The organism is Pantoea agglomerans NBRC 102470 (assembly GCF_001598475.1).
Taxonomy (GTDB): Bacteria; Pseudomonadota; Gammaproteobacteria; order Enterobacterales; family Enterobacteriaceae; genus Pantoea; species Pantoea agglomerans.
The window spans coordinates 1-57671 of the sequence record NZ_BCZA01000008.1 but is presented as its reverse complement, the minus strand read 5'-3'; the positions used below and the strand labels follow the sequence as shown (position 1 = coordinate 57671).

At 56.1% G+C, this 57671-nt stretch carries 53 protein-coding genes (1 of these 53 running past the window's edge); 15 read left to right on the top strand and 38 right to left on the bottom strand.

Going from position 1 to position 57671, the window contains the following annotated elements; genetic code table 11:
* From PAG01S_RS16650 to PAG01S_RS16620, 7 genes are all read right to left on the bottom strand, one after another.
* Nucleotides 1-515: the 5' portion of an MFS transporter gene (locus PAG01S_RS16650; RefSeq protein WP_022624800.1), read on the bottom strand. It extends 766 nt beyond the left edge of the window; only the first 515 of its 1281 coding nucleotides appear in the window; it begins with the start codon at nt 513-515; its stop codon lies beyond the left edge, outside the window.
* 32 nt (nt 516-547) lie between these two features.
* Nucleotides 548-1513, bottom strand: a complete 966-nt coding sequence (locus tag PAG01S_RS16645) for a sugar kinase (protein WP_010671602.1) — start codon at nt 1511-1513, stop codon at nt 548-550.
* Between the two features lie 9 nt (nt 1514-1522).
* On the bottom strand, nt 1523-2272 hold the full coding sequence (locus PAG01S_RS16640; protein WP_033773196.1) for a hypothetical protein: 750 nt from the start codon (nt 2270-2272) through the stop codon (nt 1523-1525).
* Between the two features lie 139 nt (nt 2273-2411).
* On the bottom strand, nt 2412-3437 hold the full coding sequence (locus PAG01S_RS16635; protein WP_010258906.1) for a LacI family DNA-binding transcriptional regulator: 1026 nt from the start codon (nt 3435-3437) through the stop codon (nt 2412-2414).
* 65 nt (nt 3438-3502) lie between these two features.
* On the bottom strand, nt 3503-4483 hold the full coding sequence (locus tag PAG01S_RS16630) for a LacI family DNA-binding transcriptional regulator (protein WP_062759431.1): 981 nt from the start codon (nt 4481-4483) through the stop codon (nt 3503-3505).
* Nucleotides 4484-4618: 135 nt separating this feature from the next.
* A complete protein-coding gene (locus PAG01S_RS16625) occupies nt 4619-5281 on the bottom strand; it encodes an OmpA family lipoprotein (RefSeq protein ID WP_033768418.1) in 663 nt (220 codons plus the stop codon).
* A gap of 110 nt (nt 5282-5391) precedes the next feature.
* The gene (locus PAG01S_RS16620) at nt 5392-5958 is read right to left on the bottom strand and encodes a DNA-3-methyladenine glycosylase I (RefSeq protein ID WP_045139480.1); all 567 of its coding nucleotides are present in this window, start codon (nt 5956-5958) and stop codon (nt 5392-5394) included.
* Nucleotides 5959-6111: 153 nt separating this feature from the next.
* On the opposite strand from PAG01S_RS16620, the gene PAG01S_RS16615 reads away from it, so the two are divergent.
* From PAG01S_RS16615 to PAG01S_RS16595, 5 genes are all read left to right on the top strand, one after another.
* A complete protein-coding gene (locus PAG01S_RS16615; protein WP_010258902.1) occupies nt 6112-6798 on the top strand; it encodes an autotransporter in 687 nt (228 codons plus the stop codon).
* Nucleotides 6799-6873: 75 nt separating this feature from the next.
* The gene (locus PAG01S_RS16610) at nt 6874-7554 is read left to right on the top strand and encodes a hypothetical protein (RefSeq protein WP_010671597.1); all 681 of its coding nucleotides are present in this window, start codon (nt 6874-6876) and stop codon (nt 7552-7554) included.
* Nucleotides 7555-7665: 111 nt separating this feature from the next.
* Nucleotides 7666-8202 carry a primosomal protein DnaT gene (gene dnaT / locus PAG01S_RS16605; RefSeq protein ID WP_033780812.1) on the top strand — a complete coding sequence of 179 codons (537 nt, stop codon included), beginning with the start codon at nt 7666-7668 and terminating at the stop codon, nt 8200-8202.
* Nucleotides 8202-8942: a replicative helicase loader DnaC gene (gene dnaC, locus PAG01S_RS16600; protein WP_010258898.1), complete on the top strand. Its 741-nt coding sequence runs from the start codon at nt 8202-8204 to the stop codon at nt 8940-8942. Before dnaT ends, dnaC begins: the two co-directional genes overlap by 1 nt.
* A 210-nt stretch (nt 8943-9152) precedes the next feature.
* On the top strand, nt 9153-10286 hold the full coding sequence (locus tag PAG01S_RS16595) for an ROK family transcriptional regulator (protein WP_022624794.1): 1134 nt from the start codon (nt 9153-9155) through the stop codon (nt 10284-10286).
* Nucleotides 10287-10344: 58 nt separating this feature from the next.
* Here the strand turns inward: PAG01S_RS16595 and xylR are convergent, their stop codons facing one another.
* The 4 genes from xylR to xylF form a co-directional block, all read right to left on the bottom strand.
* Complete coding sequence (gene xylR, locus PAG01S_RS16590) at nt 10345-11523, bottom strand: D-xylose utilization transcriptional activator XylR (RefSeq protein WP_010672192.1); 1179 nt, start codon at nt 11521-11523, stop codon at nt 10345-10347.
* Between the two features lie 93 nt (nt 11524-11616).
* Entirely contained in the window at nt 11617-12801 is a 1185-nt protein-coding gene (gene xylH / locus PAG01S_RS16585) for a xylose ABC transporter permease XylH (RefSeq protein ID WP_062759430.1), read from the bottom strand.
* The gene (locus PAG01S_RS16580; RefSeq protein WP_062759429.1) at nt 12794-14314 is read right to left on the bottom strand and encodes a xylose ABC transporter ATP-binding protein; all 1521 of its coding nucleotides are present in this window, start codon (nt 14312-14314) and stop codon (nt 12794-12796) included. The genes xylH and PAG01S_RS16580 overlap by 8 nt, the downstream gene beginning before the upstream one ends.
* Nucleotides 14315-14342: 28 nt before the next feature.
* Nucleotides 14343-15335, bottom strand: coding sequence for a D-xylose ABC transporter substrate-binding protein (gene xylF / locus PAG01S_RS16575; protein WP_010258888.1), 993 nt, complete (start codon nt 15333-15335; stop codon nt 14343-14345).
* Between the two features lie 344 nt (nt 15336-15679).
* Between xylF and xylA the strand changes: the two genes are divergently transcribed.
* A complete protein-coding gene (gene xylA, locus PAG01S_RS16565; RefSeq protein WP_010258886.1) occupies nt 15680-17002 on the top strand; it encodes a xylose isomerase in 1323 nt (440 codons plus the stop codon).
* 17 nt (nt 17003-17019) lie between these two features.
* Entirely contained in the window at nt 17020-18462 is a 1443-nt protein-coding gene (gene xylB / locus PAG01S_RS16560; RefSeq protein WP_062759427.1) for a xylulokinase, read from the top strand.
* A 166-nt stretch (nt 18463-18628) separates the two neighbouring features.
* Here xylB and PAG01S_RS16555 read toward each other — a convergent pair whose 3' ends face one another.
* The 24 genes from PAG01S_RS16555 to ravA all read right to left on the bottom strand — a co-directional run bounded on the left by PAG01S_RS16555 (nt 18629) and on the right by ravA (nt 45257).
* The gene (locus PAG01S_RS16555) at nt 18629-19867 is read right to left on the bottom strand and encodes an MFS transporter (RefSeq protein ID WP_010258883.1); all 1239 of its coding nucleotides are present in this window, start codon (nt 19865-19867) and stop codon (nt 18629-18631) included.
* A 107-nt stretch (nt 19868-19974) separates the two neighbouring features.
* Nucleotides 19975-20709 (bottom strand): phosphate signaling complex protein PhoU, encoded by a 735-nt coding sequence (gene phoU / locus PAG01S_RS16550; RefSeq protein ID WP_010258881.1) that lies wholly within the window; start codon nt 20707-20709, stop codon nt 19975-19977.
* Nucleotides 20710-20726: 17 nt separating this feature from the next.
* Nucleotides 20727-21500, bottom strand: coding sequence for a phosphate ABC transporter ATP-binding protein PstB (gene pstB, locus PAG01S_RS16545; protein WP_010672189.1), 774 nt, complete (start codon nt 21498-21500; stop codon nt 20727-20729).
* Nucleotides 21501-21544: 44 nt separating this feature from the next.
* Nucleotides 21545-22435 carry a phosphate ABC transporter permease PstA gene (pstA, locus tag PAG01S_RS16540; RefSeq protein WP_033785872.1) on the bottom strand — a complete coding sequence of 297 codons (891 nt, stop codon included), beginning with the start codon at nt 22433-22435 and terminating at the stop codon, nt 21545-21547.
* Nucleotides 22432-23394 (bottom strand): phosphate ABC transporter permease PstC, encoded by a 963-nt coding sequence (gene pstC, locus PAG01S_RS16535; RefSeq protein WP_010258877.1) that lies wholly within the window; start codon nt 23392-23394, stop codon nt 22432-22434. Before pstC ends, pstA begins: the two co-directional genes overlap by 4 nt.
* 87 nt (nt 23395-23481) lie before the next feature.
* The gene (gene pstS, locus PAG01S_RS16530) at nt 23482-24525 is read right to left on the bottom strand and encodes a phosphate ABC transporter substrate-binding protein PstS (RefSeq protein WP_010258875.1); all 1044 of its coding nucleotides are present in this window, start codon (nt 24523-24525) and stop codon (nt 23482-23484) included.
* A 165-nt stretch (nt 24526-24690) separates the two neighbouring features.
* Entirely contained in the window at nt 24691-26520 is a 1830-nt protein-coding gene (gene glmS, locus PAG01S_RS16525) for a glutamine--fructose-6-phosphate transaminase (isomerizing) (protein ID WP_010258873.1), read from the bottom strand.
* Nucleotides 26521-26678: 158 nt separating this feature from the next.
* A complete protein-coding gene (glmU, locus tag PAG01S_RS16520; protein ID WP_010258872.1) occupies nt 26679-28049 on the bottom strand; it encodes a bifunctional UDP-N-acetylglucosamine diphosphorylase/glucosamine-1-phosphate N-acetyltransferase GlmU in 1371 nt (456 codons plus the stop codon).
* A 160-nt stretch (nt 28050-28209) separates the two neighbouring features.
* Complete coding sequence (locus tag PAG01S_RS16515) at nt 28210-28629, bottom strand: F0F1 ATP synthase subunit epsilon (RefSeq protein WP_010258871.1); 420 nt, start codon at nt 28627-28629, stop codon at nt 28210-28212.
* Nucleotides 28630-28653: 24 nt separating this feature from the next.
* Nucleotides 28654-30051: a F0F1 ATP synthase subunit beta gene (atpD, locus tag PAG01S_RS16510; protein WP_010258870.1), complete on the bottom strand. Its 1398-nt coding sequence runs from the start codon at nt 30049-30051 to the stop codon at nt 28654-28656.
* A 30-nt stretch (nt 30052-30081) separates the two neighbouring features.
* Nucleotides 30082-30948, bottom strand: a complete 867-nt coding sequence (atpG, locus tag PAG01S_RS16505) for a F0F1 ATP synthase subunit gamma (protein ID WP_010258869.1) — start codon at nt 30946-30948, stop codon at nt 30082-30084.
* Nucleotides 30949-31000: 52 nt separating this feature from the next.
* Nucleotides 31001-32542: a F0F1 ATP synthase subunit alpha gene (gene atpA / locus PAG01S_RS16500; RefSeq protein WP_010258868.1), complete on the bottom strand. Its 1542-nt coding sequence runs from the start codon at nt 32540-32542 to the stop codon at nt 31001-31003.
* 14 nt (nt 32543-32556) lie between these two features.
* The gene (gene atpH / locus PAG01S_RS16495; RefSeq protein WP_003849530.1) at nt 32557-33090 is read right to left on the bottom strand and encodes a F0F1 ATP synthase subunit delta; all 534 of its coding nucleotides are present in this window, start codon (nt 33088-33090) and stop codon (nt 32557-32559) included.
* A 14-nt stretch (nt 33091-33104) separates the two neighbouring features.
* Complete coding sequence (atpF, locus tag PAG01S_RS16490; RefSeq protein ID WP_003849528.1) at nt 33105-33575, bottom strand: F0F1 ATP synthase subunit B; 471 nt, start codon at nt 33573-33575, stop codon at nt 33105-33107.
* 105 nt (nt 33576-33680) lie between these two features.
* Nucleotides 33681-33920, bottom strand: coding sequence for a F0F1 ATP synthase subunit C (atpE, locus tag PAG01S_RS16485; RefSeq protein WP_003849523.1), 240 nt, complete (start codon nt 33918-33920; stop codon nt 33681-33683).
* Nucleotides 33921-34025: 105 nt separating this feature from the next.
* Complete coding sequence (gene atpB / locus PAG01S_RS16480; RefSeq protein WP_010258863.1) at nt 34026-34844, bottom strand: F0F1 ATP synthase subunit A; 819 nt, start codon at nt 34842-34844, stop codon at nt 34026-34028.
* A gap of 8 nt (nt 34845-34852) precedes the next feature.
* Complete coding sequence (gene atpI, locus PAG01S_RS16475; RefSeq protein WP_010258861.1) at nt 34853-35233, bottom strand: F0F1 ATP synthase subunit I; 381 nt, start codon at nt 35231-35233, stop codon at nt 34853-34855.
* 711 nt (nt 35234-35944) lie between these two features.
* Nucleotides 35945-36562 carry a 16S rRNA (guanine(527)-N(7))-methyltransferase RsmG gene (gene rsmG / locus PAG01S_RS16470; RefSeq protein ID WP_010258859.1) on the bottom strand — a complete coding sequence of 206 codons (618 nt, stop codon included), beginning with the start codon at nt 36560-36562 and terminating at the stop codon, nt 35945-35947.
* A gap of 48 nt (nt 36563-36610) precedes the next feature.
* On the bottom strand, nt 36611-38500 hold the full coding sequence (mnmG, locus tag PAG01S_RS16465; protein ID WP_010258857.1) for a tRNA uridine-5-carboxymethylaminomethyl(34) synthesis enzyme MnmG: 1890 nt from the start codon (nt 38498-38500) through the stop codon (nt 36611-36613).
* A 432-nt stretch (nt 38501-38932) separates the two neighbouring features.
* Entirely contained in the window at nt 38933-39373 is a 441-nt protein-coding gene (gene mioC / locus PAG01S_RS16460) for an FMN-binding protein MioC (RefSeq protein ID WP_010258855.1), read from the bottom strand.
* Between the two features lie 155 nt (nt 39374-39528).
* Entirely contained in the window at nt 39529-39990 is a 462-nt protein-coding gene (gene asnC / locus PAG01S_RS16455) for a transcriptional regulator AsnC (RefSeq protein WP_003849496.1), read from the bottom strand.
* Nucleotides 39991-40093: 103 nt separating this feature from the next.
* A complete protein-coding gene (ovoA, locus tag PAG01S_RS16450) occupies nt 40094-42232 on the bottom strand; it encodes a 5-histidylcysteine sulfoxide synthase (RefSeq protein WP_062759426.1) in 2139 nt (712 codons plus the stop codon).
* 71 nt (nt 42233-42303) lie between these two features.
* Nucleotides 42304-43764, bottom strand: coding sequence for an ATPase RavA stimulator ViaA (gene viaA, locus PAG01S_RS16445; protein WP_033759308.1), 1461 nt, complete (start codon nt 43762-43764; stop codon nt 42304-42306).
* Nucleotides 43761-45257, bottom strand: coding sequence for an ATPase RavA (gene ravA, locus PAG01S_RS16440; RefSeq protein WP_010258850.1), 1497 nt, complete (start codon nt 45255-45257; stop codon nt 43761-43763). Before ravA ends, viaA begins: the two co-directional genes overlap by 4 nt.
* Before the next feature lie 291 nt (nt 45258-45548).
* On the opposite strand from ravA, the gene kup reads away from it, so the two are divergent.
* Complete coding sequence (gene kup, locus PAG01S_RS16435; protein WP_010258849.1) at nt 45549-47417, top strand: low affinity potassium transporter Kup; 1869 nt, start codon at nt 45549-45551, stop codon at nt 47415-47417.
* A 15-nt stretch (nt 47418-47432) separates the two neighbouring features.
* Here the strand turns inward: kup and qseC are convergent, their stop codons facing one another.
* Complete coding sequence (gene qseC / locus PAG01S_RS16430) at nt 47433-48788, bottom strand: quorum sensing histidine kinase QseC (RefSeq protein WP_081114160.1); 1356 nt, start codon at nt 48786-48788, stop codon at nt 47433-47435.
* Nucleotides 48776-49447, bottom strand: a complete 672-nt coding sequence (gene qseB, locus PAG01S_RS16425) for a quorum sensing response regulator transcription factor QseB (protein ID WP_062759425.1) — start codon at nt 49445-49447, stop codon at nt 48776-48778. Before qseB ends, qseC begins: the two co-directional genes overlap by 13 nt.
* Nucleotides 49448-49609: 162 nt before the next feature.
* On the opposite strand from qseB, the gene PAG01S_RS16420 reads away from it, so the two are divergent.
* The 7 genes from PAG01S_RS16420 (at nt 49610) to rbsR (ending at nt 55993) form a co-directional block, all read left to right on the top strand.
* Nucleotides 49610-50017, top strand: coding sequence for a YgiW/YdeI family stress tolerance OB fold protein (locus tag PAG01S_RS16420; protein WP_010258845.1), 408 nt, complete (start codon nt 49610-49612; stop codon nt 50015-50017).
* A 182-nt stretch (nt 50018-50199) separates the two neighbouring features.
* Nucleotides 50200-50619: a D-ribose pyranase gene (gene rbsD, locus PAG01S_RS16415; protein ID WP_003849483.1), complete on the top strand. Its 420-nt coding sequence runs from the start codon at nt 50200-50202 to the stop codon at nt 50617-50619.
* A gap of 7 nt (nt 50620-50626) precedes the next feature.
* On the top strand, nt 50627-52135 hold the full coding sequence (gene rbsA, locus PAG01S_RS16410) for a ribose ABC transporter ATP-binding protein RbsA (protein WP_062759424.1): 1509 nt from the start codon (nt 50627-50629) through the stop codon (nt 52133-52135).
* Nucleotides 52132-53103, top strand: a complete 972-nt coding sequence (gene rbsC / locus PAG01S_RS16405; protein ID WP_010258841.1) for a ribose ABC transporter permease — start codon at nt 52132-52134, stop codon at nt 53101-53103. The genes rbsA and rbsC overlap by 4 nt, the downstream gene beginning before the upstream one ends.
* Before the next feature lie 25 nt (nt 53104-53128).
* Nucleotides 53129-54004, top strand: coding sequence for a ribose ABC transporter substrate-binding protein RbsB (gene rbsB / locus PAG01S_RS16400; protein ID WP_031590976.1), 876 nt, complete (start codon nt 53129-53131; stop codon nt 54002-54004).
* A 62-nt stretch (nt 54005-54066) separates the two neighbouring features.
* Entirely contained in the window at nt 54067-54996 is a 930-nt protein-coding gene (rbsK, locus tag PAG01S_RS16395; RefSeq protein WP_062759423.1) for a ribokinase, read from the top strand.
* A gap of 4 nt (nt 54997-55000) precedes the next feature.
* A complete protein-coding gene (rbsR, locus tag PAG01S_RS16390; protein ID WP_369690930.1) occupies nt 55001-55993 on the top strand; it encodes a ribose operon transcriptional repressor RbsR in 993 nt (330 codons plus the stop codon).
* Here the strand turns inward: rbsR and mdtD are convergent.
* A complete protein-coding gene (mdtD, locus tag PAG01S_RS16385) occupies nt 55990-57390 on the bottom strand; it encodes a multidrug transporter subunit MdtD (protein ID WP_062759421.1) in 1401 nt (466 codons plus the stop codon). The two genes, rbsR and mdtD, sit on opposite strands and share 4 nt — an antisense overlap.
* Nucleotides 57391-57671: the final 281 nt, after the last annotated feature.

Genomic DNA, 57671 nt, shown 5'->3' with positions numbered 1-57671 from the left:
ATAAACATCTCACGCCAGCCAAACGATTCGATCAGATAGCCTGACACGACCGACATCCACAACACCGTGACCGGATTACCCAGGATCAGGAAGGTGTTGGCGCGTGAACGTTCCGACCTGGTAAACCAGTTGCTGATGTAGATCAGCATCGCGGGCATCACCGCGGCTTCCACCACGCCCAGAATAAAGCGAATGGCCGCCAGCATCGGAATGTTGCTCACCACGCCGGTCAGTGAGGCACAGCCGCCCCACAGGATCAGGCACCAGAAGATCAGTTTCTTGACGCTGCGGCGTTCGGCGTAAATTGCACCCGGGATCTGGAAAAAGAAGTAACCCAGGAAGAACAGCGCACCCAGCAGCGAGGACATGCCTTTGGTGATGCCGAGATCGTCATTAATCCCGGCAGCAGAAGCGAAGCTAAAATTTGCACGATCGAGATACGCCAGGCTGTAGGTGATAAACACGATGGGCATGATGAACCACCAGCGTTTTGGCGCGATTGTCTGCTTTTTCATCGGGAACTCCTGTGACTGTAGAGGGGCGCGAACTACACGTCGCCCAGTTGCTGACGCGTCGGCAGACCTTCGCTGTCACCAATGACCTGAATCGCCATCGAACCAATTTTGTTGCCGCGACGAATCGCCTGCGGCAGCGACTGACCTTCCAGCAGGGCGCTGATGACGCCAACGGCAAAGCCGTCTCCGGCGCCTACGGTATCCACCACGTTGTCGACTTTTATCGCCTCAACCTGGCCCTGCTCGCCCTGCGCCGTTTTATACCAGGCACCGTCACAACCGGTTTTAATCACGACCGCTTTCACGCCCTTATCGAGATAGAAATCCGCGATCGCTTCTGGCTGACGATAGCCGGTCAGAATCAGCCCCTCTTTTTCGCCCGGCAGTACCCAGTCGGCATACTCCGCCAGCAGATTGAGCTGCTTACGCATCTCCTCTTCGCTGCGCCACAGCACCGGCCGCAGGTTAGGATCAAACGAGATAGTTTTACCGCGCGCACGCATCTCTTTGGCGGTGTGCTTCAGCAGCTCCAGCGAACTCTCTGACAGCGCCGCCGCCACACCGCTCAGGTGCAGATGTCGCGCCGAACCAAAATAGTCCGCGTCAAAATCGTCGACCGACAGATGGCTGGCCGCCGAGCCTTTACGAAAATATTCCACCAGTGGATCAGAGCCGTCATCGACTTTGGACTTGAGCTGAAAACCGGTGGGATAGCGCTTATCGACCGTCACCCGGGCGTGGTCGATACCCTCTTTTTCCAGCTGCTGGCAGATAAAACGGCCAAAAGCGTCATCGCCAATACGACTGACCCAGCCCACTTTCAGGCCAAGACGAGCCAGGCCGGTCGCCACATTGAGTTCAGCGCCCGCCGCGCGTTTAACAAAGGTCTCTGCTGCGGCCAGGTCGCCGGTTTCACGGGCGATGAACATCGCCATCGCTTCACCGATAGTGACAACATCAAGCGGACCGTTGTGATGCATAGTGTGATGCGTGGTCATCTTCACTCCTTACACGTTACGCAGCAGCGACACGTAGTGGCGTGTCACCGCAGTCAGATCGTCGCCTTCCAGCGGAAATTCAATACCGCGCGCTGCCTGTGCGGGCAACTGTTGCAGCAGTGTGCGCCAGTGGTCATCAGCCTCATCCAGCGCAATCGCACGGTAGCTATCCTGGTGCGCCACGGCGGCTTTGACATGCACATAGCCCACCTGCGCAGCCAGCTGTTGCGCCGCCTGATCGGCATCCTCACCGGTCCAGCACCAGTTACCCATATCAAAGGTCATGCTGATCGGCAGATCCGCTTCCCTGACCGCCGTGAAAAAGGCGACTGACGGAGCCAGTCGGCCATGCTCAGTCTGGTCGTTTTCTACCGTCAGCTGAAATGGCAGATCCGCCAGCAGCGCCTGCAACGCTTCGCGAGGCAGCGCACCGGTGAACTCTCCCAGCGCCACTTTCAGCCGCTGAGCGTTTAACTGGCGTGCTTCTTCAACGTAGTGGGTTATACGGGGATTGATTTCGCCGCCGTCACAAAACAGCGTATCGGGCACCGAATAGCTGCTGTGCAGCTGATGCTGCGCCACCGCCCGGGCCAGTGCCGGCAGATCGGCCAGTGCCGCGTCATCAAGCAGTTCGCGGCGGATTTCGACCCCGTCTGCGCCCGCCTGCTGGATAATCGGCAGCAGCGCACGCTGACCGCCGAGAGCGGCGATCTGTGCGTGGCCATATGCGGCGGTCACCACGATGATGTCAGGTTTCATGTTCTACTCCATGGCAGGGTTCTGCCCATAACGAATACAAAAACCCTAAATGGAACCGGTTCCAAAGCAAAGCAGCAAACTGTGAAATTATGATCGTGCTCACGAAGCGAGCACGTAAACGGAAGGTTAAATCTGAAATTCAGTTAAGAGGCTGGCTGGAGCCGCGAACGATAAGTTCGCCAGAGAAGACCTGCTCGGCAACCGGCAATCCGCTGCCTTCGATGCGCGTAATCAGTCGTTCCAGCGCACTGTAGCCAATCTGCCAGGTGGGCTGTTTCAGCGTGGTGATACCGACACCGGCCAGCGCCGCCCACTCCAGTTCGTCAAAACCGAGCAGGCCGATATCGCGGCCCCAGTGCAGATTGAGTCTTTGTAGCGATCGCGCTACCTGCAGGGTCAGCGCCCCGTTGGCGACCATCACTGCGCAACGTTTGCCGGTGTGACGCTGATGAAAGGCCAGCAGCGCCTGATCCAGCGCGGCGGGCTGATGCAGCGCCACTTCCGTATTCTCATGCTCAACCTGCGGATGCTCTGCCAATAGCTGGCGGAAGGCCTGCAGGCGCTCACGGCGCGTGTTGACGCTGCCCAGCGGCTCGCTAAGAAACAGCAGCGCATCATAGCCATTGTCGACCAGATGCCGCGTTGCCGTTTCAGCTGCCTCGGCGTTATTCAGGCCCACCACATCGCAGGGAAAATCGGGGATTTTACGGTCAATCAGCACCATCGGCAGCAGGGATTGTTGCAGATGGTTCAGCACCTCTTCGCGCATCCCGACTGCGTTTACCACAATGCCCTCAACCTGATAGCTGCTCAGCAATTGCAGATAGTGCTGCTCCAGATCCACTTCGTTATTGGTGTTACACATCAGCAGCGTGAAGCCCTGCTCGCGGCAGGCAGCTTCAATACCGCTCATGACATCAACAGAATAGGGATTGGTGATATCGGCGATAATCAGCCCGATCAGGCGGGTACGTCCGCGCTTCAGGCCGCGCGCCATCTGACTCGGGCGATAGCTGAGATCAGCAATAGCCTGTTCGATCCGCGCTTTCAGACCGGCAGAGAGCAGATGCAGTTCACCATTGAGATAGCGTGAAACGCTGGTTTTACCGGTTCGTGCCGCGTGAGCAACATCGCTGATGGTGGCGCGAGGCGGCCTGATTTTCATGAGATATCCTGCGTAATAAGAAACCCGGCAGAGACTAGCACAAGCAAAGCCCGGCGCAAAAAGCGCTACGCCGGTAATTGCAGCCAGGGTTGCCACAGGGTCTGTAACGTTTCCGGCGGTGCGCCATCAATCAGCCGGATGACCATTTCAGCCACCTGTTCACCGGCCTGATGCGGCGTCGCCTGGCGAATGGCGACAATGGGATGATCGAGAATCGCATCTCGCGGCAATCCTTCCCAGCCCGCCAGCAGAATGGCACCCTCGCCCGCTGCACGCCCCGCCAGTTGCAGCGCCAGAGCCGCGCCTTCAGCCAGCGCAGCGCAGTCGGTGATGATCACTTCCGGTACTGGCCCCTCTGCCAGCCACTCCCGGGTTTGCTGATAGCCGGCGCGACGCGACGGTGCCACCGCCGCCATCGCGTAAGGCGTAACTTCCCCCAGCGCCGTCAGATAACCCTGACGCCGGTCACGCACCCGCGTACTGTTTTCATTGCTGCCAAGCCAGGCTATCCGCTGCCGTCCCTGCGCCAGCGACCAGCCCACCGCCAGCTGTGAACCGGCAAGGTGATCAACATCAAACCACGCATAGGTCGATGGCAGATCGCTGCGGCCCAGCGCCAGAAAACGAAAATTGGTCTGGAGCAGAGCATGAAGCCGACTGTCTTCTGGCGTGGTGTGGCCGACGATCAGGGCATCAACGGCGCCACTGCGCAGCAGGCGTGTCAGCGTCGCCTGACTCTGCTGCTTATCCGCCAGCAACAGCAGGTTAATGTCATAACGGGCAAGGTAATGCTCCAGCGCCAGCAGCATGTCGCTGAAGTCGCTGCCATTCAGGGGAGAGGCGCCGATCGGGTAGACGAACCCCACCGCGTTAGCACGGCCGGTTTTCAGACGCCGGGCCGCCGCATTAGGCCGATAACCACGCCGCTGCGCTTCCTCTTCGATGCGTTTACGCGTCTCCTGAGCGACATCCTGATAACCATTGAGGGCGCGGCTGACGGTCGTTACGGAAAGACCTAAAACCGTAGCGATGGCTTTAAGAGACATGGGAAGGCGTCCATTGATCAATTTTTGATCAGACTACCATAAAGCCTCTGCTGGCTCTATTCGCAGAAACATTACTGATACTTTTAACGCGATGCTTTACAGAAAAAAGGCGCCCCCGGGCGGGGGCGACCGCGTTTATCCCAGCGGGCTGAGCGTGATCTCAACACGACGATTTTGCGCTTTGCCTGCTTCGGTGCTGTTGCTGGCAACCGGGTTATCCGGGCCTGCGCCCTGCGTGCGCAGGCGGTCGCTGGCAACACCCTGCACGATCAACGCGCTGGCGACGCTTTCAGCACGCTGCTGTGACAGACGCGTGTTCAGCGCGCGGGTGCCGGTGCTGTCGGTATAACCCACTACGTTTACCGCGGTTTTCGGATACTCTTTCAGCACCATTGAAACACCTGTCAGTGTGTTCGCGCCGGCAGGTTTCAGATTGCTGCTGCTGGAGTCGAAGGTGACATTGTTTGGCATATTCAGGACGATGTTATCGCCATTACGGGTCACGCTGACGCCCGTACCGCGCATCTTGTCGCGCAGTTTCGCTTCCTGCACATCCATGTAGTAGCCCACGCCACCGCCCAGTGCGGCTCCGCCTGCAGCACCAATCAGCGCACCTTTACGGCGATCTTTCTTCGACGAGGAGAGTACGCCGACACCGGCACCCACTAACGCACCCAGGCCTGCGCCCACACCTGACTTACCCGCCTGAGATTCGCCGGTGTAAGGATTGGTGGTACAACCTGGCAGGGCCAGACTGCCGCTTAATAACAAGGTGATGGCGATTAATTTCTTCTGCATTTTTGTTCCCTTACATTCGACACACAGGGGAAAACCTTTCCCATAAGTGGCACGATTATGCCGCCTGGTGGCCGGGAATGTAGTGAGGAAAAATCCTGATTTAGCGGGAATTACGCCTTTTGGTTGTCAGGATGGCAAAAACAGTTGCTCTGATGATCGTTTATCAGCCCGCAGGCCTGCATAAAGGAGTAGCAGATTGTGGGGCCGATGAATTTGAAACCACGCTGCTTTAGCGCCTTCGAGAGCGCAATGGCCTGCTCTGACGTGGTGGGAGCCTGGCTATAGTCAGGATAATGGTGAACGATTTGCACGTTATCGACAAATTGCCAGACGAAGTGGCTGAAATCCTCCCCTTTTGCTTCCATCTGGAGATAAGCACGGGCGTTGGCGATAATCGCCGCGATTTTTCCGGCGTGGCGGATAATGCCGCTGTTGAGCATCAGCGTGTCGATCTCTGCCGCATCCATCAACGCTATGGCCTGCGGATCAAACTGGTGAAACGCCGCCCGATAGTTTTCCCGCTTTTTCAGCACGGTAATCCAGGATAACCCCGCCTGCTGTCCTTCCAGACAGAGCATCTCAAACAGCGCACGCTTGTCTCTCTGTGCCACACCCCACTCCCTGTCGTGATAAGCCAGATAGAGGGGATCCTGCGTTACCCAACCACATCGTTGCATCGCTTTGTTCCTTTATAACGAGAATATTTTAGCGGTCCGCTTGATCTTAGAATTAATCGGTTGATAGTTAAACGATCACCGGTTAAATAACAGAGACGGGCCGAAATTTAATTTAAACGCCGGATAATAACTTCAGCCTTGCCTGGAGAAGCGATGTTGCCGAGAAGCGGTTGGAAAGGTCTGCGGATCTGCTGTGCTGTATGGCTGTTAATCTTAACGCAACCGACTTTTGCGCGCGGCGGCATCTCTGCGCCTCAACATCCCGACTTTCTGCCCGACTACGATACGATTCTGGCGGAGAAGATCGCCCTGACGCCACTCGCCTTCAGCGATGAGAGCCGCGCCCTGTTTGAAGCCGCCATCAACTCTCCCACCGCGTCACCCATCGCCGTCCACAGTGAAACCGGCAGCGTAGGCACCACCCCGCTGGGAAAACGCTATCGGGCTGGGGTTGACCTGCCCATTGCCCCGTCATTTACCACCGGGCCGGTGGCGCAGTATGCCGTTGATCCGCAGCAGATGAACTGTCTGCAATGTGACTACAGCGATCAGCAGAGTCGTGAGCAGAGCGCCAGCGTCGGCTGGCGCATCGATTCACAGCAGGGATGGATATCGCCCTGGGCGCAGCTGAGTTATCACTATCTGCTGGCAGACACGCCGCAGAATCCCCGGCGTGAGGCGACGAACGGCACCGATCAGTCCGAAGGCATCGATCTGAGCATCGGTGCACAAGTGCCTCTGAACGATAATCTGGCGGCTTTCGCCGCGTTTTCACAAAGCGAAGCGCTGAATAACCAGGAGCAGCAACTTTATACCTTTGGCTTCAGCGCCAGCTTCTGACCGGGGCATGAAAAGAGAAAGGGAATCGGGCGTTTAAAATATAATGAGTCCGCTAATCATTATACTGGTAACACTATGCGCAACGATTTGACAATTATTGGCCGTGAAATGACGGTCTTCATACTGGCAGCACTCTTTCTCGCTCTGATGATATTGCCCATCTATATTGATGTGGCCTGGATGAATGATGCGCTGCACGAAACTTCTTTTACTGAAACCACCCAGGAAATCATGCTGGCGGTGATTGCCGCCCTGTTCTTTATTGCGGCCCAGCGCCGTCCGGCTCAGCGCGGCGCGCTGACCTTAGTGGCGGGCTTCTATAGCTGTATGCTGATCCGTGAGCTCGACTTTGTGTTTGATGCTATCCAGCATGGCAGCTGGATCTGGTTCGCCCTGGCGGTGACGGCCGGTTGTCTGGCCGTCGCGCTGCGAACGCCGAAAAAAACCCTGCATGCGCTGGCCAGGCTGCTGCAGCACCGCAGCTGGCCGGTGATGGCCTCCGGCTTTTTAGTGGTGCTGGTCTTCTCACGACTGTTTGGTATTCATGCGTTGTGGCAGCACCTGATGCTGGGAGATTACAACCGCGTGGTGAAAAACATGGCCGAAGAGGGCACCGAACTGCTGGGTTACGGCCTGTGCTGGCTGGCCTCGGTTCGCTATCTATGGCAGACCCGTCCGGCCGCCGCGGCCGTCAGCGTGCACGCCACCGAATCTGCACCGGCCCGTCACGCCACTTCTCCGGTCACCTCGCACTGATCCGCACTCTTGCTTTTTAAGCGATCCGCATCATTAAAAAAGGTACAATAAACACTTCTGCGTCGGCGACGGGTTCCCGGCGCAAGGTGTTCGTTAACCTCAGGTCTTTTCATGTCAGCTAAAATCTTAACTTCAACGCTCATTGGCCTGGATGCCTTCCGACAGGATCCGCTGACTGCCCTGCAGCAGGCGGAAAAGGGCACGCTGGCGGTGTTAGATAATTATGCGCCGGTGATGTACGCCATCACACCTAAGCGTCTGGCTGAGCTGCTGGCGCTGGAAGCCGCCGCCCGGCAGCCGAATGATGTGGCGCTGGATGACAGCCTGTATGACGATTCCCCCGCCGCGATCCACACGCCGGCTGGTAAGTTCGCCATGTATCAGGGCTGGCAGCCGGATGCCGACTTTACGCGCCAGGCCGCGATCTGGGGTGTGGCGCTGGGTGAACCGGTGACCCCCAGCGAGCTGGCGGCCTTTGTGGCTTACTGGCAGGCGGAAGGCCGGATGTTCCATCATGTACAGTGGCAACAGAAACTGGCACGCAGCATTCAGATGAACCGTGCCGCAAACGGCGGGCAACCGAAGCGTGATATCACGCAGTTGCCCGATCCTGACCGTACCATTCCCGATGGTTTCCGAGGTGAATGATGAAAACGCCAAACGATCTCTTTAACCGTCTGAAAAAAATGATGCCCGCAGGCACACGTCCTAAATTTGCCAATGGCGAAGAGCTACTGGCGTGGAATCAGGAGCAGGGTCGCCTGCGATCAGAGGCGATTGTGCGTGAGAATCGCGCAATGAAAATGCAGCGCGTAATGGGCCGTTCCGGCATTCGCGAGCTGCATATGAACTGCTCATTTGATAATTACCGGGTAGAGAATGAGGGACAGCGCAAGGCGCTGGAACTGGCGCGTCAGTATGCCGCTGAATTTGATGGCAGCATCGCCAGTTTTGTCTTTTCAGGCCGTCCCGGCACCGGTAAAAACCATCTGGCCGCCGCGATTGGCAACGACCTGATCCTGCGCGGTAAAAGCGTGCTGATCGTGACGGTTGCTGATTTGATGTCGAGCATGAAGGGCACCTTCAGCGGCAGCAGCGGCATTACCGAAGAGCGGCTGATTCAGGATCTCAGCAGTGTTGATTTGCTGGTGATTGATGAGATCGGTATGCAGAGTGAATCGCGCTACGAAAAAGTGATTATTAACCAGATTGTCGATCGCCGATCCTCCTCGAAACGCCCGACCGGCATGTTATCCAACCTCGACCATGCGGGCATGAATACGCTGCTGGGCGAACGTGTCATGGACCGTATGCGCCTTGGCAACAGCCTGTGGGTGCGCTTCGACTGGGAAAGCTATCGCAGTCGGGTACGCGGCGACGAATATTAAACAGTGACCCGGCAGCGCTGAGTCAGGATCATTCCGACGTTCGGCCGTTGGTGCAGCAGAAAAACCCGGCGTTAATCCCACGATCTGATCGCGGTCACGATCTTAGCCACAGGCGATCGGGTTGTGTGAAACCGCCCGCAAAAGTGTGGGATGTGGAATACGTATGGGCTGATACACTCAATTCTTACTCCTCTGTTGAGTGAACCCGTAATGAAAACGAACGGCAAAGGCCCTGCACTACTGCGACTGAATAACCAGAAACGGGTGATGACTCAGCTGCGTAAGCTGCGCGTGACGTCGCGTCAGGATCTGGCGGAGGCGCTGACACTCAGCAAAAATACCGTCTCCTTAATCATTGATGACCTGCTGGAGCAGGGTCTGATAGAGGAGCTGGGGCCGGTCAGCGTCGCGTCCGCCGGACGGCCTAAAATCGGGATTACCCTGCGACCGGAAAAGCTCAAGAGCGCAGGCATCATGGTGGAACGCAACGTTATCCACTGGCGGGTCTGCGACTATTTTTCACAGGTGCTGGCTGAAAAGACGCTGCGCACCGATACCAGTAACCCGACCCGACTGCTGGCTGAGCTGGCGATGCTGTGCCGGGAACTGATGAAAAGCTATCCTGATTTGCTCGGCATTGGCCTGGGTTTTCCCGGTATCGTCGATCCCCGGCGCGGCTGGATGCATATTTCATTGCCCCTCGAATGGCAGGATGTTGACCTGCTGGGCGCGCTGAGTAAGCACGTCAGTCTCCCCATCCGCATTATGAATAATGTCAAAGCCGCTGCGCTGCTGGCGGTACAGCTACGTGGATTATCTGTGGAGAGCGGTCACTTTTATCTGCGTATTTCCGAGGGAATTGGCGGCGCACTGGTACAGCATGGCGAAGTATTTACCGGGCACAGCTGGACGGCGGGCGAGGCGGGACATCTGGTTGTCCAGCCCGACGGCCCGCGTTGCAGCTGTGGCCGCCGCGGTTGCCTGGAAGCGCTGGTCAGCCAGCCTGCGGTTAAACAGCAGCTGGCGCAGCGTCAGCCTGGCCTGAGCTGGCAGAACCGCGACAGCGCGCCACGGGTGGTGGATGAGGTGATGGCGCAGGCGGGTGGCTATCTGGGTGCGGCGCTGAGTCAGATTATGCTGCTGCTCAATCCCGCCACCATCATCATTGATTGTCCGTGGAACGCCAGTGAAGTCTTCTGCAAGGCGGTGCGCACTACCGCACACGGCAACGCGCTGGCCTTTACCGCCGCACATACCCTGCTGCACTTTCCTGAGCAGCGGATCGATCCGGCCAACGGGCTGGCGCTGGCGGTGCTGGAGCAGAGTGAGCAGCGGATGATCTAGTGGCTCAAGCCGCCCTGATTCATCCGGTATCCATCCACCTCAGACTGAACGCTTCCTGCTACAACACATTCTCCCCAAAATGCTGGCGATACTCTTTTGGCGTGGTGTCGTAGCTTTTGCGGAAGACCGAATAGAAGTATTGCAGCGAAGGATAGCCGCACATCTGCGATATCTCGTTGATGTTGAGCGATGAAGAGGCCAGCAGTTCGCGCGCTTTTTCCAGTTTTTCACGGTGGATCATCGCATGGAGGGTGTCGCCGGTCTCATCCCGAAAGCGTTTTTCCAGATTAGAGCGCGACAGCCCGACTGCATCCAGCACCTGCTCCACTTTAATCCCCTTACAGGCGTTGAAGCGGATGTAGTGCATCGCCTGAATCACCGCCGGATCGCGCAGCGAGCGGAAGTCGGTAGAGCGCCGGGCGATGACTTTCACCGGCGGTACCAGAATGCGCTGAAGCGGTAAGGGCTGCTTATCCAGCAGCCGATGCAGCAGTTTGGCCGCCTGATAGCCCATCTGTCGCGAGCCCTGCGCCACGGACGAGAGCGCCACGCGTGACAGATAGCGGGTCAGCTCCTCATTATCAATCCCGATCACCGTAAGCTTCTCCGGCACCGGTATTTTCAGGTGTTCGCACGCCTGCAGCAGGTGTCGCGCCCGTGAATCCGTGACGGCGATAATGCCGGTTTGCGGCGGCAGTGTCTGCAGCCAGTCGGCGAGACGGTTCTGGGCGTGCTGCCAGTTTTCCGGCGCGGTTTCCATGCCCTGATAGACCACGCCCTGATAGCGCTCACGTCCCACCAGCTGGCGAAACGCCTGTTCACGCTCCTGTGCCCAGCGCTTGCCGCTGGAGACCGGTAAACCATAAAAGGCGAAGCGGTTAATGCCCTTCTCTTTCAGATGCAGAAAGGCTTTCTCCACCAGCGCGGCGTTGTCAGTGGCAATGTAGTGCACCGGCGGATAATCCTCCTGCCGGTGGTAAGAGCCGCCAACGCCGACAATCGGCACGGAGACATTCGACAGCAGGGTTTCGATAGAGCGATCGTCGTAATCGGCGATCACCCCATCGCCCAGCCACTCCCGGATGTTGTCGATGCGGCAGCGGAAATCTTCTTCGATGAAGATATCCCAGTCAGTCTGCGAAGCCTGCAGATACTCACCGACGCCCTCCACAACCTGACGGTCATACACTTTGTTGGCGTTAAACAGCAGGGTAATGCGATAGCGTTTCTCATGCATGATGGCGCGTTCCCTTAAATCCTCAGCGCATTGCATAACACGGCTGAAAGGGGCAAAAAAATTGTTTGCGCCACAATGTGATCGCCCGCGCGATTACACCCGACGCCGCGTTGCCGTATCCATCCACACCGCCAGCAGCAGAATCGCGCCTTTGACGATGTACTGCCAGAAAGTCGGCACATCCATCATGCTCATGCCGTTATCCAGCGAGGCCATAATAAACGCCCCCATGACTGCGCCCGCAACCGAACCTACGCCACCCGCCAGGCTGGTGCCGCCGATGACACAGGCGGCGATAGCGTCGAGTTCCGCAATGTTACCCGCCGACGGCGAGCCTGCGCCCAGTCGTGAACTGAGGATCAGCCCGGCAATCGCCACCATCACACCGTTGATGGCAAACACCGCCAGCTTGGTGCGCGCCACGTTAATGCCAGACAGGCGCGCAGCATCAATGTTGCCGCCGATGGCGTAGATACGACGGCCAAAAGCAGTGCGGGTTGCCATAAACATGCCCGCCAGCAACAGCACGGCCAGCAGTAACACTGGCGTTGGCACGCCGCGATAGTCGTTGAGCAACCAGATGGCACCCAGCACTAAGATGGCGGTGATCGCCTGACGCCCGACGGTGCCGCTGGCTGCGCCCTGCGCCAGTCCGAGCTGCTGACGACGCAGCCGCAGCCGCCACTGCCACAACATAAACAACGCCAGACCGGCAAAGCCAAAGCCGAAACCGACGCCGCCCGGCAGATAACTCTGACCAATCTGCGACATGCCTGGCGTGATCGGCGCAACCGTAGTGCCATCGGTAATTCCGACCAGAATACCGCGGAAAGCCAGCATTCCCGCCAGCGTCACGATAAACGAAGGCACTTTACGGTAGGCCACCCACCAGCCATTCCACGTGCCAAGCAGTAATCCCATCACCAGCGTCACCACGATGGTCAGCGGCAGCGGCCAGCCGAGCCAGACGTCGAATATCGCCGCCGCGCCACCCAGCAGGCCCATCATGGAACCTACTGACAGGTCGATCTCCGCCGAGATAATCACGAACACCATACCCACGGCCAGAATGCCGGTGATGGCGGTCTGACGCAGCAGGTTGGAGACGTTACGCGCACTGAGCCACGAGCCGTCTGTGGTCCAGGTAAAGAACAGGGCAATCAGCACAATTGCGCCCAGCATCACCAGAACCTGCAGATTAGGCAGTGTGAACCTGCCCGGTGACGGTTTGCCCGGCGTGCCGGAGAGGCGGCTTTGGGTACTTTCACTTTTAAGCATAATGTTCACTCCGCAGGGCAGCTTCCATCACCTGCTCCTGAGTCAGGTTATCGTTAATCAAATCGGCTTTGATCTGCCCTTCATGCATCACCAGCACCCGATCGCTCAGGCCCAGCACTTCCGGAAGCTCAGAGGAAATCACAATCACCGCGATACCCTGCTGAACCAGCGCATTGATCAGCAGGTAGATCTCCTGACGTGCGCCCACATCAATGCCGCGCGTCGGTTCATCGAGGATCAGGATTTTTGGATTGAGCAGCAGACATTTCGCCAGAATCGCTTTCTGCTGGTTGCCGCCGCTTAAACGGCCAATCGGCAGTTCTGATGAGGAGGTTTTCACCCGCAGCCGACCGATCGCGTCATTGATCGCCTGCTGCTCCTGCGCTTCATCCAGCGTTGAGAGTCGGTGGCTGAACTGGTCCAGCGCCGCCAGGGTAATATTTTTGCCCACCGCCATCAGCGGCACGATGCCATCTTTTTTACGATCTTCCGGCACCATCGCGATGCCGTGCGCAATGGCGGCGCGGCAATCGGTGATGTTGACCTGTTTGCCATTGATCCAGATATCGCCCTGCCAGCGCCCCGGCCAGACGCCAAACAGACATTGGACTGTCTCAGTCCTGCCCGCGCCCACCAGCCCGGCGATGCCGAGGATTTCACCGCGTCTGAGCGAGAACGAGACATTGTTAACGCGGCGGATGTGGCGGTTAACCGGATGCCAGGCGGTGAGGTTTTCAACTTTCAGTATCACGTCGCCAATCTGATGCGGCGCGTGGGGATAGAGCGCGGTCAGCTCGCGTCCCACCATCATGGTGATGATGTCATCTTCGCTCAGGCCCGCTGCCGGACGGGTAGCAATATGCTGGCCGTCACGAATCACGCAGATGGTATCGGAGATCGCCTTAACCTCATTCAGCTTGTGCGAGATGTAGATGCAGGCAATGCCGTGTTCACGCAGATTGCGGATGATGCCGAGCAGCACGTCCGTTTCCTGCTCCGTCAGGGAAGAGGTCGGCTCATCCAGAATCAGCAGCCGGACCTGTTTGTTAAGGGCGCGGGCAATCTCCACCAGTTGCTGCTGCCCAAGGCCTAACTCACCGACCCGGGTGGCGGGAGAAACGTTCAGCCCGACCCGCGCCAGCAGTTGCTGGCAGCGCAGGGTCATGGTTTCATCATCCACCATGCCGAAACGTCTCAGTTCGGCACCGAGGAAAATGTTCTCCATCACCGTCAGTTGCCGCACCAGCGCCAGCTCCTGATGAATAATCACAATGCCTTTACGCTCGGTATCGCGAATGGTCTGCGCCTGAATGTCGTCGCCAGAGAAGTGAATCTGCCCTTCAAAATCGCCGTGCGGATAGAGTCCGCACAGGATTTTCATCAGCGTCGATTTGCCTGATCCATTCTCACCACACAGCGACATCACTTCGCCCGCCTCAAGTTGCAGGCTGACATCATTCAGCGCCTTCACGGCACCGAAACGCTTGGTGATATTTTTCATTTCCAGCAGCATCGACTGTTCTCCCTCACGCTATGCGCAGTCAGAGTTCGCTCTGTTTGTGGAAACCGTCTTTCACCACGGTGCTTTCAATATTGTCTTTGTTGACCGGAATCGGCTTCAGCAGCCGTGACGGAACCTCTTTCAGACCATTGTTAAGCGTGCTGTTGCTGGCAGGTGTTTTGCCCTCGCCCAGTTCGACGGCAATTTTCGCCGCTTCGGTGGCGAGCTCAGTGATCGGTTTGTAAACCGTCATGGTCTGGGTGCCCGCTTTGATACGCTTAATGGCTGCCAGATCGGCATCCTGACCGGAGATCGCCACTTTTCCTGCAAGCCCCTGCGCGCTCAGCGCCTGAATCGCGCCGCCTGCGGTGGCATCGTTAGAGGCCACCACCGCATCGATATGGTTGCCGTTGGCGGTCAGGGCATTTTCCATAATTTTCAGGGCATTTTCCGGCAGCCAGGCATCGACCCACTGGTCGCCAACAATTTTAATGCTGCCGTTATCAATATAGGGTTTTAACACCTTCATCTGTCCGGCACGGAACAGGCGTGCGTTATTATCCACAGGCGATCCGCCCATTAAAAAATAGTTGCCCTTAGGCACCTGTTTCACAATGCTCTCGGCCTGAAGCTCGCCCACTTTTTCATTATCGAAAGAGATATAAAAGTCGATATCGGCATTATTTATCATTCGGTCATACGCCAGCACTTTAATGCCTTCCCGTTTCGCTTCAGCGACAACATTACTCAATACCTGACCGTTGTAAGGAATAATCACCAGCACATCGACACCGCGATTGATCATATTTTCAATCTGCGACATCTGTGTCTCTTCGTTGCCGTTGGCTGACTGAACAAACACCTTCGCGCCCAGCGTCTCAGCCTGTTTTACGAAAATGTCGCGGTCTTTCTGCCAGCGTTCGAGTCGCAAATCGTCAATCGCCATGCCGATCTTCACTTCTTTTGCCACGCTGGTCTGGCTGAACAGCGCCAGCGCCGCACAGGCGGCGAGCAGTGCATGTTTCATCTTCATTGTGATCATCCTGTAGGTTGAGGCTATTGTCGTTTCAGGCCTATAAACCAGGCGGATGAATTGTTGCCCTTATTTTCCTGTTACAGCAATTACTGATTTTTATCCGGCTATTACGTTTTTTGGTTTATTTCATTTTTTATGAGCGCGATCGAGGTTTCATCTTTTTCGGACAAGAGAGCGATAATGATAAACCACCCCGTAAAGAACATTATTTTGCGAGCCAGCGCACAAATAATAATTATCTGACACCCGTAGTGAAATATCGTAATTGAGCTGAGGCAGCAGCCAATATCAAATATTGCTTCAACGCAGGCCATTCGGGTACTGATGCTAAGGAGCAAACCATGCACGCTTATTTCGATCAGATCGATCGGGTTCGTTATGAAGGCACCCAGTCGACTCATCCTCTCGCTTTCCGCCACTACAATCCCGATGAGGTGATCCTCGGCAAGACCATGGCGGAGCATCTGCGCTTTGCCGCCTGTTACTGGCACACCTTCTGCTGGAATGGCGCGGATATGTTTGGTGTCGGCGCTTTTGATCGTCCGTGGCAGAAAAGCGGAGATGCGCTGCAGCTGGCAAAACTGAAAGCGGATGTGGCCTTTGAGTTTTTCCACAAGCTGAATGTGCCGTGGTACTGCTTCCATGACGTTGATGTCTCACCAGAAGGCGATTCGCTGCACAGCTACAAAGAGAATTTTGCCGCCATGACCGATAAACTGCTGGAGAAACAGCAGGAGACCGGCGTGAAACTGCTGTGGGGCACAGCCAACTGCTTTACCCATCCACGCTACGGAGCCGGGGCTGCCACCAATCCCGATCCTGAAGTTTTTGCCTGGGCAGCGACGCAGGTCTGCAGCGCCATGCAGGCGACCAAAACCCTGGGCGGCGAAAACTATGTGTTGTGGGGCGGACGCGAAGGGTACGAAACTCTGCTGAATACCGATCTGCGCCAGGAGCGCGAGCAGATTGGCCGCTTTATGCAGATGGTGGTCGAGCACAAACACAAAATTGGCTTTCAGGGAACGCTGCTAATTGAACCGAAACCGCAGGAGCCGACCAAACATCAGTATGACTATGATGTCGCGACGGTTTATGGCTTCCTGAAACAGTTCGGACTGGAGAAAGAGATCAAGGTTAACGTTGAGGCGAACCACGCCACGCTGGCGGGTCACTCTTTCCATCATGAAATTGCGACGGCCATTGCGCTGGGCATTTTTGGTTCAGTGGATGCCAACCGCGGCGATCCGCAGTGCGGCTGGGATACCGATCAGTTCCCGGTCAGCGTGGAAGAGAATGCGCTGGTGATGTACGAAATCCTCAAGGCGGGCGGCTTTACCACTGGCGGCTTAAACTTTGATGCCAAAGTGCGTCGTCAGAGCACTGATAAATATGATCTCTTTTACGGTCATATTGGCGCGATGGATACCATGGCGCTGGCGCTGAAAGTCGCCGCTCGCATGATCAGCGACGGTGAACTCGATAAGCGTGTGGCACAGCGCTACAGCGGCTGGAATGGTGAGTTCGGCCAGCAAATTTTGAAAGGCGAGTTTTCACTGGAGGCGCTGGCGGCGCATGCTCAGCAGCAGCAGCTCAATCCGCAGCATCAGAGCGGACGTCAGGAGCAGCTGGAAAATCTGGTAAATCACTACCTGTTTGATTTCTAACCCCTCAGGAGCAGAGCATGTTTATCGGGATCGATTTAGGCACCTCTGGCGTCAAAGTGGTGCTGATGGATGCACAAGGCAACGTGGTGGCGACGGAAACAGCGCCGCTGCAGGTTTCGCGTCCGCAGCCATTGTGGAGCGAACAGGATCCCGAAAGCTGGTGGCAGGCGCTGGATTTGGCCATGCAGGCGCTGAGCGCGCAGCAGGATCTGCGCGCGGTGCAGGCCATCGGGCTGAGCGGACAGATGCATGGTGCAACGCTGCTCAACAGTGCAAACCAGGTATTACGAACGGCCATGCTCTGGAATGATGGGCGCAGCGAGGCGCAGTGCCGTGAGCTGGAACAGAAGGTGCCGGATTCGCGGGCGATCACCGGCAACCTGATGATGCCCGGCTTCACGGCTCCCAAGCTGCTGTGGGTTCAGCAATATGAACCGGCAATATTCAGTCAGATCGCTCACGTGCTGTTGCCCAAAGATTACCTGCGCTGGCGATTGAGTGGCGACTTCGCCACCGATATGTCAGATGCAGCAGGCACGATGTGGCTGGATGTGGCGCGGCGTGACTGGAGCGATGCGATGCTGCGCGCCTGCGACCTCAGCCGCGATCAGATGCCGCAACTCTATGAGGGCAATGCCCTGACCGGCACCTTACATGCCGAACTGGCCACACGCTGGAAGATGAACGCCGTGCCGCTGGCGGCGGGCGGTGGCGACAATGCTGCGGGTGCGATTGGTGTCGGCATGACCGAACCGGGCCAGGGCATGCTGTCGCTGGGTACGTCGGGCGTCTACTTCGTGGTGAGCGACGGCTATCTCAGCAATCCGCAGCGCGCGGTACACAGCTTCTGTCATGCGTTACCCCAGCGCTGGCATCTGATGTCGGTGATGCTCAGCGCAGCCTCCTGTCTGGACTGGGCAGCGACGCTGACCGGTTGCAGAGATGTTCCTGAGCTGCTGGCTGAAGCTGAACGCGCACGCGATGACCTGCCCGGGCTGTGGTTTCTGCCCTATCTTTCCGGTGAGCGCACGCCGCACAATAACCCGAATGCCCGGGGTGCTTTCTTTGGCTTTACCCACCAGCATGGCCGTCCCGAGCTGGCGAGATCGGTGCTGGAAGGCGTAGGGTTTGCGCTGGCGGAGGGCATGGACGCGCTGCACGACTGTGGCGTTCAGCCAAAGAGCATTATGTTGATCGGCGGCGGCGCACGCAGTGCACTGTGGCGTCAGATGCTGGCAGACATCAGCGGCCAGACGCTGGATTACTGCCATGGCGGGGAGGTTGGCCCGGCGCTGGGGGCCGCCAGGCTGGCACAGCAGGCGCTGGATGCAGAGGTCACCGTGCCGACGCCGGTTCTGGTGCAGCGACACCAGCCGGATCCGGCCCGGGTAGCGCACTACCAGCCACGTCGTGAGACCTTTGCGACGCTGTATCAACAGCTCCTGCCGCTGATGAAGTAAACCTGTGAGAACGCTCCGCCTGTTATGGATTTAAATCGCCTGTTAACGGATCCCCCTGCCATGTAATGCCAGGGGGGTAATGAAGGCAGAACAGGTGATCGTGAGCCATATTACTGACCCGGAATGGCCGGGATGACACTTACCCAGCCATACCATCACGGCAGCATCAGCCAATCGCGCCCAGCGTATCTTCCTGACCCTGTTTCTTCGGCAGCAGGAACAGCGTCGCCGCAATATCCAGCAGATAAATCAGCGCCAGCAGGGTAATCGCCGCCGTAAACGAGAACTGGCTCGCCAGCAGACCAATCACCACCGGGCCGAAGCCGCCCACACCGCGGCCAAGGTTGAACAGGACGTTTTGCGCGGTGGCACGCACCTGCGGCGGAAAAGTATCGGAAATCAGCGCGCCATAACCGCCAATCATGCCGTTAACAAACATCCCCATGATCGCGCCAGTAAATAACATGATGTTCGGGTCGCGCAGCTGAGCATACACCACCACCATCACTACTGCGCCAAACTGATAGAGCAGGAAGATTTTCCAGCGTGCGAAGCGGTCGGCCAGTACGCCAAACAGCCAGATGCCAAAGGTCATCCCGACCACGGTCACCGCGGTCCAGAGGCCCGACTTCGTCAGGCTGAAGCCAAAGCTGGAGGAGAGGTAACTCGGCATCCAGATCATCAGCCCGTAGTAACCAAAGTTCTGTACTGAACAGAGGATAAAAATGCCCAGGCTGGCTTTGGCGGTGGCGCGATCGCGCACCAGCAGTTTCAGGCGCGCCGGAAAAGAGAGTGACGGCACATGTTTAACCTGCCGTTGATACGCCTCCGGTTCACCCATGCCGCGACGAATGGCAAACGAGACCAGCGCAGGCAACAAGCCGACCAGAAACATGCCGCGCCAGCCGATGATAGTCAGCAGCGGCGGTGTGATAAAGGCCGCCATCAGCACCCCGAGTTGCCAGCCGATGCCAACCCACGCTGATGCGCGATTACGCTTCTCCGCCGGCCAGGCTTCGGCAATCAGCGCCATGCCGATACCAAATTCGCCACCCAGACCGACACCCGCCAGCGTTCGCCAGGCGAGCAGATCCCAGTAGCCCTGCGCCACCGCGCACAGGCCGGTAAAGACCGAGAAGACCAGAATCGTGACGGTGAGCATGCGGATGCGGCCATAGCGGTCGCTGAGATGACCAAATACGATGCCACCGATAACCGCGCCAATCAGCGTCCAGGTCACCAGCGATCCCGCCTGTGATGGGTTGAGCGCCAGCGAAACACTGATAGCCGGCAGCATAAAGCCGAGTATCAGCAGGTCAAATCCATCCATGGCATAACCGCTGACCGCAGCCAGCATCGCTTTGCCTGGCGTTACGCCGGGCTTAGATTGGGGAGAAGGGGACATCGTTGCGCACCTCATAAAGAAAAGTGCCGCAATTATAGAGAGAGTTCAGGATGTGACCAATTGAAAAGGCTTATCCCTGCGCCGATCAGGCGCAGGAAGAAGATTTATCAGGAAGGTCTGTTGCTGCCGTCATCGCCCGACAGTAATTCATCGAGCCGGTCACCGCCAACGTGACGGAAATCCTGACCTTTGACGAAATAGAAGATGATTTCGCAGATATTCTGGCAACGATCGCCGATACGCTCAATGGCGCGGGCACAGAACAGCGCCGTCAGCACGCTGGGAATGGTGCGCGGATCTTCCATCATGTAGGTCATCAGCTGGCGCACAATGCCTTCGTACTCTTTATCCACCTTTTTATCTTCACGGTAGATAGTGATCGCTTCGTTGAGATCCATGCGTGCAAAAGCGTCCAGCACATCATGCAGCATCTGTACGGTGTGACGACCCAGCGACTCAAGGCTGACCAGCAGCGGCAAATGCTGCTGACCAAACTTCTCCAGCGCCGTGCGGCTGATCTTCTCCGCCACGTCGCCAATCCGTTCCAGCTCAGAAATGGCTTTGATGATCGCCATCACCAGTCGCAAATCGATCGCGGTTGGCTGACGTTTGGCGATGATGCGCACGCAGGCTTCATCAATCTCCACTTCCATCATATTGACCTTCTGGTCACCGTCGATCACCCGCTGCGCCAGTTCGCCATCCAGATTATGCATGGCGGTAATCGCATCGGTCAGTTGCTGCTCGACCATACCGCCCATGATCATCACCTGGGTACGGATATGCTCCAGCTCGGCATTGAACTGACCGGAGATGTGCTTATTCAGATTAAGATTATCCATGTCGATCTCCTGTCAGATCAGCCGTAGCGGCCAGTTATATAATCTTCGGTTTGCTTCTGGGCGGGTTTAGTGAACAGCGTGTCGGTATCGCTGAACTCAATCAGTTCGCCCAGATACATGAAAGCCGTATGGTCAGAGCAGCGTGCAGCCTGTTGCATGTTGTGCGTCACGATCACCACGGTGTAATCCTGTTTCAGCTCGGTGATCAGCTCCTCAATACGGCCAGTAGAGATAGGATCAAGCGCAGAGCAGGGCTCATCCAGCAGTAAGACTTCCGGGCGAATCGCGATACCGCGGGCAATGCACAGACGCTGCTGCTGGCCGCCGGAGAGACTGTAACCGCTCTGATGCAGCTTGTCTTTGGTTTCATTCCACAGCGCGGCTTTGGTCAGCGCCCACTGTACGCGCGCATCCATATCTGCACGCGACAGCTTTTCAAACAGGCGAACACCAAAGGCGATGTTGTCATAGATCGACATCGGGAACGGCGTAGGCTTCTGAAACACCATGCCGACCCGGGCGCGCAGCAGCGAAATATCCTGCTGAGTCGCCAGAATGTTTTCGCCATCCAGCAGAATGTCCCCTTCAGCCCGCTGATCCGGATAGAGCGAGTACATTTTGTTGAAGGTCCGCAGCAGGGTCGACTTACCACAGCCCGATGGCCCGATAAACGCAGTCACCTGATTCTTAGCGATATCCAGATTGATGTTCTTCAGCGCATGATATTTGCCGTAATAGAAGTTCAGATTACGGACCTGAATTTTATCGGCTGATGCTGTCGCGATACTCATAATTCATCTCTCTTATACGGCGCCGCACAGGGCCGCGCCGGAAATTAACCGTGTTTACCTTTGGCGAAAATCACCCGCGCCACGATGTTCAGCACCAGCACGCAGAGGGTGATAATCAGCACACCTGCCCAGGCCAGGCTCTGCCATTCGGCGAACGGGCTCATGGCGAACTTAAAGATGGTGACCGGCAGGTTCGCCAGCGGCTGCATCATGTCGGTGCTCCAGAACTGGTTCGAGAGCGCCGTGAACAGCAGCGGTGCCGTTTCACCTGCAATGCGCGCAATCGCCAGCAGCACACCCGTGATGATGCCGGAGACCGACGCTTTCAGGGTAATAGACGAGATCATCTTCCACTTGGGCGTACCCAGCGCGTAAGCCGCTTCACGCATGCTGTCTGGCACCAGTCGCATCATGTTTTCGGTGGTACGAATCACAATCGGCACCTGCAGCAGCGCCAGCGCAATCACCCCGGCCCAGCCGGAGAAGTGCTGCATCTGCGACACCACAAGGGTGTAGACGAACAGGCCGACCACAATCGAGGGTGCCGAAAGCAGAATGTCGTTAATAAAGCGGATCACTTCTGCCAGTGGCGACTTGCGCCCATATTCCGCCAGATAGATACCCGCCATGATGCCCAGCGGTGTGCCGAAGAAGGTAGACCAGAAAATCAGTAATCCGCTGCCCGCCAGGGCATTAGCCAGCCCGCCGCCCGCGGTATTGGGTGGTGGCGTTGATTCGGTGAACAGGGACCAGGAGAGCCCATCCACGCCGCGCGATACGGTGGTGAACAGGATCCACACCAGCCAGAACAGGCCAAAAGCCATGGTCAGCAGCGACAGCGTCAGCGCAATTTTATTTTTAGTGCTGCGCCAGGACTGCATTTTACGGCGTGATGCGTCCAGTTCGGCGCGCGCCTGAATTTCAATTGTGGTCATGAGCGCGCTCCTTCACTTTTCGCCAGCCGCATAATCATCAGCTTTGAAATCGCCAGCACGATAAAGGTAATCACAAACAGGATCAGTCCCAGCTCCATCAGCGCGGCGACGTGCACGCCCGATTCCGCTTCAGCGAACTCGTTGGCCAGCGCCGAGGTGATGCTGTTACCCGGCATAAACAGCGACGGGCTGTCGAGCTGGTAGGTGTTGCCGATAATAAAAGTCACCGCCATGGTTTCACCCAGCGCACGACCCAGTCCGAGCATCACACCGCCAATCACGCCATTTTTGGTAAAGGGCAGTACGATGCGCCAGATCACTTCCCAGGTGGTGCAGCCGATGCCGTAGGCTGACTCTTTCATCATCACCGGGGTCTGCTCAAAGACGTCGCGCATCACCGAGGCGATATAAGGGATGATCATGATCGCCAGAATCACACCCGCCGCGAGGATGCCGATACCGAAAGCGGGGCCGGAGAAAAGCTCGCCGACAATCGGAATGCCCGATATCACGTCATTGACCGGTGTCTGGAAGTATTCGGCAAACAGCGGCGCGAAAACAAACAGACCCCACATGCCATAAACAATACTGGGAATGGCTGCCAGCAGCTCAATGGCGGTGCCCAGCGGGCGACGCAGCCAGCCTGGCGCGAGTTCAGTCAGGAACAGCGCGATACCAAAACTCACCGGTACTGCGATAATCAGGGCAATAATGGAGGTCACAAGGGTGCCGTAGATCGGTACCAGTGCACCAAATTGTTCGTTGGGCGCATCCCAGGTTTTGGTCCACAAAAAGGCGAAACCAAACTTCTGGATGCTGGGCCACGAGGAGATGATCAGGGAGACAATAATGCCGCCCATCAGTAACAGGACAATCAGCGCAGCCAGCCTGACCAGCGCGCCAAAAATTCTGTCACCTTGTTTACCTGGGGCTTTGAATGCCGGCTTCGTTGCAGCCATAGAAGTCTCAGTCTTCAGAAGTTATCAGGACGGCATGACGCCGCCCGTTGAGTCTGACCGGACTGCTGTCCGGTCAGGGTCGGTCAATTACTGATAAAGCGCTTTACCAGAACTGTCTTTGATGTTGGCTTTCCAGGCGGCGCGAATCTGTTCAGTCACGCTCTCTGGCAGCGCAGCATAGTCCAGCGCTGTGGCGGTTTTGCTGCCGCTTTTGTAAGCCCAGTCGAAGAATTTCAGTACTTCAGCACCCTTGGCCGCATTAGCCTGATCCTTGTAGATCAGAATAAAGGTGGTTGACGAGATTGGCCAGGCATCAGCGCCCTTCTGGAAGGTCAGATCCTGCGCGAACGATTTGCTCCAGTCAGCGCCTTTCGCGGCATTACTGAAGCTGGTTTCGCTTGGGGCGACCGCTTTGCCATCGGCATCGATCAGTTTGGTGTAGGTCAGGTTGTTCTGTTTAGCGTAGGCGTACTCCACGTAGCCGATTGAACCCGGCAGACGCTGAACAAACGCGGCGACGCCGTCGTTGCCTTTACCGCCCAGACCGACCGGCCAGTTGACGGTGTTACCTTTACCAATTTTGCTGTTCCAGTCCGGGTTCACTTTCGCCAGATAGCTGGTGAAGACGAACGAGGTGCCTGAACCGTCAGCGCGACGTACCACGTTGATGTTGGTCTCTGGCAGTTTCACGCCTGGGTTAAGTTTGGCAATCGCCGGGTCGTTCCACTTTTTGATGGTGCCGAGGTAGATATCACCGACGGTTTTGCCATCCAGCGTCAGCTGACCTGACTTGATACCCGGCAGGTTAACCGCCAGTACCACGCCACCGATCACGGTAGGGAACTGGAACAGGCCATTTTTCTGCAGATCTTCATCTTTCATTGGCGCATCGGACGCACCGAAATCGACGGTTTTGGCGATGATCTGTTTCACGCCGCCAGATGAACCGATACCCTGGTAGTTAACTTTGCTACCGGTGGCTTTTTGATATTCTGCTGCCCACTTGGCATAAACCGGCGCCGGGAACGTCCCGCCTGCGCCAGTGAGATCGGTTGCCGCAAAAGCAGATACCGCGCTTACGGCGAAGGTGGTGGCGAGGATTCGGGCTACGGTGCTACGCATCAGTGTCATATTCCCTCCAGGGGAGAAAAGTCAGGCTTGGGGCCGTTTTAGTAAGAATCTGTGATTGCTGCAGGAGGGAAAATAGGACAGTTTGATGACAGTGAAATGTACGAAATATGACAGTTATATGACAGAGGGCCAGAGCAAAGTGGGCCCGCGACGGGGCCCACCCGGTTATTCCACAGTAACCGATTTTGCCAGGTTACGTGGCTGATCGACGTCGGTCCCTTTGATCAGGGCGACGTGATAGGAGAGTAGCTGTAGCGGCACCGTGTAGAAGATGGGCGCAATGACCTCTTCGACATGCGGCAACGGGATAATCTTCATTCCGTCACTGTCGCTGAAGCCCGCATCCTGATCGGCAAAGACATAGAGCAGGCCGCCGCGTGCGCGTACCTCTTCGATGTTGGATTTGAGCTTCTCCAGCAGTTCGTTGTTAGGTGCCACCACGATCACCGGCATGTCCGCATCAATCAGCGCCAGCGGGCCATGTTTCAGCTCGCCTGCGGCGTAGGCTTCCGCATGAATGTAGGAGATCTCCTTGAGCTTCAGCGCCCCTTCCATGGCAATCGGATATTGATCGCCACGCCCCAGGAACAGCGCGTGATGCTTGTCAGAGAAGCCTTCCGCCAGATTCTCAATCAGCTTATCCTGCGCCAGCATCTGCTCAATCCGGCTCGGCAACGCCTGCAGTGCATGAACGATCTCATGCTCAGTCTCGGCTGACATCCCTTTCAGACGGCCCAGTTTCGCCACCAGCATCAGCAGCACCGCTAACTGGGTGGTGAACGCTTTGGTAGAGGCGACGCCGATTTCGGTGCCCGCTTTGGTCATCAGTGCCAGGTCAGATTCCCGCACCAGTGACGAACCGGCTACGTTGCAGACCGCCAGCGAGCCCAGGTAGCCCAGCTCTTTAGAGAGACGCAGCGCCGCCAGGGTATCTGCCGTTTCACCCGACTGCGACAGGGTGATCAGCAGGCTGTTTTTGCGAACAGCTGATTTGCGGTAGCGGAACTCCGAGGCAATCTCGACATCACAGGGCAGGTTTGCCAGCGACTCAAACCAGTAGCGTGACACCATGCCGGAGTTGTAGGAGGTGCCACAGGCGATAATCTGGATATGCTCAACCTGGCTCAGCAGCGCTTCTGCGCCCGCGCCCAGTTCGCTGAGATCAACCTGACCCTGGCTGAACCGACCGCTCAGGGTGCTTTTCAGCGCCATGGGCTGTTCGTAGATCTCTTTCTGCATGTAGTGACGGTAAATGCCTTTGTCACCGGCATCATATTGCAGGTTCGACTCGATCTCGGCACGGGTCACGGTGTTGCCTTCACGGTCGATCACCGTGACATCGCGACGGCTGATCTCGGCGATATCACCCTCTTCCAGATAGATGAACCGACGGGTCACCGGCAGCAGGGCCAGCTGATCCGAGGCGATAAAGTTTTCGCCCATGCCACGACCAATCACCAGCGGGCTGCCGGAACGGGCCGCCACCAGCAGTGACGGATCGCGGCTGTCCATGATCACCATGCCATAGGCACCGCGCAGCTGCGGAATCACACGCAGCACCACTTCACGCAGCGAACCGCCCTGCTTCTGCTCCCAGTGAACCAGATGCGCCACCACTTCGGTGTCCGTTTCAGAGGCAAAGACATAACCGCGCGCGATCAGTTCAGCACGCAATGGCTCATGATTTTCAATGATGCCGTTGTGCACGATGATGATGTGCTCTGAGACGTGCGGATGCGCGTTCGCTTCCGACGGCTCGCCATGGGTTGCCCAGCGCGTGTGCGCGATGCCGGTTCCACCAATCAGCGGTTGCTGCTCAGCGGCTTCCGCCAGTTTCTGCACTTTCCCTAAACGCCGCAGGCGCGTGACGTGCCCCTGACGATCGACCACGGCCAGACCGGCCGAATCATATCCGCGATATTCAAGACGACGCAGACCTTCCAGCAGAATCTCTGCGATATCACGTTGCGCTACTGCACCAACAATTCCACACATAATGATGTTTTCCTGACTACATGGCTTTTCGCCACTTCTGTTGTCATGCGACCTGATATCCGGCTTTGCCGGTTCCCCGAGCCTTGTAGAGAGTGGGGATTATAGTTTTGGCACTGCACTGCACTGCATCGGCCCGCATTAAAGCGGGCCGTTAAAATTTATTTTTTCTTCACCGGACGCTGCCAGTCCGCTTTGTGATTCTGCTCTTTACGGTTATAGACCAGACCGGCCTGGGTCACATCTTTCATGATGGTCGTGCCCGCCGCAATGGTGGTCCCTGCCGCGATGCTGACCGGCGCCACCAGCTGGGTATCTGACCCCACAAATACGTCATCGCCAATTACGGTTTTGAATTTGTTCGCACCGTCGTAGTTGCAGGTAATGGTGCCTGCACCGATATTTACGTTGTCGCCAATCTCCGCATCACCGAGATAGGAGAGGTGCCCCGCTTTCGATCCTCTGCCCAGACGCGCTTTCTTCATTTCGACGAAGTTGCCCACGTGGGCGGCATCGGCCAGTTCGCTGCCAGGACGCAGACGGGCAAAAGGTCCGACGGTGCAGGCAGTGGCGAGATTCGCATCCTCGATCACCGAATAGGGGCTGATTTCACAGTCATCGCCAATCACACTGTTTTTGATAATGCAGCCCGCGCCGATTCTGACGCGTGCGCCCAGCGTGACCTGGCCTTCAATAATGACGTTGGTGTCAATTTCAACATCCCGTCCGTGCGTCAGCGTCCCGCGCAGGTCAAAACGGGCCGGATCGCGCAGCATCACGCCAGCCAGCAGCAGCTTTTCCGCCTGTTCAGCCTGGTAAGTGCGCTCTAATGTCGCCAGCTGCAGCCGGTTATTGACGCCATCGGTTTCACTGATGCGTGCCGGATGAACCGCGTTGATCACCCGACCTTCCTGATGCGCCAGCGCGATAATATCGGTGATGTAATATTCACCCTGCGCATTATTGTTGGTGAGCTGCGCCAGCCAGCGTTTTAAATCGCCGCCGTTGGCGATCAGAATGCCGGTGTTGATCTCTTTAATGGTGAGCTGCGCCGGGCTGGCATCTTTCTGTTCGATAATGCCGGTGATGGTGTCGTTCTCACGCACAATGCGGCCATAGCCGGTTGGGTCATCCAGTACCACGGTGAGTAAGCCAATGCCGCCCTGCGGTTTTGCTTCGCGCAGCCGCTGTAGTGTCGCCTGAGAGATCAGCGGCACGTCACCGTAAAGCATCATGATATCTTCATCATCCGCGAATGCAGGCGCTGCCTGCTGCATCGCATGGCCAGTGCCGAGCTGCTCGGCCTGCAGTACCCAGTTGAGCGAGCTGTCAGTGAGGGTCGCCTTCAGGCGATCGCCGCCGTGACCATAAACCAGATGGACCTGCTGTGCGCCCAGCCCTTTAGCCGCGTCAATCACATGCTGAACCATGGGTTTGCCTGCCAGCGTATGCAGAACTTTAGGCAGATCGGAATACATACGGGTGCCCTTGCCAGCAGCAAGGATCACCACACTCATCGCACTGTTAGACATAACTATCCTGAGTGAATTTTTACGGGTGAAAGTAAAACGGTTTGAGATTGAGATTACTACATTTTTCTCAGGCCGAAATTAGGCGGACAGGCAGATCAGGCGCAGCAGACAAAAAAAATGCCAGCCCGAGGGCTGGCATTTCATGACGCATAAAGCTGGATTACATCGCTTTTTTGGTCAGTTCGATCACGCGCAGTTTAGCAATGGCTTTCGCCAGCTCGGCAGAGGCCTGAGCATAGTCCACGTCGCCGTGGCTGCTGTTCATATGGTCTTCTGCTTTGCGTTTTGCTTCCAGAGCGCGCGCTTCGTCCAGATCGGTACCGCGGATAGCGGTATCGGCCAGAACGGTGCTGCTGCCCGGTTGCACTTCCAGCACGCCGCCAGAGAGGTAGATAAACTCCTCTTCGCCGTGCTGTTTCACGATACGGATCATTCCAGGCTTAATGGCAGTCAGCAGCGGCGCATGGCCAGGGAAAATCCCCAGTTCACCTTCGCTACCTGACACCTGAATTTTCTGTACCAGACCAGAGAACAACTGCTCCTCTGCGCTGACCACATCCAGGTGATAAGTCATAGCCATAATCTTCCTCCCGGGAAACCGTTATTACAGTTTCTTCGCTTTTTCCACGGCTTCTTCGATGGCGCCAACCATGTAGAAGGCCTGCTCTGGCAGGTGGTCAAACTCACCTTCCATGATGCCTTTAAAGCCACGGATAGTGTCTTTCAGCGTCACGTATTTGCCCGGTGAACCGGTGAATACTTCTGCAACGAAGAACGGCTGAGACAGGAAGCGCTGAATCTTACGCGCACGTGCCACCAGCAGTTTGTCTTCTTCAGACAGCTCATCCATACCGAGGATGGCGATGATGTCTTTCAGTTCCTGATAACGCTGCAGCAGTGACTGAACGCCACGTGCAACATCATAGTGCTCCTGACCGACAACCAGCGGATCCAGCTGACGGCTGGTAGAGTCCAGCGGGTCAACGGCCGGGTAGATACCCAGAGAGGCGATCTGACGGCTCAGCGTTACCGTTGAGTCTAAGTGCGCAAAGGTAGTTGCTGGTGATGGGTCAGTCAGGTCATCCGCAGGGACGTAAACGGCCTGTACGGAGGTGATTGAACCGGTCTTGGTGGAGGTAATACGCTCCTGCAACACACCCATCTCTTCTGCCAGCGTTGGCTGGTAACCTACCGCAGATGGCATACGACCCAGCAGTGCAGAAACTTCTGTACCGGCCAGGGTATAACGGTAGATGTTATCGATGAACAGCAGAACGTCGCGACCTTCATCACGGAATTTTTCCGCCATGGTCAGACCGGTCAGTGCTACGCGCAGACGGTTACCCGGCGGCTCGTTCATCTGGCCATAGACCAGTGCAACTTTATCGATAACGTTAGAGTCAGTCATTTCGTGGTAGAAGTCGTTACCCTCACGAGTACGCTCACCCACACCGGCAAACACTGAGTAACCTGAGTGTTCAGCCGCGATGTTACGGATCAGTTCCATCATGTTGACGGTTTTACCTACACCCGCACCACCGAACAGACCGACTTTACCGCCTTTAGCAAACGGACACATCAGGTCGATAACCTTGATGCCGGTTTCCAGCAGTTCCTGCGAGTTAGACTGATCTTCATAAGAAGGGGCTGCGCGGTGAATAGAGGCGATCTCTACTGCGCTGCCATCTTCTTCTTTCAGCTCGCCTTTCATATCGATTGGCTCGCCGAGAACGTTCATGATACGGCCCAGGGTCGCTTTACCGACGGGTACCTGAATCGGTTTCTGCAGGTCGTTGACGCTCAGACCACGCTTCAGGCCGTCAGACGTACCCATTGCGATGGTACGTACTACGCCGCCGCCGAGCTGCTGCTGAACTTCCAGCACCAGACGCGCATCACCATTCATAACCTCGAGGGCGCTGTACACTTGCGGTACCGCGTCCTGAGGGAATTCGACGTCAACAACGGCGCCGATAATCTGGACAATCTTTCCAGTTGCCATCTTGAATCCTCTACCTAATTCCAAACCTGGTTAAACCGCGGAGGCTCCACCGACAATCTCGGTAAGTTCCTGGGTGATGCTGGCCTGACGAGCTTTGTTGTACACCAACTGCAGCTCTTTGATCAGATTTCCGCCGTTATCGGTTGCGGCTTTCATCGCTACCATACGTGCGGCCTGCTCACTGGCCAGATTTTCCACCACACCCTGATAAACCTGCGATTCGACATAACGACGCAGCAGGGTATCCAGCAGCGCTTTCGGATCGGGCTCATACAGGTAATCCCAGGTCTTCGCCTTCATCTCTTCTTCACCTTCCGCTGGCGGTAACGGCAGCAGTTGGGTGATGGTCGGAGTCTGAGACATGGTGTTATTGAATTTGTTATTGACGATCATCAGCTTGTCGATGCGGCCTTCATCATAAGCCTGCAACATCACTTTTACCGGGCCAATCAGGTCAGACAGGGTAGGTTTATCGCCCATGCCACTGACTTGCGCCACAATGTTGCCACCCACAGCATTAAAGAATGACGCCCCTTTTGAACCGATAATCGACAGATCGCTCTGCACGCCTTTATCGGACCAGGACTTCATATCCGCCAGTAACTTTTTGAACAGGTTAATGTTCAAACCACCACAAAGCCCGCGGTCAGTTGAAACGACCAGGTAGCCGACGCGCTTCACGTCGCGCTCTTCCAGGTAAGGGTGCTTGTATTCCAGATTACCCAACGCAAGGTGACCAATCACTTTGCGCATGGTTTCTGCATACGGACGGCTGGCCGCCATGCGTTCCTGCGTTTTACGCATCTTGGAGGCGGCGACCATTTCCATCGCTTTGGTGATCTTCTGCGTGTTTTTCACGCTTCCAATCTTGCTTCGTATCTCTTTTGCGCCGGCCATTAGCTTCTCCTCAAAGCCTTGCGGCCTGCCTTTTCAGACAAGCCGCCAGACATTACCAGGACTGGGTTGCTTTAAACGTCTCGACCAGGCCTTTCAGCTTGGCTTCGATATCGTTATTAAAGTTACCCGACTGGTTGATTTCAGCCATCAGCTCAGCGTGGTCGCGATCGGCGAAGGCCAGCAGTGCAGCTTCGAAGCTGCCAATTTTTGCCAGTTCAACGTCGTTCAGATAGCCACGCTCTGCAGCGAACAGAACCAGACCCTGCTGCGCAACAGACATCGGCGCATACTGTTTCTGCTTCAGCAGCTCGGTCACTTTCTGACCGTGGCTCAGCTGTTTGCGGGTTGCATCATCCAGATCAGAGGCGAACTGCGAGAATGCCGCCAGTTCACGATACTGTGCCAGCGCGGTACGGATACCACCGGACAGTTTCTTGATGATCTTGGTCTGTGCAGCACCACCTACGCGGGATACCGAAATACCTGGGTTAACGGCCGGACGAATACCGGAGTTGAACAGGTTCGATTCCAGGAAGATCTGACCATCAGTAATCGAGATTACGTTGGTCGGAACGAACGCAGAAACGTCGCCCGCCTGGGTTTCGATGATCGGCAGCGCGGTCAGTGAACCGGTTTTACCTGTCACTGCGCCATTGGTGAAACGCTCTACATAATCAGCGCTTACGCGTGATGCACGTTCCAGCAGACGGGAGTGGAGATAGAACACGTCGCCAGGGAATGCTTCACGACCTGGTGGACGGCGCAGCAGCAGAGAAATCTGACGGTACGCGACAGCCTGCTTAGAAAGGTCATCGTAAACGATCAGCGCGTCTTCACCACGGTCACGGAAGTATTCGCCCATCGCACAGCCTGCGTACGGAGAGAGATACTGCAGTGCAGCAGATTCAGAAGCAGACGCCACAACAACGATGGTGTTCTGCAGTGCGCCATGCTCTTCCAGCTTACGAACCACGTTAGAGATGGTTGAGGCTTTCTGACCAATCGCAACGTAGACACACTTGATGCCTGAGTCGCGCTGGTTGATGATCGCATCGATCGCCATTGCGGTTTTACCGGTCTGACGGTCACCGATGATCAGCTCACGCTGGCCACGGCCGATTGGAATCATCGCATCGACCGACTTATAACCGGTCTGAACCGGCTGGTCGACTGACTGACGGTCGATAACGCCAGGTGCAATGACTTCAACCGGTGAGAAACCGTCGTTGTCGATTGCGCCTTTACCGTCGATAGGAGCACCCAGGGTGTTCACTACGCGGCCCAGCAGGCCACGGCCTACCGGTACTTCAAGAATACGGCCAGTACACTTAACCTTCATGCCTTCGGCGAGGTCAGCGTAAGGGCCCATCACCACTGCACCAACCGAGTCACGCTCGAGGTTCAGGGCGATAGCGTAACGGTTGCCCGGCAGGGCAATCATCTCACCCTGCATGACATCGGCCAGGCCGTGTACGCGGATGATACCGTCACTTACAGAAACAATCGTACCTTCGTTGTGAGCTTCACTCACGACATTGAACTGAGCAATGCGCTGCTTGATCAGTTCGCTGATTTCGGTGGAATTCAGTTGCATATGCTCCAGTCCCCTTAAGACTGCAAGACGTCAGCCAGACGGTCAAGACGGCCGCGTACGCTGCCATCAATAACCAGATCACCCGAACGGATGATCACGCCTGCCATCACAGACTTATCAATTTTGCAATTCAGCTTAACTTTGCGTGACAGACGTTTTTCCATCGCGGCGCTGATTTTATTCAGCTGGTCGTCACTCAGCGTACTGGCGGAGATAACATCTACTTCAGCGGTGGCTTCATGAGCGTCACGCAGTTCGATGTATTGGGCCAGTACAGCCGGAAGCGCTGTCAAACGTCCGTTTTCCGCCATCACCTTAATCAGGTTCTGCGCGGGTTCATCCAGTTGATCACCACAGACTGCGTTAAACGACGCTGCCAGCGCTTCGGGTGCTAATGCACCTGAGAGAAGATCAGCCATCTGTTCATTGCGAGCCACTTCTGCGGCAAACGCCAGCATCTGTTGCCAGCGTTCAATACTTTGATGCTCAACAGCAAAGTCAAAAGCTGCTTTGGCGTAGGGGCGAGCTACAGTAATCAGATCAGACATCAGCCCCTCCCTCCTTACAGTTCAGCGACCAGTTTATCAACGATGTCGCTGTTAGCAGCTTCATCCACGGAGCGTTCGATGATCTTCTCGGCGCCAGCCATAGCCAGCAACGCGACCTGCTTACGCAGTTCTTCACGCGCACGTTTGCGTTCAGCGTCAATTTCAGCCTGCGCTTGTGTCACGATGCGATTACGTTCGTTTTCAGCTTCGGTTTTGGCTTCGTCCAGAATCTGCGCGCGACGCTTGTTCGCTTGCTCGATAATGACCTGAGCGTCTTCTTTGGCTTTTTTCAGCTGGTCGGTCGCATTAGCCTGCGCGAGATCCAAATCTTTCTTTGCACGTTCAGCAGAAGCAAGGCCTTCAGCAATTTCTTTCTGGCGCTTTTCGATAGCAGCCATGAGCGGCGGCCATACGTACTTCATGCAGAACGCGACAAACAGGATGAACGCGATAGCCTGGCCGAGGATTGTTGCATTAATGTTCACAGCACAATGCCTCTAGATTGAGTATTTAACTTTTCTGCCGTTATCAACGATAAGCGGCAGAATCCGTTCACCCTTGCACATTGTGCGCTGAGTGAACACAGGGCTTTAGGCGACAGCAAACATCACGTACAGACCCAGACCAACAGCGATCATCGGGATTGCATCCACCAGACCCATTACAACAAAGAACTGCGTACGCAGCAGAGGAATCAGGTCAGGCTGACGAGCAGCGCCTTCCAAGAATTTTCCTCCGAGGATGCCGATACCGATCGCAGCACCGATTGCCGCCAGGCCCATCATCACAGCGGCAGCCATGTACAGCAGATCCATATTCAGGTTTTCCATGACAGTCTCCAGTTTGTTTCAGTTAAATGCTCCCTTCATCTTCCGGGCTTCAGCGGTGTGCGCTGCAACCCGAAATCAAGAGGGAAAGTAGTGTTGAGAAAAAAATCAATGTTCTTCAGATGCCATCGACAGATAGACAATCGTGAGGACCATGAAAATGAAAGCCTGTAGCGAAATGATCAGGATGTGGAAAATGGCCCACGGCACATTCAGCACCCACTGCGACCACCACGGCAACAGACCGGCAATAAGGATAAAGATCAGTTCACCCGCATACATGTTACCGAACAGTCGTAAACCCAGTGATACAGGCTTAGACAGCAGGCTCACACCTTCCAGAATCAGGTTGATCGGGATGAAGATCGGGTGGTTAAAAGGCTGCAGCGTCAGCTCTTTAGTGAAGCCGCCAATGCCTTTCATTTTGATGCTGTAGAACAGAATCAAAATAAATACGCCCAACGCCATAGATAGCGTGATGTTCACGTCTGCAGACGGTACGACGCGCAGCGCCGGTAACCCCAATACGTGCTCGCCAATATATGGCAGCAAGTCGATTGGCAGCAGATCCATGAAGTTCATCAGGAAGACCCAGACAAAGATTGTCAGAGCCAGCGGGGCGATAAGTTTGCTCTTACCGTGATACATGTCGCGCACGTTACTATCGACGAAACCGACAACCAGTTCGATAGCCGCCTGCATTTTCCCTGGCACACCGCTGGTGGCAGATTTTGCCACGCTACGGAACAACACCAGGAAGATGATTCCCAGCACCATAGAGAAAAACATGGAATCGATATTTAATACCCAGAACGTCGCGGGAGCGTCGTGCGGATTCACTATCTCGAAGGTACGCAGGTCCAACTGAAGATGAGTCAGGTGGTGACCAATGTACTCTTGCGGAGTAGAGATTTCTCCTGCAGCCATGATGCCTCTTACCCTTTGTTGTTAATTACCGCCGGTGCCAGCATTTGTACCACCAGCACCGATAACCAGGTTATTCCGACCGGCCAGAAAACCGCTCCGAATAGACCCAACGCCACAATGAGCAAAATGATGGTCGCAAACACTTTGGCTATTTCACCCAAAGCGAAGCTCCACGCGACTCGCCCCGAAGCTGGGGTTTGCCCCTGCAGGCGCCAGGCTAAAAACAAAAACAATACGTTTGGCAGCCAGGCTGCCGCACCGCCAGCAAGAGCAGAGAGACCCCAGATGACATCTTTAAGAGCAAAGAGTGCACCGATGATGACTATCGTCACCAGCTGAATCATCAGCACCGTTCGGGCGTATTTTACACTGTAAAGAGACACTGACATGACGCTGATACTCTCCTGCCCCGTTAGGGGTATGTCGCGTGTCGTATAAGACTGCCTTTGCGCAGTTGAGTCAAGCAGCAAAAGCCGTGCAAATTATACGGGCCGCACCTGCGATTTCAATCGGTAAGTAGCGAAAAGGTGAACAATTATTTAAATTTCTTTCCGGAGGGCTATTTTTCCAAAGATTACCCTGCAGAGATTCACCCTAATCTGACTGAAAATTCTCTCGCAACTTGCTTTTAAAGCGTGCTTTAGATCACATAATAAGCACTTTCGCTACACTGAGTTTTATCTTCGCGCTATTTAAGAACAATCTGTATTACAGATATATTTAATAAAATCAAAGAATTAAAATTATAAAAATGCATCTGCAAGACTATTTTCACAGAAAACACGCTATTGACATCGAACTGTGCTTAAGAATCGTGTAATTGATATTACGCACGCAAAGTTATTACCGCGATATATTTTCTGCCGTGACTACTTTTATTCAGCGACCCGCCTATACAAGTGATATTTCTGATAACTGAATGTGAATTAAACGTTAAATGTAACAGAGCTTTTCGGATAATTTCCGTCAGCGTTTTAACCTTCGGTCAGCCAGGGCTTAATCAAAATCTTTTATTGATAGCGCATCATCTGCACTTTTTTCATCCCGGAACTGACGAAAATTACTGGCAGATAAACGCTAAATCTCTGCCAGTCGAAAGCCTACTGGTGACGAAGAATGACCAGGTGGCGATCACCTTCCAGCTGCGGTACCTGCAACTTAATCACAGCATCAGAGACGTAGCCTGCCGGTAACTCCGCAATTTCATCGTCCGGACGCACGCCTTTCAGCGCGAAGAAGCGCCCTTCTCTTCCCGGCAGATGATGACACCAATTCACCATGTCGGTCAGCGAGGCAAATGCACGACTGATCACGCCATCAAAGGGCGGCTCAGCCGGGAACGCCTCAACCCGGCTCTGCACCGGAGTAATGTTAGTGAGTCCTAACTCATGCTGAACCTGACGCAGGAAACGCACCCGCTTGCCCAGGCTGTCGAGCAACGTAAAGTGCGCATCAGGCATCACGATAGCCAGCGGAATGCCAGGCAGTCCTGGTCCGGTTCCCACATCAATGAAACGTGAGCCTTGCAGATGCGGCGCCACCACGATGCTGTCGAGGATATGGCGTACCAGCATCTGCTGCGGATCGCGCACTGATGTCAGATTGTAGGCTTTGTTCCACTTATCCAGCAGGCCGACATAGGCAACCAGCTGCTGTTTTTGTTGATCGGAGAGGGAAATACCGGCTGCCTGTAGCAGCGACGTGAGTGTGTTGATCACAGCATAAGTCCATTCAGCGGGGGCGAGTCTCCTCGCCCCGTTTTCAGATCAGGCGCTTTTACGCAGCAGACCCTGTTTTTTCAGATAGATAAGCAGAATTGAGATGGCCGCCGGCGTAATGCCGGAGATACGCGTCGCCTGACCAATCGAACTCGGTTTGTGATCGTTCAGCTTGGCGATAACCTCATTTGAGAGGCCGTTCACCTGGCGATAGTCGAGCTCCACCGGTAACAGCGTGTTCTCGTTGCGCAGCTGGCGATCGATCTCTTCCTGCTGACGCGCGATATAACCTTCATATTTGACCTGAATCTCAACCTGCTCAGCGGCCTGCTCATCAGCCAGTGCCGGACCAAAGGCATCCAGCGTCATCAGCTTCAGATAGGTCAGCTCAGGACGGCGCAGCAGATCTTCGCCGCTCGCTTCTTTAGTCAGCGGCGCGCTGAGTACCGTATTCACTTCCGTCACGTGCTCTGACTTCGGATGGACCCAGATATCGCGCAGGCGCTGACGCTCCTGTTCAATCGCTTCCAGCTTCTGATTGAAACGCGCCCAGCGCGCATCATCCACCAGACCCAGTTCACGACCGGTTTCGGTCAGACGCAGATCGGCATTGTCTTCGCGCAGCATCAGACGATATTCAGCACGGGAGGTAAACATCCGGTACGGCTCTTTGGTACCGAGCGTGCAGAGGTCATCAACCAGTACGCCCAGATAAGCCTGGTCACGACGTGGTGCCCAGCCCTCTTTGTCCGCAGACTGACGGGCGGCGTTCAGCCCCGCCAGCATCCCCTGTGCAGCGGCTTCTTCGTAGCCGGTTGTGCCGTTGATCTGGCCGGCAAAGAACAGGCCGTGAATAAATTTGCTCTCCAGCGTCAGTTTGAGATCGCGTGGATCGAAGAAGTCATACTCGATGGCATAGCCCGGACGCACGATCTTCGCATTCTCCATGCCCTGCATGGAGCGAACGATCTGAATCTGCACATCAAATGGCAGACTGGTTGAGATGCCATTCGGGTAGATCTCATTGCTGGTCAGCCCTTCCGGCTCCAGGAAGATCTGATGCGAGTTACGATCGGCAAAGCGCATCACTTTGTCTTCGATAGACGGGCAGTAGCGTGGACCGATCCCCTCGATGATCCCGGCATACATCGGGCTGCGATCCAGATTATTGCGGATCACCTCATGGGTTTTCTCATTGGTGTGAGTGATCCAGCACGGTACCTGCTGCGGATGCTGAGACGCATTGCCCATAAACGAGAAAACCGGCATCGGGTTATCGCCGTGCTGCGGGCTGAGCACTGAAAAATCGATGGTGCGCGCATCGATACGCGGTGGCGTACCAGTCTTGAGGCGGTCTACCCGCAGCGGCAGCGCACGCAGTCGTTTTGCCAGCGGAATGGACGGGGGATCACCTGCGCGACCGCCACTGTAATTATCCAGACCGATATGAATTTTGCCGTCAAGGAACGTGCCGACGGTGAGGACGACGGTTTTCGCGCGGAACTTCAGTCCCATCTGGGTGACTGCACCCACCACACGATCGTTTTCCACGATAAGATCGTCGACCGCCTGCTGGAAGATCATCAGATTGGGCTGGTTCTCCAGTGCCGTACGCACTGCCTGGCGATAGAGCACGCGATCCGCCTGAGCACGAGTTGCCCGCACTGCCGGACCTTTGCTGGCGTTTAGTATCCTAAACTGGATACCCGCCTGGTCAATCGCACTGGCCATCAGACCACCCAGGGCATCCACTTCCTTCACCAAATGTCCTTTGCCAATCCCACCAATCGCCGGGTTACAGGACATTTGTCCAAGCGTATCAATGTTATGGGTGAGTAACAGGGTTTGCTGACCCATTCGGGCTGCCGCCATTGCGGCTTCGGTGCCCGCATGACCACCACCAATTACGATGACGTCAAAAGGATCCTGATAAAACATGAAGTGGTACCTCGGTTGATGAACTTGCAGGATCGTCGTCCTGGGGCGTGGATTCTACTCAAATTCCGTCTGGGGTGAAAGCCGCGGGATCGTCCGGTTTTAAAAGAAAGGATCTTAGATCTGTATATGATCTTTCTGTTAGATCTCTTATTAGGATCCCGCTTTTCTGTGGATATGTGCCAGAAGCACAGCAGAAACAACAGGATGAAGAGGATCACTACCTGTTAGTGATCGGTGATCCTGATCCGTATAAGCTGGGATCAAAATGGCATGTTATCCACAGCTCAAAATTCATTCTACGGTTGTTCTTTGGATAACTACCGGTTATACGCAGTAAAAGAGGGTAGTTATCCACAAAATAAACGAGCGGAAAAGGATAAAATCAGCATGTTCCACTGGGGATCGTCACTATTTCGCGATCCCCAGCCCCCTTCAGATCGCTTTTTTCCAGCTTTCCAGCCAGGCTTCCGCGGGATCTTCAGGGATCTCATGCTCCAGCACATCAATCTCCAGACGATCGCCGATCTGGCGGGCACCCTGAGCAATTAACAGGGCTTCAATCTGGCGGATCGCGCCACAAAAGAGATCATATTCATGATTGCCGAGTCCGATGGCACCAAACCGGACCTGCGAGAGATCGGGCTGGCTTTCCGTGATGGCTTCGAACAGCGGCAGCAGGTTATCGGGAATATCGCCTGCACCGTGAGTTGAACAGACCACCAGCCAGATACCCTCATGTGGCACTTCATCCAGCTCCGGGCCATGCAGCATCTGCGTTGAGAAGCCCGCTTCCTGTAATTTTTCTTCCAGATGTTCAGCCACATACTCTGCGCTACCCAGAGTACTGCCACTGATTAAGGTGATATCGGCCATCTTGCTCTCCCGGACATTAAGGCGAGCATTGTACGCTGTGATCAAGCGGTGATCCACCTGTGGACAACAGGGTTAATAGATTAAGAGAAGCGAACGCAGCCGTTGCCAGCCGCCACATTCGTCAGGGATAAGATTATGCACAAGGCGGAGAAGGATCAGGGCTTGATAGTGCGCATGATCGGGTTTTGCAGCGAGATCAGCGTTTCCGTCGACTGAATTTCATCTATGGTCTGGATCTTGTTGATCAGCACCTGTTGCAGGGCATCAATGGACCGGCACATCACCTTAATAAAGATGCTGTAGTGGCCGGTGGTGTACCAGGCTTCAACCACTTCATCCAGCGCATCCAGTTTGCTCAGCGCCGCCGGATAGTCACGCGCGCTCTTAAGGATAATGCCGATAAAACAGCAGACATCAAACCCCAGCTGGCGCGGATCGATATCAACCCGGGTGCCCAGGATAATGCCCGCCTGCTTCATCTTCTCCACGCGGACATGAATGGTGCCGGGGCTGACGTTAAACTGTTTTGCCAGCTCGGCGTAAGCAGTGCGCGCATTGTCGAGCAGGGCATTCAGAATGCCGCGATCCAGGTTATCGAGCTGCAGATGTTCGGCCATGGCCATCCTCGTTATTGGTCTGCTTAAGTAAACAAGGATGAATGTGCAGCAAAATAGTGGTTCAGGCAACTCCCGGCAGCGACGGGCGTCGCTGCCGGTTCACTTAGCGTTTGCGCCAGACGGTGACCTGCGCCAGCGTGTGCTGGAACTTGCGGGCCGTTTCGCGGATCACAAACGGTTTATCCTGCGGTTCATCGACCAGGTCGAAGTCGGCCGCCAGCAGACGTTGCAGTGCCTGCAGCGTCGTCAGTGCCTCACCGTTTTCACGCACGCCGCCCAGCCAGTTCTCCTTCGGCGTGAAATCCTCCAGCCAGGTATAGGGCGATGAGAGCACCAGAATGCCGCCCTGACGCAGCATCGGCGTGACATCCCGCAGGAAGCGTGCGGGCTGACGCAGGCGATCGATCAGGTTGGATGCAAGTATTAGATCGTAACGGGCGGGTTGCGGCTTAAGGTTACAGGCGTCGCCCTGAACAAACTGAATCCGCTGCGCCAGTTCGCTCTCCAGCGCGAAATCTTTCAGGCGAACCTGGCGATACTCCACCAGATCGCCTTCCTGTGGCAGGAGATAACGGAAGTCTTCGCCGCTGGCCAGCTGAAGCGCCACATCGATGAAGCGCGCCGAGTAGTCCATGCCGGTGACACGTTCAAAGTGGCGGGCCAGTTCAAAACTGGCGCGTCCGGTGGCACAGCCGATATCCAGTGCCTCGCCGCGTGCCGTGGTGTAGTTCAGCGCCAGGTTTACCAGGCTTTCGGCATAGTTATCCACGCCGAAATAGCGCGGGCCATACTGGAAGTCGAGGTATTGCGACACCATGGCGTCAGATTCATACGGGTTCAGCGCCATGGTTTCCTGATGGCTGGAAACCACGTAGCGGAAACCGGCATGCTGGAAGAAGTGGCGGCGGAACGCATAGCGTGCCGATTTCAGCGCTTCGTTGCCGGTCGATATCCAGCTACCGCCTTTGATCAGCGAATGTTTGCCATCAAAGGTCGGGGTAGAGAAATCATCGTAAAGCGGGTGGACTTTAAAATCTTCAAAGCCGTTGGTCGGCGTGGTCGTCCACTGCCAGACGTTACCGACGATATCGAAGAAGTCGCCCTGGGCGAAGAGATCGACCGGTGAAGAGGAAGCCCAGTATGCAAGGTTAATGTTGCCCGGTGCCCGATCCCAATCCGGCTGATCGCCCGCGACCTGTTCGCGCAGCTGAGCCCACTCCGCTTCACAGGGGAGCTGAACACTCATTCCCGTCTGATCCGCTTTCCAGCGGCAGAAGGCCGCCGCTTCCAGCTGGTTAACCTCGGCTGGCCAGTCCCACGGCATTGCGACTTCTTCACACATCAGACGCAGTTTAAGCTGATCGGGCATCGCAGGCGTGCCGACCCAGAAGGTGGGCATCTCCGCTTTTGCAAACTGACACCAGCCCCAGCCTTCGTCATCCCACCAGCGAGCGTCCTGATAACCCCCCGCCTCAACGAACGCCAGGAATTCCGCGTTGCTGACCAGCATTTTGCTCGCCCTGAACGGCTGCAGCGCGATCTGCTGGCGGCCATATTCGACATCCCAGCCATAGGTCTCGTCGGTTTTACCCAGCGTGACGGTGCCGCCGGGCATCGGCAGCAGGGTATTGGCCGGAACAGCCTCGCGCTGGTGGCGCGCCATCGGGCAGACCGGCCACGCAGGCTGGGGTTTCACCCACCCGACCGGTAACTGGCGTATCAGTACGCTGGACGTTTCCAGATGAATACGCTCATGCTCAATGCCCATCAGGATCACCCAGGCCGGACTTTCCCAGGTGATCGGCAGAGTCAGCGGCAGGGTCTGGATCAGATCGCTGACCAGCGCTTTAACGCGCCCGCGGTATTCGCGGACTTCTTCGACAGTAGGCCAGTCATAGTGGTTGTCGTTGAGATCGTCCCAGCTCATCTCATCCACACCAATCGCCATCATCGCTTCGATACGATCGTCCAGACGCGCGTCGATAAGGCGTCCGGCCATCAGCTTATTAATGTAGAAGGTAGCGGTGTGGCCAAAATAGAAGATTAAAGGATGGCGCAGCGGAATGGCTTTGGTAAACCAGGCCTGGGAATCGGCCAGACAGGTAAACAGACTTTCATACTGTTCCCAGGTCTGGTGGAAATAGGCCAGCAATTCGGCACGTTTTTGTTCAATGTTATGGCCGGAGAGCAGTAGCGTTCGCGTCGGCGCAGGCAGATCGCGATGAGGTTGAGCAAGCGTCACAGGAAGCTCCAGATTGCTGAGTAAGTGAAACGGTAATTTACTATAGCAAATATGCATTTCTGCCCGATGACTTAACGCCGCCAGTGACGCAGCAGACGGCTTTTCATGCCGGTATCGAAACGCCAGATATGGTCGAAGATGCGCAGAATGCCTGGTTTCCCGTGGGCCGACATAGCCACGGCGTGAAAACGTTGCTGATTATTTCGCTGACGCGTTTTAATGGTCCCGATCACCTCTTCCGGCAGACGCTGGGCAATAAAATCGGAGACGATCACCGCATCGGCTTCCTGCCACAGTGCACCTTCCATCCGGGTCACAACGGAAGAGAGGCAGGCTGCCAGATCGGTGCCGCCGCGAAAGCGCTGACTGAGAAAGCGAATCGCCTGTTCCAGCCCGTCATCACCGGTCAGTTCATAGCCGATCACCTCATGCGCAAACAGCATGATGTAGCAGCGACGGCGATCGGCCAGCGCGACTTTCAGCAGCGCCAGACAAAACGCTTTGGCGCAGCGCTCATTGAAGCCACCCATCGAACCCGAGGTATCGACGCAGACGATGAAAGGCCCGCGTGGCTGCTCTTCATGCTGCTGGTGGCTGGCCGGACGCATCGTGACCTTTTCATGCCAGGCATCGCCCTGCAGCTTGTAGGTCAGCAGCCGTTTCTCTACCAGCCGCCGGTAAAACTCCAGCTCCAGTTCACTGATACTCAGCGCAGCTAACTCCGGCGGCAGCAGACGCAGCACGTCATCGCTCTGGTGAATGCCGCTGACCTCCTCCGGCACGGCCGCAGGTTCCTGCACCATATGGTGAAAGGCCTCCATAGGGGCATCCTGCGACGGCACCGATTTTGCCTCGCGGCTGCGACCCAGCTGCTGGGCCAGTTTCAGCAGCTCCGGCTGCTGCGCCAGAAAGTCGCCATATTGCAGCATCAGCTGATAGTCGCCAGGCTGCAGTGACGCTTTGCTCATGTCCCACAGCCGGCCAGCGGCGGCTTCGTCATCGTCGCCGAGAATCGGTGCCAGCTGACCGCTCAGCGCCATACGCTGCTGCAGTTCCGCCAGCAGGCGTTCGCGCTGCTGCTCCAGCAACGTCTGATTCAGCGTCAGGGTCTGTAAGGTCAGGCTCAGCCGCCAGCGCTGTAGAAAAAGCTGGTGCTGCGCGCTGCTGAGATGGCTGATATCGGTGTGCTGCAGCAGCCGGTTGGCTTCATCCAGAAAAGGGGAAGGCAGGCTTTCAAGCGCCTGAAGCGTGGCATTCAGCTGGTGGCTGAATTCACGATCGCTGAGGAGTTGTACCCGCTGGAACAGCTGAAACTCTTCGGCCAGCGTGGCCGGAACCGGCGTGGCTTTGAGCTCAGCGTTGATCTCCGCTCGCCAGCGTGGCACATCGCGTAACAGTGCTTTTTTCAGCCCGGGAAATTTTTCAAAAAACAGCGCCAGCTGTGGAGACGCCAGCAGGGCAATAATCAGCTCTTCAATCAGTTCGGTTTCACCCACGGAGAGCAGTGTGCTGAGCGTCTCCAGTGGGATCATTTACGCGCCTGTTTCAACTGTTCCGCCACATCCTGCAGGCTGGTTTCAACCCGCGCCAGCCAGTCATCACTGATAAACAGGCAGCGCTGGTGCTGGCTGAACAGATGACGCTGCGACCGCAGTTCACTCTCCAGTGCATCCAGCGCTTCGGTGATCTCACCAGGCAGCGGCTCGCTATTGCTGACGCCAGGCAGTGTCAGACGCGACGATTGCAGGCTGACATCACGGATAGCCAGGCAGTGCTGTGCATCCACCTGTAAATCCAGACTCTGCGCAAAGCCAATTCCATTGAGCTTGCCGCGAACCTCGCCCCCTTTCTGCAGCCACTGATTCAGTGCATCACGCGCGATAACCAGATGTGTCACCTGCATGTCATGCAGCATCAGCGGCTTTTGCAGCATCAGCGTCAGTTGCTCATCAGTGAAGCTTTCCGGCAGATCGTAATGGGGTTTGCGACTGAACATCCCACTGTGTTTTTCCAGGGTGATCGCCTGTGCGATGCTCTGTTGCTGCTGCAGAGCCATGCGACGCGCTTTTATCTGATGCAGTTTCAGCAGCATCGGCTGCTGCTGCCAGGCGTGCTGTGTCATCAGCTGATCGATTTCGCGCTCCAGCAGCTGCATGGACGCGACGTCGTGCCAGAGGCAATCTTTCAGCAGGATCAGGTCTATCGGCGCAATGGCGCTGCGGCCACTGTAAAAGGCACTGGCCTGCAGCAGATGAATAGCTTTTTTCCAGCGACGATCGGAAATATAGGGCGCGGCGGGCTGGCTTTCCAGTTGCTGGCGCAGCTGATAAATCAGCTCGAACACCGCATCCGGGAGGCTGACCTGACTGATGCCGAGCTGCCACTGCGCATACTCCTCATCACTAATGCGCAGGGATTCCGCGACCGGATTGGTGTGCTCATCCTGCTGATGGGTCAGCATGCTGCGAAAGTTCTGCTTCTCATGCACATTATCCAGCCACAGGCGGATTAGCATCCGGTCATAGAGCGCTTCAAGGCCGCTGTCCGCTTCCGGCATTTCATTAGAGGCGGTGACCAGCAGACGCATCGGAATGGCCTCTTCGCTGTCGCCATTGCGGAAGCGGCGTTCGTTGATAGCGGTCAGCAGGGTATTCAGAATCGCCGGGCCGGCTTTCCAGATCTCATCCAGAAAAACAATCTCCGCGTCGGGCAGATAACCTTTAGTGAGGCGCTGATAGCGCCCTTCATCCTTCAGTGCCTGAATAGATAGCGGGCCAAACACCTCTTCCGGTGTGGAGAAACGGGTCATCAGATATTCAAAGGCGCGGGCGTGCTGAAAGGCATATTTCAGGCGGCGGGCAATCAGGCTCTTGGCGATGCCGGGCGGTCCCAGCAGGAATACGCTTTCACCGCTCAGCGCTGCCAGCAGGCAAAGGCGGATGGCATGATGTCGCTCATACAATCCTTTTTCTAACGCATTGCTAAGGCGAGAAATTCTTTCTGCCAAAAGATGGGGTTGAGCCATAATCACTTCAATGTCCTTACGATCGTCGGGCCGCCGCGCTTCAGCAAGCGCCTTACTCTATAGATCATCATGCGTGAAAGCGTTGATAGCTGTCAGCTTTTTTGTTTCATAAGGTTTGCCTGCTTTGAAAGCGGCGCTGATTAACGCTTTAATGCCTGAAACCACCCCGTTACCCTGGCAGACAGGCGAAGCGGGTATAGGAATTTTCGGCAAACCGTGCATACTGTGCGCTTTTTGATGGCCTGAGCGAGGGGTTGTTGCGCCTCTTAGACTCCAACAAAAGATAACTCTATGAGCTCGGATAATAAGCAGTCACTTCGCGGATTAACGCTGGCCGCTATTGGTGTTGTTTACGGGGATATCGGCACCAGTCCGCTGTATACCTTGCGTGAATGTCTCTCCGGACAGTTCGGCTTCGGCGTTGAGCGGGAAGCGGTGTTTGGCTTTTTGTCGCTGATTTTCTGGCTGCTGGTGCTGGTAGTATCACTGAAGTACATCAGTTATGTGATGCGCGCCGACAATGCTGGTGAAGGCGGTATTCTGACACTGATGTCGCTGGCGGGCCGCCATACGGGTGCACGCGCCACGGCAGTGCTGGTGATCATGGGCCTGATTGGCGGCAGCTTCTTCTATGGGGAAGTGGTCATCACGCCGGCCATTTCGGTGATGTCAGCCATTGAAGGCCTGGAGATTGCCGCGCCGTCGCTGGATCCCTTTATTGTGCCGATGTCGATTGCGGTGCTGACGCTGCTGTTTGCGATTCAGAAACATGGCACCGGCATGGTGGGCAAACTTTTCGCGCCGGTGATGCTGGTGTGGTTCCTGGTGCTGGCGATCCTGGGGGTCAGCGGCATCATGAAAAACCCGGAAGTGCTGCATGCGCTGAATCCCGCCTACGCGGTCGAGTTCTTCCTGCACTATAAATCTGTCTCATTCTTCGCGCTTGGCGCGGTGGTACTGGCGATTACCGGGGTTGAAGCGCTGTATGCCGATATGGGTCACTTCGGTAAAGTGCCGATCCGACTGGCCTGGTTCTCGGTGGTGCTGCCGTCGCTGGTCCTGAACTACTTTGGTCAGGGCGCGCTGTTACTCAGCGATCCCAAAGCGATTAAAAATCCCTTCTTCCTGCTGGCGCCGGACTGGGCGCTGATCCCGATGCTGATTCTGGCGACGCTGGCCACGGTGATTGCCTCGCAGGCGGTGATCTCCGGCGTCTTCTCGCTGACGCGTCAGGCGGTGCGACTGGGCTATCTGCCGGGGATGCGTATCATCCACACCTCTGAGCGCGAATCGGGCCAGATCTATATTCCGGTGATTAACTGGGTACTCTACTTCGCCGTGCTGATTGTGATTATCAGCTTTGAGCATTCAAGTAATCTGGCTGCGGCCTACGGTATCGCCGTCACCGGCACCATGGTGCTGACCGCGATGCTCTCCTGTACCGTGGCGGTTAAAAACTGGCACTGGAATAAGCTGGCGGTTGCCGTCATCCTGGTACTGATGCTCTGTATCGATGTGCCGCTGTTTACCGCCAACCTGGTGAAAATCTTCTCCGGTGGCTGGCTGCCGCTCTGTCTCGGCCTGGTGATGTTTATCATTATGACGACGTGGAAAAGCGAACGTTTCCGCCTGCTGCGCCGCATGCACGAGCATGGCAACTCCCTGGAGGCGATGATCGCGTCACTGGAGAAATCGCCGCCGGTTCGCGTGCCGGGTACGGCGGTCTATATGTCGCGTGCGCTGAATGTGATTCCGTTTGCCATGCTGCATAACCTCAAACACAACAAAGTGTTGCATGAGCGGGTGGTGCTGCTGACGTTGCGGACAGAAGATGCGCCTTACGTGCATAACGTGCGTCGCGTGACGATTGAGCAGCTGTCACCCACCTTCTGGCGGGTGGTGGCCAGCTACGGCTGGCGCGAAACGCCAAACGTCGAGGAGATTTTCCACCGCTGCGGGCTGGAAGGGCTCAACTGCCGCATGATGGAGACATCGTTCTTCATGTCGCATGAGTCGCTGATTATCGGCAAACGGCCGTGGTATCTGCGCCTGCGTGGCAAACTCTTCCTGGCGCTGCAGCGCAATGCGCTCCGTGCGCCAGACCAGTTTGAGATCCCGCCAAACCGGGTGATTGAGCTGGGCACCCAGGTCGAGATTTGATCTGCAGCGCCCGCCTTACGGGGCGGGCGCTGACCAGCGCAGCATAACGCATAATCCGCCGCCCGAGCGCTGGCTGAAGCTGACCTGCATCCCGTGCAACTGGGCGATATTGCGGACTATCGATAATCCCAGCCCGCTTCCGCTTTTCTCCTGACCTGGCGGTCGCCAGAAACGTTCACCAAGCCGTTGCAGATCGGCTGCACTCAGACCTTCGCCGTTATCCTCTACCGACAGGCTATTCGCCTGAAGCCGCACATCAACTTCGCTGCCTGCTGGCGTATAGCGAATGGCATTATCCAGCAGATTACGCACCAGCAGTGACAGTAACAGCGGATGCCCCTGAATCTGCGGATCGGCGTCAGCATGCAGCCGCAGCGTGACACCCGTTTTATCCGCCAGCGGCAGCTGTGCAGCCAGCGTCTCCTGGACCGTGCGTTTCAGCGCCACCGTTTCGAAGGCGCTGCGTGCATCATCTGCTTCAACCCGTGAGAGCGTCAGCAGCTGATCCACCAGCCGGGTTGCGCGGATAATGCCGGCATCCAGTTGCTGCAGCGCATGGCTTCGCATCACTTCATCATCCGCAGTCAGCTGGATCACCTCGCTTTGCACCTGCAGCGCGGCCAGCGGACTGCGCAGCTCATGTGCGGCATCAGAGGTAAAGCGCCGTTCACGCTGCATCATTGCGCTGATGCGGCTGAACAGACCGTTGAGCGCGACCATCAGCGGTTGCACCTCTTTCGGCACGCGGTCTGCCTGCAGCGGCGTATCATCATCGGGCGCGCGCTGCGCCAGCTGCTGTGCCAGCGTCTTCAGAGGGCGCAGTTCAGACCAGACCAGACCGATCAGCAGCAGCAACATAAAGGGCAGCGCGATCAGCCAGGGCAGCATGCTGGCTTTCATCAGATCCCGCGTCATGTCGTCACGGTATTCGGACTCCTGACCCACCACCACCCGGAACTGCTGGTCGGGCGTAGTCAGCCAGACAAACCGCCAGCGATCGTCATCATTGGTGAGCTGACCCTCATGAAATCCCTGATACTCCGCCTCAAACGGCAGGTAGCGGCCATTGTCACCATCATTCATCACCTGCCGGCCGTCGCGCGTGAAGACGGCAAAGGCCAGGGCGTCGTCATCCTGATCGCCGCGATGGTGGCGCAGTATCTCTTTGGTTTTAGGCAGAGTGGCGTTGTCCAGCGAGGAGAAATCCAGCGTCAGCAGACGCTTTGCCAGCAGCATCTGCTGGGTATCGAAGAGCTCATCAAGGGTTTCACGTGTCTGATGCCAGGCACTCAGGCTGGCGCTGGCCCAGCAGATCCCGAGTAGCAGCACAAAACCGATACCCAGCCGCAGAAACAGGCTCATTGATCGCATTCAGCCGCTCCCAGGGTATAACCGACGCCGTGCAGCGTGCGGATAAACTGGCTGCCCAGTTTTTTACGCAGATGATGAATGTGAACCTCTACCGCATTGCTGGAGACATCGGCGTCCCAGCTGTAGAGCTTCTCCTCCAGCTGGCTGCGTGTCAGCACCCGGCCCGGGTTTCGCATAAACAGTTCCAGCAGCGCCAGTTCACGGCTTTTCAGCGTAATCGCCTCACCTTCGCGCATCACACTGTGGCTGCCGGGTATCAGCACCACATTACCGTGCCGGAGTTCGGGCTGCAGCTGGCCATGACGGCGGCGGATCAGCGCCTGTAAGCGAGCAGCCACTTCGGTTAAGGCAAAGGGTTTACACAGATAGTCGTCGGCTCCCAGTTGCAGGCCTTCGACCCGCTGATCGAGCGCATCGCGTGCGGTCAGTATCAGTACCGGTACATCTTTGCCCTGCTGTCGCCACTGCCGCAGAATATCGAGCCCATCCCGCTCGGGCAGAGAGAGATCCAGGATCACCGCATCCCAGGGCGCGGCCTCCAGCGCGTTAAAGCCCGCCTCACCAGAGGTAAACCAGTCAACGCTGAAGCCCAGTTTACTCAGCCCTGCCTTGATACCGTCGCCAATTAAACGATCATCTTCAATCAGTAAAATACGCATCACGTCTCCCTGTTCCGATAGCGCTTTATACGAAGCAACTTCCTGCTTGTACAGCTGATTTCGGCGAAAATAGCTTATTTTTGCCTCTTAAGAAGCTGTTAAGAACTTTATGGTCAACTAAGCTCAACAAGACGAACCACATCATGGAAAAGAGGTGACAAAATGAAAAAGCACGCTGCAATTCTGGCCGTCGTAATGCTGGCTTCCGCCCCGGTTTTCGCTGCACAGCAGGGTGGATTTGTTGATCCCAGTGCGCCAGCCGCACAGACGCAGGCAGCAGCTGGTCAGGGCGGATTCAGTGCCGATCACACCAGTGTGGTGACCGTAAAGCAGGCTGAAGAGATGAAGGATGACAGCTGGGTCACCGTGCGCGGTAAGCTGGAGAAACAGATCGGCAACGAAGATTATCTGTTCCGCGACCAGACCGGCACCATGAAAGTCGAAATCGACCACAAGCACTGGAACGGCCAGACTATTTCACCTAAAGACAACGTCGAGCTGACGGGTGAACTGGATAAAGATTTCAACAGCATTGAGATGGACGTTAAGCAGGTTAAGAAACTGCCTTAATCCTCTCCTCCGGGGCCGCGTTCGCGGCCCTTTTTTCAGCCCGTCCCCCGACTTAATACAAATTTCTCCCCGCGTGAGCGAAACGTTTCGATAGCGATCACAGATTTCTTCTTTGCCGGTTGAGTTGATGGCGGCTTTTCATACACTCCTGACAGCGAAACGTTTCGCTGTGGAGTGAAAAGATGAAAAAAGGTCGCTTGTTAAACGCTGAACTCTCTCATGTGATTGCCCGCCTGGGACACACGGATACGCTGACGATTGCCGATGCAGGCTTGCCGATTCCGGCCGGACCGCAGCGCATCGATTTAGCGCTCACGCCGGGTACGCCCGATTTTATGCAGGTGGTTAATGCTGTCGCACTGGAGATGCAGGTAGAGAGCGCCCTGATCGCGGAAGAGATTAAGCAGCATAATCCGCAACTTCATAGCGCGCTTGTCGCCGTGCTCGAAGCCTTGCAACAGCACCAGGGGAATATCATCACCATCAGCTACACCAGTCATGAACAATTCAAACAACAAACGCAGCGTAGTCAGGCGGTCATTCGCAGCGGAGAGTGCTCTCCGTTTGCGAATGTCATCCTCAGCGCCGGTGTGACCTTCTGAGGCCGCTATGCAACTTTTACTGCAACTCGACGGCATTGAAAAATCCTTTCCGGGTGTGAAAGCCCTCAAGGGGGCGTCGCTGAATGTCCGGGCAGGACGCGTGATGGCGCTGGTGGGCGAGAACGGCGCAGGCAAGTCCACCATGATGAAAGTTCTGACCGGCATCTATCAATATGATGCTGGTACGCTGCGCTGGCTGGGCAAAGAGACCCGTTTCAGTGGGCCGAAAGCGTCTCAGGAAGCGGGTATTGGCATCATTCATCAGGAACTGAACCTGATCCCTCAATTAACCGTGGCGGAGAATATTTTTCTCGGCCGCGAATATGTCAGCCGTTTTGGCCGTATCCAGTGGCCGCGCATGTATGCCGAAGCCGATGCGCTGCTTAAACGGCTTAATCTGCGCTTCAACAGCCACAAGCTGGTGGGGGATTTGTCGATTGGCGATCAGCAGATGGTCGAAATCGCCAAAGTCCTGAGCTTTGAGTCGCAGGTGATCATCATGGATGAGCCGACCGATGCGCTGACCGATACCGAAACGCTGTCGCTGTTCCGGGTGATCAACGAACTGAAAGCGCAGGGCTGCGGCATCGTCTATATCTCGCATCGCATGAAAGAGATCTTTGAGATCTGCGATGACGTCACGGTGTTCCGCGACGGTCAGTTTATTGCTGAACGCCCGGTCAGCGAACTGACCGAAGAGAGCCTGATCGAAATGATGGTCGGCCGTAAGCTGGAAGATCAATATCCCCATATTGATCAGGCACCAGGCGACGTGCGGCTTAAAGTGGAGAACGTCAGCGGACCGGGCGTGGATAACGTCAGTTTCAGCCTGCGCAAAGGTGAAATCCTTGGGGTTTCCGGCTTAATGGGCGCGGGCCGTACCGAACTGATGAAGGTGCTTTACGGCGCCCTGCCGCGTAGCGAAGGCACACTGTGGCTCAATGGTCGGGAAGTGGTGACGCGCTCACCGCAGGATGGGCTGGCTAACGGCATCGTCTATATCTCCGAAGATCGTAAGCGCGATGGCCTGGTGTTGGGCATGTCAGTAAAAGAGAACATGTCGCTGACAGCGTTAGGCTATTTCAGTCACGGCAGCGGCAAGCTGAAACATGCGGCAGAGCAGCTGGCGGTGGGCGACTTTATCCGGCTGTTTAACGTTAAAACGCCTTCAATGGAGCAGCCCATTGGTCTGCTTTCGGGCGGCAACCAGCAGAAAGTGGCGATTGCCCGCGGTCTGATGACCCGGCCTAACGTATTGATTCTGGATGAACCGACACGCGGTGTGGATGTCGGCGCGAAGAAAGAGATCTATCAACTGATTAACCAGTTTAAAGCCGAAGGGCTGAGCATCATTCTGGTCTCCTCGGAAATGCCGGAAGTGCTGGGCATGAGCGATCGGATTCTGGTGATGCATGAAGGCCGTATCAGCGGCGAATTTACCCGAGAAGAAGCCACTCAGGAGAGCCTGATGGCAGCCGCCGTAGGCAAGCAACACAGCGAGGATTTAGTGGTATGACGACCCAAACTTTACCTGCCAGCCGTCGCTGGTTTAGCAAAAGCTGGCTACTTGAACAGAAGTCGCTGATTGCGCTGATGGTGCTGATCGCCGTGGTGGCCAGCCAGAGCCCGAACTTCTTTACCGTGGCGAACCTGTTCAACATTCTGCAGCAGACCTCGGTTAACGCCATTATGGCGGTCGGGATGACGCTGGTGATCCTGACTTCTGGTATCGACCTCTCTGTAGGATCGCTGCTGGCCCTGACTGGCGCGGTGGGTGCATCGCTGGTGGGTATGGAGGTCAATGCCCTGGTCGCGGTGGCGGCGTCGCTGGCGCTGGGAGCGGCAATCGGTGCCCTGACCGGCACCATTGTGGCGCGCGGCAAAGTGCAGGCGTTTATCGCCACGCTGGTCATGATGCTGCTGCTGCGCGGTGTCACCATGGTCTACACCGACGGCAGTCCGGTTAACACGGGTTTTAATGCCAATGCCGATCTGCTGGGCTGGTTTGGTATCGGTCGTCCGCTGGGTATCCCTGCGCCGGTCTGGCTGATGGCGCTGGTCTTTATTGCTGCCTGGTACATGCTGCAGCACACCCGCCTGGGTCGCTATATCTATGCGCTTGGCGGTAATGAAGCGGCAACGCGTCTCTCCGGCATCAATGTGAATCGCGTCAAAATCATCGTCTATTCACTGAGTGGCATGCTGGCAGCGCTGGCAGGCACCATTGAAGTGGCGCGCCTTTCTTCGGCACAGCCGACAGCGGGTACCGGCTATGAGCTGGATGCGATTGCTGCGGTCGTGCTGGGCGGAACCAGCCTGGCAGGCGGTAAGGGCCGTATTTTCGGCACCCTGATTGGCGCGCTGATCCTCGGCTTCCTGAACAACGGCCTGAACCTGATGGGCGTCTCTTCGTACTACCAGATGATCGTTAAGGCGGTAGTAATCCTGCTGGCGGTGCTGGTAGATAATAAAAGCAGTAAATAACTCTGACCTTACACAGGATGACATGATGAAAAAGTTAACCGCACTGGCCGTGATCCTTGGCGCAACGCTCAGTACCAGCGCTATGGCTAAAGATACTATCGCGCTGGTGGTTTCAACCCTGAATAACCCGTTCTTTGTTTCGCTGAAAGAGGGTGCGCAGAAAGAAGCGGACAAGCTGGGCTACAACCTGGTGGTGCTGGATTCACAGAACAACCCGGCGAAAGAGCTGGCTAACGTGCAGGATCTGACGGTTCGCGGCACCAAACTGCTGCTGATCAACCCAACCGACTCTGATGCTGTGGGCAATGCGGTGAAGATGGCTAACCAGGCGAACATCCCGGTTATCACGCTGGATCGCGTTGCGGCACAGGGCACCGTTGTCAGCCACGTCGCCTCCGATAACCGTTTCGGCGGTAAAATGGCCGGCGACTTCATCGCCAAAAAAGTCGGCGAAAACGCCAGAATTATCGAACTGCAGGGCATTGCCGGGACTTCTGCCGCCCGTGAGCGTGGCGAAGGCTTCAAACAGGCCGCTGATGCGCATAAATTCCAGATCCTCGCCAGCCAGCCAGCCGATTTTGACCGTACCAAAGGTCTGAACGTCATGCAGAACCTGCTTCAGGCACACCCGGACGTTCAGGCTGTATTCGCTCAGAACGACGAAATGGCGCTAGGTGCACTGCGTGCGCTGCAGACCGCCGGTAAAACTGGTGTGATCGTCGTTGGTTTTGACGGTACTGCTGATGGCGTTAAAGCGGTAGAAGGTGGCAAACTGTCCGCGACTGTGGCACAGATGCCAGACAAAATTGGCATGATCGGCGTAGATACCGCTGATAAAGTGCTGAAGGGTGAAAAAGTGAAGGCGATCAACCCGGTCGACCTGAAGCTGGTCACTCAATAACTCAAAGAAAAGCAGGGCACTGCGCCACCCTCCTGGTGGCGCACTTATTCCGGACTCCCCTAATGAGCAAAAACGCAAAACTGGCCGTTCTTGGCAGCATTAACGCTGACCACATCCTTAATCTGGCGCACTTTCCTCGTCCCGGTGAAACGGTGATCGGGCAGAATTATCAGATTGCGTTTGGCGGTAAGGGTGCGAATCAGGCTGTCGCCGCCGGTCGTGCTGGTGCCGATATCGCATTTATCGCCTGTGTGGGCGCTGACGACATTGGTGAACGTGTTCGTCAGCAACTGGCCCAGGACAATATTGATACCACGCCAGTCGAAGTGGTCGAGGGTGAGTCAACCGGCGTGGCGATGATTTTCGTCAATGGTGACGGTGAGAACAACATCGGCATCTACTCCGGTGCAAACGCGGCGTTAACACCCGCCTGCGTGACGCGCCATCAGCAGGTTATCGCCGACGCCGATGCACTATTAATGCAGCTGGAATCACCGCTGGAGAGTGTGCTGGCCGCCGCGACGCTTGCCCGACAGCATCAGACGCAGGTTATTCTCAATCCTGCACCCGCCACCCAGCTCTCAGATAAACTGCTGGCGTTGATCGACATTATTACCCCGAATGAAACCGAAGCCGAGAGTCTGACCGGCATTGCGGTCAGCAACGATGAAGATGCCGCCCGCGCTGCGGCAGTACTGCACGCGAAAGGCATCGGCACGGTTCTGATTACTCTGGGTCGCCGCGGTGTCTGGCTGAGCGAGCAGGGAGAAGGTCAGCGTATTGCTGGCTTCAGTGTTAAAGCTATCGACACCATCGCGGCGGGCGACACCTTTAATGGCGCCTTTATTACCGCGCGGCTGGAGCAGAAAACGATGTATGACGCGGTGCGGTTTGCCCATGCCGCCGCTGCTATCGCCGTTACCCGCTCGGGTGCGCAGCCCTCCGTGCCGTGGCGCGCGGAGATCGATGAATTTTTGCAGCAGCAGGGCTAAGCATTTGAGCACCATGAAAGATGTCGCTCGCCTGGCGGGCGTCTCTACCTCCACTGTCTCGCACGTTATCAATAACAATCGTTTTGTTAGTGAAGGCGTGCGCGAAAAAGTTGAGCAGGCCATCCGCCATCTGAACTACGCCCCCTCTGCGCTGGCGCGCAGTCTGAAAATCAATCAGACGCACACGATCGGTATGTTGCTGACCACCAGTAGTAACCCATTTTATGCCGAAGTGGTGCGGGGCGTGGAGGAGAGCTGCTATCAGCGTGGCTACAGCCTGATTCTCTGTAACACGGCAGGCGATGAAGAGCGGATGAACCGCAGCCTGGAAACGCTGATGCAGAAGCGCGTCGACGGTTTATTGATCATGTGTACGGAAAGCCACCTGCCCTCGGCCGACATTCTGAACCGTTATCCCTCTATACCTGCCGTTATGATGGACTGGGCGCCGTTTGAAGGCCGTGGTGACATTATTCAGGATAACGCGCTGCTGGGCGGGGAGATGGCGACTCAGCATCTTATCGACAGTGGTTATACCCGCATCGCCTGTATCGCCGGTCCACAGGACAAAACCCCGGCTCGTATGCGTCTGGAAGGTTATCGCAACGCCATGACAAAGAGTGGCCTGGCGATTCTGCCCGGCTATGTGGTGAATGGTGACTTTGAATTCCAGGGAGGCTACAACGGGATGGTCGAACTGCTGGCGCTGGAAACGCCGCCGGAAGCGGTTTTCACCAGCAACGATGCCATGGCGGTGGGCGTTTATCACGCACTCTATCAGGCCGGCATGCAGGTTCCGCAGCAGATGGCGGTAATGGGATATGACGATATCGAACTGGCGCGCTATCTCACTCCGCCACTGAGTACCATTCATCAGCCGAAAGATGCGCTGGGTGAACTGGCAATAGACACCCTGCTCCATCGTCTCAGCAATCCCGACGCCAGTCAGCAAACGCTGGTGCTGACGCCGGAACTGGTGGTGCGTAGATCGGTTTAGCGCTTTTTCTTTTTGTCGCGATTACTGATCAGATTACGACCATCGCCGTTTTTCAGCAGCATAAAGGTCAGCGCCGACAGTACTGTTACCACGCCCATGGTCAGAAATGTGGCGTGGAACTGTGAAATGGTGCTGGTTTCAAACTCCTGGTAGAAGCGCAGCACCGCGGCGCTGACGGCCACACCAAAACTGATCGCTAGCTGCTGAGTCACGGCCAGCACGCTGTTACCGCCGCTGGCGTTATCATCATTCAGATCGGCCAGGGTGATGGTATTCATGGCGGTAAACTGCGTAGACATGGCCATGCCGAGAATAAACAGCGGAAGTAAGAGCACAATGATGCTTTCAGCGGGCGACTGCAGAGAGAAGCTGGCGATCAGAATGCCAATAATGGCGGTAATGCCAACCAGCAGGCGGCGGTAACCCAGCCCGCGCAGCAGTTGCGTCACCGTCGACTTCGCCAGTATTGAACCAATGGCGATGGGTGCCATCATGCAGCCCGCGATAATCGCTGAATAGCCAAAGCCGACCTGCAACATGAGCGGCATCAAAAAGGGCACACAGCCGGTGCCAAGACGTGACGCGATGTTGCCACCGATGCCCACTGAGAACGTCCGGGTTTTAAACATCGGCAGATTGATCAGTGGCGAAGGGTGATTTCGGGCATGCACTATATAAAGAAGCAAAAGCACAATCCCGCTGAGTAATATCCCGCCCGCCAGCCAGGCGGAAACAATTCGTTCGCCAAACAGCTCAATCCCAATCGAGATCATCACCAGTCCGGCCCCGAACAATAAGAAGCCGAAAAAGTCGAAGCGGCGCTTAGGCGTGGTGAAGTCCGGCATATATTTGCGTGCGTAGATAATGCCGAGAATGCCAATCGGGATATTAATCAGGAAAATCCAGTGCCAGGTCGCGTAGGTCACCAGCACGCCGCCCAGCATTGGACCCAGTATCGGGCCAACTAATCCCGGCATGGTGACAAAGTTGAGCACCGGCAACAGCTCACTGCGCGGATAGGCGCGTAACAGCGCCAGTCGCGCGACCGGCATCATCATTGCGCCACCGACGCCCTGTATGATGCGCGAGATGACCAGTACCTGGAGTGTGGGAGAAAGTGCACAAGCCAGCGAGCCCAGGGTGAACAGCGAAACGGCAACGATAAATACCTTGCGCGTGCCGTAGCGATCGGCGAGCCAGCCGCTGACCGGAATCAACATAGCGACAGTCAGGGTGTAACTGATGACGGCGGATTGCATGGCCAGAGGAGAACGGTCGAGGCTGGTGGCGATAGCGGGCAGGGCAGTATTCAGTATGGTGGCGTCGAGTGACTGCATGAAAAAGGCCATGGCAGCTATCCATGGCAAACCAGCCATGCTGCGCGCGGATTTTATCATTGAGTATCCTTCCTGGGGTTATCCTGCGAGAAGAAGCAAAATAATAGCACCCGCATTAAGCAACGGCAGGTCTCTTTACAACGTTTAATGGCGATTTTTGTGCGTTATTCCGCCATGAAACGTCTCTTTTTAAGCCGTTCGTTTAAAAAAGATGCGCTCAGCAAATTAATTCAAAGAAACGCTTGTCAGCCCGCGGAAACTCCCTATAATGCGCCTCCACTGACACGGCAAACCGGAAACGGAAAACGGGTTGAGAGGCACAGGAGACTGCGCCGCCGGAG

Excerpts from the sequence above, each read along its gene's own strand:
- mdtD (WP_062759421.1), bottom strand. The coding sequence starts at position 57,390 with ATGATAAAATCCGCGCGCAGCATGGCTGGTTTGCCATGGATAGCTGCC.
- PAG01S_RS16420 (WP_010258845.1), top strand. The coding sequence starts at position 49,610 with ATGAAAAAGCACGCTGCAATTCTGGCCGTCGTAATGCTGGCTTCCGCC.
- PAG01S_RS16610 (WP_010671597.1), top strand. The coding sequence starts at position 6,874 with ATGCGCAACGATTTGACAATTATTGGCCGTGAAATGACGGTCTTCATA.
- PAG01S_RS16645 (WP_010671602.1), bottom strand. The coding sequence starts at position 1,513 with ATGACCACGCATCACACTATGCATCACAACGGTCCGCTTGATGTTGTC.
- xylR (WP_010672192.1), bottom strand. The coding sequence starts at position 11,523 with ATGCATGAGAAACGCTATCGCATTACCCTGCTGTTTAACGCCAACAAA.
- qseC (WP_081114160.1), bottom strand. The coding sequence starts at position 48,788 with ATGCGATCAATGAGCCTGTTTCTGCGGCTGGGTATCGGTTTTGTGCTG.
- PAG01S_RS16615 (WP_010258902.1), top strand. The coding sequence starts at position 6,112 with ATGTTGCCGAGAAGCGGTTGGAAAGGTCTGCGGATCTGCTGTGCTGTA.
- mnmG (WP_010258857.1), bottom strand. The coding sequence starts at position 38,500 with ATGTTTTATCAGGATCCTTTTGACGTCATCGTAATTGGTGGTGGTCAT.
- PAG01S_RS16515 (WP_010258871.1), bottom strand. The coding sequence starts at position 28,629 with ATGGCTATGACTTATCACCTGGATGTGGTCAGCGCAGAGGAGCAGTTG.
- rbsC (WP_010258841.1), top strand. The coding sequence starts at position 52,132 with ATGACGACCCAAACTTTACCTGCCAGCCGTCGCTGGTTTAGCAAAAGC.
- pstS (WP_010258875.1), bottom strand. The coding sequence starts at position 24,525 with ATGACACTGATGCGTAGCACCGTAGCCCGAATCCTCGCCACCACCTTC.
- PAG01S_RS16630 (WP_062759431.1), bottom strand. The coding sequence starts at position 4,483 with ATGTCTCTTAAAGCCATCGCTACGGTTTTAGGTCTTTCCGTAACGACC.
- PAG01S_RS16580 (WP_062759429.1), bottom strand. The coding sequence starts at position 14,314 with ATGCTGCTGGAAATGAAAAATATCACCAAGCGTTTCGGTGCCGTGAAG.
- glmS (WP_010258873.1), bottom strand. The coding sequence starts at position 26,520 with ATGTGTGGAATTGTTGGTGCAGTAGCGCAACGTGATATCGCAGAGATT.
- mioC (WP_010258855.1), bottom strand. The coding sequence starts at position 39,373 with ATGGCCGATATCACCTTAATCAGTGGCAGTACTCTGGGTAGCGCAGAG.
- viaA (WP_033759308.1), bottom strand. The coding sequence starts at position 43,764 with ATGATCCCACTGGAGACGCTCAGCACACTGCTCTCCGTGGGTGAAACC.
- rbsD (WP_003849483.1), top strand. The coding sequence starts at position 50,200 with ATGAAAAAAGGTCGCTTGTTAAACGCTGAACTCTCTCATGTGATTGCC.
- atpA (WP_010258868.1), bottom strand. The coding sequence starts at position 32,542 with ATGCAACTGAATTCCACCGAAATCAGCGAACTGATCAAGCAGCGCATT.
- kup (WP_010258849.1), top strand. The coding sequence starts at position 45,549 with ATGAGCTCGGATAATAAGCAGTCACTTCGCGGATTAACGCTGGCCGCT.
- PAG01S_RS16635 (WP_010258906.1), bottom strand. The coding sequence starts at position 3,437 with ATGAAAATCAGGCCGCCTCGCGCCACCATCAGCGATGTTGCTCACGCG.
- PAG01S_RS16555 (WP_010258883.1), bottom strand. The coding sequence starts at position 19,867 with ATGTCCCCTTCTCCCCAATCTAAGCCCGGCGTAACGCCAGGCAAAGCG.
- qseB (WP_062759425.1), bottom strand. The coding sequence starts at position 49,447 with ATGCGTATTTTACTGATTGAAGATGATCGTTTAATTGGCGACGGTATC.
- rbsA (WP_062759424.1), top strand. The coding sequence starts at position 50,627 with ATGCAACTTTTACTGCAACTCGACGGCATTGAAAAATCCTTTCCGGGT.
- atpH (WP_003849530.1), bottom strand. The coding sequence starts at position 33,090 with ATGTCTGATCTGATTACTGTAGCTCGCCCCTACGCCAAAGCAGCTTTT.
- PAG01S_RS16595 (WP_022624794.1), top strand. The coding sequence starts at position 9,153 with ATGAAAACGAACGGCAAAGGCCCTGCACTACTGCGACTGAATAACCAG.
- dnaC (WP_010258898.1), top strand. The coding sequence starts at position 8,202 with ATGAAAACGCCAAACGATCTCTTTAACCGTCTGAAAAAAATGATGCCC.
- atpD (WP_010258870.1), bottom strand. The coding sequence starts at position 30,051 with ATGGCAACTGGAAAGATTGTCCAGATTATCGGCGCCGTTGTTGACGTC.
- xylB (WP_062759427.1), top strand. The coding sequence starts at position 17,020 with ATGTTTATCGGGATCGATTTAGGCACCTCTGGCGTCAAAGTGGTGCTG.
- glmU (WP_010258872.1), bottom strand. The coding sequence starts at position 28,049 with ATGTCTAACAGTGCGATGAGTGTGGTGATCCTTGCTGCTGGCAAGGGC.
- atpI (WP_010258861.1), bottom strand. The coding sequence starts at position 35,233 with ATGTCAGTGTCTCTTTACAGTGTAAAATACGCCCGAACGGTGCTGATG.
- asnC (WP_003849496.1), bottom strand. The coding sequence starts at position 39,990 with ATGGCCGAACATCTGCAGCTCGATAACCTGGATCGCGGCATTCTGAAT.
- dnaT (WP_033780812.1), top strand. The coding sequence starts at position 7,666 with ATGTCAGCTAAAATCTTAACTTCAACGCTCATTGGCCTGGATGCCTTC.
- ravA (WP_010258850.1), bottom strand. The coding sequence starts at position 45,257 with ATGGCTCAACCCCATCTTTTGGCAGAAAGAATTTCTCGCCTTAGCAAT.
- xylA (WP_010258886.1), top strand. The coding sequence starts at position 15,680 with ATGCACGCTTATTTCGATCAGATCGATCGGGTTCGTTATGAAGGCACC.
- phoU (WP_010258881.1), bottom strand. The coding sequence starts at position 20,709 with ATGGATAATCTTAATCTGAATAAGCACATCTCCGGTCAGTTCAATGCC.
- PAG01S_RS16640 (WP_033773196.1), bottom strand. The coding sequence starts at position 2,272 with ATGAAACCTGACATCATCGTGGTGACCGCCGCATATGGCCACGCACAG.
- rbsK (WP_062759423.1), top strand. The coding sequence starts at position 54,067 with ATGAGCAAAAACGCAAAACTGGCCGTTCTTGGCAGCATTAACGCTGAC.
- pstC (WP_010258877.1), bottom strand. The coding sequence starts at position 23,394 with ATGGCTGCAACGAAGCCGGCATTCAAAGCCCCAGGTAAACAAGGTGAC.
- PAG01S_RS16620 (WP_045139480.1), bottom strand. The coding sequence starts at position 5,958 with ATGCAACGATGTGGTTGGGTAACGCAGGATCCCCTCTATCTGGCTTAT.
- atpG (WP_010258869.1), bottom strand. The coding sequence starts at position 30,948 with ATGGCCGGCGCAAAAGAGATACGAAGCAAGATTGGAAGCGTGAAAAAC.
- atpE (WP_003849523.1), bottom strand. The coding sequence starts at position 33,920 with ATGGAAAACCTGAATATGGATCTGCTGTACATGGCTGCCGCTGTGATG.
- rbsB (WP_031590976.1), top strand. The coding sequence starts at position 53,129 with ATGAAAAAGTTAACCGCACTGGCCGTGATCCTTGGCGCAACGCTCAGT.
- xylH (WP_062759430.1), bottom strand. The coding sequence starts at position 12,801 with ATGCTTAAAAGTGAAAGTACCCAAAGCCGCCTCTCCGGCACGCCGGGC.
- xylF (WP_010258888.1), bottom strand. The coding sequence starts at position 15,335 with ATGAAGATGAAACATGCACTGCTCGCCGCCTGTGCGGCGCTGGCGCTG.
- pstA (WP_033785872.1), bottom strand. The coding sequence starts at position 22,435 with ATGACCACAATTGAAATTCAGGCGCGCGCCGAACTGGACGCATCACGC.
- PAG01S_RS16625 (WP_033768418.1), bottom strand. The coding sequence starts at position 5,281 with ATGCAGAAGAAATTAATCGCCATCACCTTGTTATTAAGCGGCAGTCTG.
- atpB (WP_010258863.1), bottom strand. The coding sequence starts at position 34,844 with ATGGCTGCAGGAGAAATCTCTACTCCGCAAGAGTACATTGGTCACCAC.
- pstB (WP_010672189.1), bottom strand. The coding sequence starts at position 21,500 with ATGAGTATCGCGACAGCATCAGCCGATAAAATTCAGGTCCGTAATCTG.